At 56.9% G+C, this 57142-nt stretch carries 62 protein-coding genes (1 of these 62 cut by a window edge); 47 read left to right on the top strand and 15 right to left on the bottom strand.

All coding sequences use genetic code 11. The features are described from left to right. The 8 genes from VGL70_11980 to VGL70_11945 all read right to left on the bottom strand — a co-directional run. Positions 1 to 1582: the 5' portion of a cache domain-containing protein gene (locus VGL70_11980; GenBank protein HEY3304243.1), read on the bottom strand. Its footprint begins 329 nt before the window's first position; only the first 1582 of its 1911 coding nucleotides appear in the window; its start codon is at positions 1580 to 1582; its stop codon lies off the left edge, out of view. Further along, the gene (locus tag VGL70_11975; GenBank protein ID HEY3304242.1) at positions 1579 to 2595 is read right to left on the bottom strand and encodes an ABC transporter substrate-binding protein; all 1017 of its coding nucleotides are present in this window, start codon (positions 2593 to 2595) and stop codon (positions 1579 to 1581) included. The genes VGL70_11980 and VGL70_11975 overlap by 4 nt, the downstream gene beginning before the upstream one ends. A 4-nt stretch (positions 2596 to 2599) precedes the next feature. After that, positions 2600 to 4753, bottom strand: coding sequence for a GAF domain-containing protein (locus VGL70_11970; GenBank protein HEY3304241.1), 2154 nt, complete (start codon positions 4751 to 4753; stop codon positions 2600 to 2602). A gap of 21 nt (positions 4754 to 4774) precedes the next feature. After that, positions 4775 to 5218: a response regulator gene (locus tag VGL70_11965; GenBank protein ID HEY3304240.1), complete on the bottom strand. Its 444-nt coding sequence runs from the start codon at positions 5216 to 5218 to the stop codon at positions 4775 to 4777. Then, the gene (locus VGL70_11960; GenBank protein ID HEY3304239.1) at positions 5178 to 7310 is read right to left on the bottom strand and encodes a PAS domain S-box protein; all 2133 of its coding nucleotides are present in this window, start codon (positions 7308 to 7310) and stop codon (positions 5178 to 5180) included. The genes VGL70_11965 and VGL70_11960 overlap by 41 nt, the downstream gene beginning before the upstream one ends. Positions 7311 to 7345: 35 nt before the next feature. Continuing rightward, positions 7346 to 7741: a response regulator transcription factor gene (locus VGL70_11955; GenBank protein HEY3304238.1), complete on the bottom strand. Its 396-nt coding sequence runs from the start codon at positions 7739 to 7741 to the stop codon at positions 7346 to 7348. A 142-nt stretch (positions 7742 to 7883) separates the two neighbouring features. Continuing rightward, entirely contained in the window at positions 7884 to 8513 is a 630-nt protein-coding gene (locus VGL70_11950) for a response regulator transcription factor (GenBank protein ID HEY3304237.1), read from the bottom strand. Then, entirely contained in the window at positions 8506 to 10686 is a 2181-nt protein-coding gene (locus VGL70_11945) for a GAF domain-containing protein (protein HEY3304236.1), read from the bottom strand. The genes VGL70_11950 and VGL70_11945 overlap by 8 nt, the downstream gene beginning before the upstream one ends. Before the next feature lie 104 nt (positions 10687 to 10790). Between VGL70_11945 and VGL70_11940 the strand changes: the two genes are divergently transcribed. The 18 genes from VGL70_11940 (at position 10791) to VGL70_11855 (ending at position 24971) form a co-directional block, all read left to right on the top strand. Beyond that, positions 10791 to 11816 carry a histone deacetylase gene (locus tag VGL70_11940; GenBank protein ID HEY3304235.1) on the top strand — a complete coding sequence of 342 codons (1026 nt, stop codon included), beginning with the start codon at positions 10791 to 10793 and terminating at the stop codon, positions 11814 to 11816. 230 nt (positions 11817 to 12046) lie between these two features. Next, on the top strand, positions 12047 to 13300 hold the full coding sequence (gene fabF, locus VGL70_11935; GenBank protein HEY3304234.1) for a beta-ketoacyl-ACP synthase II: 1254 nt from the start codon (positions 12047 to 12049) through the stop codon (positions 13298 to 13300). After that, positions 13297 to 14292, top strand: coding sequence for a beta-ketoacyl-ACP synthase III (locus VGL70_11930; GenBank protein HEY3304233.1), 996 nt, complete (start codon positions 13297 to 13299; stop codon positions 14290 to 14292). Before fabF ends, VGL70_11930 begins: the two co-directional genes overlap by 4 nt. Positions 14293 to 14444: 152 nt before the next feature. After that, entirely contained in the window at positions 14445 to 16139 is a 1695-nt protein-coding gene (gene glgP / locus VGL70_11925) for an alpha-glucan family phosphorylase (protein ID HEY3304232.1), read from the top strand. Between the two features lie 760 nt (positions 16140 to 16899). Then, entirely contained in the window at positions 16900 to 17490 is a 591-nt protein-coding gene (locus tag VGL70_11920) for a TlpA disulfide reductase family protein (protein ID HEY3304231.1), read from the top strand. A 21-nt stretch (positions 17491 to 17511) separates the two neighbouring features. Next, a complete protein-coding gene (locus tag VGL70_11915) occupies positions 17512 to 17727 on the top strand; it encodes an SHOCT domain-containing protein (GenBank protein ID HEY3304230.1) in 216 nt (71 codons plus the stop codon). Positions 17728 to 17743: 16 nt separating this feature from the next. After that, complete coding sequence (locus tag VGL70_11910) at positions 17744 to 18649, top strand: c-type cytochrome (protein ID HEY3304229.1); 906 nt, start codon at positions 17744 to 17746, stop codon at positions 18647 to 18649. Positions 18650 to 18668: 19 nt separating this feature from the next. Then, the gene (locus VGL70_11905) at positions 18669 to 19322 is read left to right on the top strand and encodes a YCF48-related protein (GenBank protein ID HEY3304228.1); all 654 of its coding nucleotides are present in this window, start codon (positions 18669 to 18671) and stop codon (positions 19320 to 19322) included. A gap of 12 nt (positions 19323 to 19334) precedes the next feature. After that, positions 19335 to 19598, top strand: a complete 264-nt coding sequence (locus tag VGL70_11900) for a hypothetical protein (protein ID HEY3304227.1) — start codon at positions 19335 to 19337, stop codon at positions 19596 to 19598. Between the two features lie 131 nt (positions 19599 to 19729). Continuing rightward, positions 19730 to 19951, top strand: a complete 222-nt coding sequence (locus tag VGL70_11895) for a hypothetical protein (protein HEY3304226.1) — start codon at positions 19730 to 19732, stop codon at positions 19949 to 19951. A gap of 92 nt (positions 19952 to 20043) precedes the next feature. Continuing rightward, a complete protein-coding gene (locus VGL70_11890) occupies positions 20044 to 21189 on the top strand; it encodes a hypothetical protein (GenBank protein ID HEY3304225.1) in 1146 nt (381 codons plus the stop codon). Positions 21190 to 21323: 134 nt separating this feature from the next. Next, on the top strand, positions 21324 to 21647 hold the full coding sequence (locus VGL70_11885) for an SHOCT domain-containing protein (protein ID HEY3304224.1): 324 nt from the start codon (positions 21324 to 21326) through the stop codon (positions 21645 to 21647). After that, positions 21644 to 22126: a PCYCGC motif-containing (lipo)protein gene (locus VGL70_11880; protein ID HEY3304223.1), complete on the top strand. Its 483-nt coding sequence runs from the start codon at positions 21644 to 21646 to the stop codon at positions 22124 to 22126. Before VGL70_11885 ends, VGL70_11880 begins: the two co-directional genes overlap by 4 nt. A gap of 68 nt (positions 22127 to 22194) precedes the next feature. After that, on the top strand, positions 22195 to 23196 hold the full coding sequence (locus VGL70_11875; GenBank protein ID HEY3304222.1) for an ABC transporter substrate-binding protein: 1002 nt from the start codon (positions 22195 to 22197) through the stop codon (positions 23194 to 23196). A 31-nt stretch (positions 23197 to 23227) separates the two neighbouring features. Next, the gene (locus VGL70_11870) at positions 23228 to 23635 is read left to right on the top strand and encodes an FxLYD domain-containing protein (protein HEY3304221.1); all 408 of its coding nucleotides are present in this window, start codon (positions 23228 to 23230) and stop codon (positions 23633 to 23635) included. Between the two features lie 93 nt (positions 23636 to 23728). Continuing rightward, a complete protein-coding gene (locus VGL70_11865) occupies positions 23729 to 24409 on the top strand; it encodes a thioredoxin domain-containing protein (protein ID HEY3304220.1) in 681 nt (226 codons plus the stop codon). 36 nt (positions 24410 to 24445) lie between these two features. Next, positions 24446 to 24619 (top strand): hypothetical protein, encoded by a 174-nt coding sequence (locus VGL70_11860; protein HEY3304219.1) that lies wholly within the window; start codon positions 24446 to 24448, stop codon positions 24617 to 24619. 19 nt (positions 24620 to 24638) lie between these two features. Then, positions 24639 to 24971 (top strand): hypothetical protein, encoded by a 333-nt coding sequence (locus VGL70_11855; GenBank protein ID HEY3304218.1) that lies wholly within the window; start codon positions 24639 to 24641, stop codon positions 24969 to 24971. 467 nt (positions 24972 to 25438) lie between these two features. Here the strand turns inward: VGL70_11855 and VGL70_11850 are convergent, their stop codons facing one another. After that, positions 25439 to 25573: a hypothetical protein gene (locus tag VGL70_11850; GenBank protein ID HEY3304217.1), complete on the bottom strand. Its 135-nt coding sequence runs from the start codon at positions 25571 to 25573 to the stop codon at positions 25439 to 25441. 135 nt (positions 25574 to 25708) lie between these two features. Between VGL70_11850 and VGL70_11845 the strand changes: the two genes are divergently transcribed. The 11 genes from VGL70_11845 to htpX all read left to right on the top strand — a co-directional run bounded on the left by VGL70_11845 (position 25709) and on the right by htpX (position 37753). After that, complete coding sequence (locus VGL70_11845; protein ID HEY3304216.1) at positions 25709 to 26965, top strand: TolC family protein; 1257 nt, start codon at positions 25709 to 25711, stop codon at positions 26963 to 26965. Between the two features lie 8 nt (positions 26966 to 26973). Further along, a complete protein-coding gene (locus VGL70_11840) occupies positions 26974 to 28260 on the top strand; it encodes an efflux RND transporter periplasmic adaptor subunit (protein HEY3304215.1) in 1287 nt (428 codons plus the stop codon). A 12-nt stretch (positions 28261 to 28272) separates the two neighbouring features. Next, positions 28273 to 31419 (top strand): efflux RND transporter permease subunit, encoded by a 3147-nt coding sequence (locus VGL70_11835; protein ID HEY3304214.1) that lies wholly within the window; start codon positions 28273 to 28275, stop codon positions 31417 to 31419. A gap of 12 nt (positions 31420 to 31431) precedes the next feature. Continuing rightward, on the top strand, positions 31432 to 31746 hold the full coding sequence (locus VGL70_11830; GenBank protein HEY3304213.1) for a P-II family nitrogen regulator: 315 nt from the start codon (positions 31432 to 31434) through the stop codon (positions 31744 to 31746). A gap of 37 nt (positions 31747 to 31783) precedes the next feature. Then, complete coding sequence (locus VGL70_11825; GenBank protein HEY3304212.1) at positions 31784 to 32197, top strand: hypothetical protein; 414 nt, start codon at positions 31784 to 31786, stop codon at positions 32195 to 32197. Between the two features lie 21 nt (positions 32198 to 32218). Beyond that, on the top strand, positions 32219 to 32719 hold the full coding sequence (locus VGL70_11820; protein ID HEY3304211.1) for a c-type cytochrome: 501 nt from the start codon (positions 32219 to 32221) through the stop codon (positions 32717 to 32719). Positions 32720 to 32731: 12 nt separating this feature from the next. After that, on the top strand, positions 32732 to 33520 hold the full coding sequence (locus VGL70_11815) for a prolipoprotein diacylglyceryl transferase (protein HEY3304210.1): 789 nt from the start codon (positions 32732 to 32734) through the stop codon (positions 33518 to 33520). Positions 33521 to 34174: 654 nt separating this feature from the next. Beyond that, the gene (locus VGL70_11810) at positions 34175 to 34483 is read left to right on the top strand and encodes a hypothetical protein (protein HEY3304209.1); all 309 of its coding nucleotides are present in this window, start codon (positions 34175 to 34177) and stop codon (positions 34481 to 34483) included. Positions 34484 to 34507: 24 nt separating this feature from the next. After that, positions 34508 to 36436, top strand: a complete 1929-nt coding sequence (gene ftsH, locus VGL70_11805) for an ATP-dependent zinc metalloprotease FtsH (protein HEY3304208.1) — start codon at positions 34508 to 34510, stop codon at positions 36434 to 36436. A gap of 27 nt (positions 36437 to 36463) precedes the next feature. Then, positions 36464 to 36886, top strand: coding sequence for a hypothetical protein (locus VGL70_11800; GenBank protein HEY3304207.1), 423 nt, complete (start codon positions 36464 to 36466; stop codon positions 36884 to 36886). 15 nt (positions 36887 to 36901) lie between these two features. Beyond that, entirely contained in the window at positions 36902 to 37753 is an 852-nt protein-coding gene (gene htpX / locus VGL70_11795; protein HEY3304206.1) for a zinc metalloprotease HtpX, read from the top strand. A gap of 11 nt (positions 37754 to 37764) precedes the next feature. Here the strand turns inward: htpX and VGL70_11790 are convergent, their stop codons facing one another. Next, positions 37765 to 37992, bottom strand: a complete 228-nt coding sequence (locus VGL70_11790) for a hypothetical protein (GenBank protein HEY3304205.1) — start codon at positions 37990 to 37992, stop codon at positions 37765 to 37767. 69 nt (positions 37993 to 38061) lie between these two features. Here VGL70_11790 and VGL70_11785 point away from each other — a divergent pair, with 69 nt between their 5' ends. The 18 genes from VGL70_11785 (at position 38062) to VGL70_11700 (ending at position 51536) form a co-directional block, all read left to right on the top strand. Further along, the gene (locus VGL70_11785; protein ID HEY3304204.1) at positions 38062 to 38322 is read left to right on the top strand and encodes a DUF5676 family membrane protein; all 261 of its coding nucleotides are present in this window, start codon (positions 38062 to 38064) and stop codon (positions 38320 to 38322) included. 56 nt (positions 38323 to 38378) lie between these two features. Beyond that, entirely contained in the window at positions 38379 to 38798 is a 420-nt protein-coding gene (locus tag VGL70_11780) for a hypothetical protein (protein HEY3304203.1), read from the top strand. Between the two features lie 100 nt (positions 38799 to 38898). Further along, positions 38899 to 39222 (top strand): SHOCT domain-containing protein, encoded by a 324-nt coding sequence (locus tag VGL70_11775; GenBank protein ID HEY3304202.1) that lies wholly within the window; start codon positions 38899 to 38901, stop codon positions 39220 to 39222. A gap of 71 nt (positions 39223 to 39293) precedes the next feature. Beyond that, positions 39294 to 39755: a Rieske 2Fe-2S domain-containing protein gene (locus VGL70_11770; protein HEY3304201.1), complete on the top strand. Its 462-nt coding sequence runs from the start codon at positions 39294 to 39296 to the stop codon at positions 39753 to 39755. An 82-nt stretch (positions 39756 to 39837) separates the two neighbouring features. Further along, positions 39838 to 40098: a DUF5676 family membrane protein gene (locus tag VGL70_11765; protein HEY3304200.1), complete on the top strand. Its 261-nt coding sequence runs from the start codon at positions 39838 to 39840 to the stop codon at positions 40096 to 40098. 12 nt (positions 40099 to 40110) lie between these two features. Continuing rightward, on the top strand, positions 40111 to 40653 hold the full coding sequence (locus VGL70_11760) for an SRPBCC family protein (protein HEY3304199.1): 543 nt from the start codon (positions 40111 to 40113) through the stop codon (positions 40651 to 40653). After that, entirely contained in the window at positions 40650 to 41600 is a 951-nt protein-coding gene (locus VGL70_11755; protein ID HEY3304198.1) for a DMT family transporter, read from the top strand. Before VGL70_11760 ends, VGL70_11755 begins: the two co-directional genes overlap by 4 nt. Beyond that, the gene (locus VGL70_11750) at positions 41597 to 42217 is read left to right on the top strand and encodes a hypothetical protein (protein ID HEY3304197.1); all 621 of its coding nucleotides are present in this window, start codon (positions 41597 to 41599) and stop codon (positions 42215 to 42217) included. Before VGL70_11755 ends, VGL70_11750 begins: the two co-directional genes overlap by 4 nt. Positions 42218 to 42238: 21 nt before the next feature. Next, positions 42239 to 42385 (top strand): YHS domain-containing protein, encoded by a 147-nt coding sequence (locus tag VGL70_11745; GenBank protein HEY3304196.1) that lies wholly within the window; start codon positions 42239 to 42241, stop codon positions 42383 to 42385. Between the two features lie 88 nt (positions 42386 to 42473). Continuing rightward, entirely contained in the window at positions 42474 to 44528 is a 2055-nt protein-coding gene (locus tag VGL70_11740) for a copper-translocating P-type ATPase (protein ID HEY3304195.1), read from the top strand. Further along, entirely contained in the window at positions 44513 to 44902 is a 390-nt protein-coding gene (locus VGL70_11735) for a cupredoxin domain-containing protein (GenBank protein HEY3304194.1), read from the top strand. Before VGL70_11740 ends, VGL70_11735 begins: the two co-directional genes overlap by 16 nt. 11 nt (positions 44903 to 44913) lie before the next feature. Next, a complete protein-coding gene (locus VGL70_11730) occupies positions 44914 to 45147 on the top strand; it encodes a DUF2933 domain-containing protein (GenBank protein ID HEY3304193.1) in 234 nt (77 codons plus the stop codon). A 32-nt stretch (positions 45148 to 45179) separates the two neighbouring features. Further along, on the top strand, positions 45180 to 45830 hold the full coding sequence (locus VGL70_11725) for an isoprenylcysteine carboxylmethyltransferase family protein (protein HEY3304192.1): 651 nt from the start codon (positions 45180 to 45182) through the stop codon (positions 45828 to 45830). Positions 45831 to 45939: 109 nt separating this feature from the next. Next, entirely contained in the window at positions 45940 to 48354 is a 2415-nt protein-coding gene (locus VGL70_11720; protein HEY3304191.1) for a heavy metal translocating P-type ATPase, read from the top strand. 72 nt (positions 48355 to 48426) lie between these two features. Next, a complete protein-coding gene (locus VGL70_11715) occupies positions 48427 to 48681 on the top strand; it encodes a BrnT family toxin (GenBank protein ID HEY3304190.1) in 255 nt (84 codons plus the stop codon). Next, entirely contained in the window at positions 48668 to 48973 is a 306-nt protein-coding gene (locus tag VGL70_11710) for a CopG family antitoxin (GenBank protein ID HEY3304189.1), read from the top strand. Before VGL70_11715 ends, VGL70_11710 begins: the two co-directional genes overlap by 14 nt. A gap of 37 nt (positions 48974 to 49010) precedes the next feature. After that, the gene (locus tag VGL70_11705) at positions 49011 to 49532 is read left to right on the top strand and encodes a hypothetical protein (GenBank protein ID HEY3304188.1); all 522 of its coding nucleotides are present in this window, start codon (positions 49011 to 49013) and stop codon (positions 49530 to 49532) included. A 264-nt stretch (positions 49533 to 49796) separates the two neighbouring features. Beyond that, on the top strand, positions 49797 to 51536 hold the full coding sequence (locus tag VGL70_11700; GenBank protein HEY3304187.1) for a tetratricopeptide repeat protein: 1740 nt from the start codon (positions 49797 to 49799) through the stop codon (positions 51534 to 51536). 22 nt (positions 51537 to 51558) lie between these two features. On the opposite strand, the gene VGL70_11695 is transcribed toward VGL70_11700, so the two are convergent. The 5 genes from VGL70_11695 to VGL70_11675 form a co-directional block, all read right to left on the bottom strand. After that, positions 51559 to 51777, bottom strand: a complete 219-nt coding sequence (locus VGL70_11695) for a PGPGW domain-containing protein (GenBank protein ID HEY3304186.1) — start codon at positions 51775 to 51777, stop codon at positions 51559 to 51561. A 51-nt stretch (positions 51778 to 51828) separates the two neighbouring features. Further along, entirely contained in the window at positions 51829 to 52449 is a 621-nt protein-coding gene (locus tag VGL70_11690) for a hypothetical protein (protein HEY3304185.1), read from the bottom strand. A 333-nt stretch (positions 52450 to 52782) separates the two neighbouring features. Beyond that, a complete protein-coding gene (locus tag VGL70_11685; protein ID HEY3304184.1) occupies positions 52783 to 53970 on the bottom strand; it encodes a DEAD/DEAH box helicase in 1188 nt (395 codons plus the stop codon). Between the two features lie 167 nt (positions 53971 to 54137). Beyond that, positions 54138 to 55667, bottom strand: coding sequence for an AbgT family transporter (locus tag VGL70_11680; protein ID HEY3304183.1), 1530 nt, complete (start codon positions 55665 to 55667; stop codon positions 54138 to 54140). A 92-nt stretch (positions 55668 to 55759) separates the two neighbouring features. After that, a partial coding sequence (locus VGL70_11675; protein HEY3304182.1) for a nicotinate phosphoribosyltransferase occupies positions 55760 to 57142 on the bottom strand: 1383 nt, incomplete at its 5' end.

The following is a 57142-nucleotide window of genomic DNA, read 5'->3' as shown; positions in this document are numbered from 1 at the left end:
CCGGGTCGCGCGTGCGGGTGAATTTGATGGCATTGGAGATGAGATTCGTCAGCACGAGGCGCAGCATGGACGGATCGCCGGATGTCTCCGGCAGCGCGCCGATCTTCCACGCGATGTTTCGTCCTTGAGAGTCGGCCTGGAGATTCTCGAGGGCTTCTTGGGTAAGCCGCTCGAGGCTCAAGCGCGTGTTCTGCATCTCCATTCTTCCCATGCGCGAGAAGGCCAGCAGGTCGTCGATCAAAATGCGCATATGATGGGCCGACTTGAGGATTACGTCCAGGTAGCGGCGGCTGTTCTCATCGAGCTTTGCGGCGGCGTTTTTTTGCAGCATTTCGGCAAAGCCGGTGATGTGCCGCACCGGCGCGCGGAGATCGTGGGAGACCGAGTAGGAAAAGGCGGTGAGTTCTCTATTTCTTTCCCGCAACTGGTCGTTCCGCTCGCGGAGCTGGGCTTCTTTTTGCCACAAGGCGCCCGCCATCCGGTTGAGTTTGTCCGCGAGTTGATCGATCTCATCGCCGCCGCTCGCCGCGGTGCTGGGGATGTATTCTCCGGCGGCAATTTCCTCCGTTGCCCGGGCGAGATTTTTGAGCGGTAGAGCGATTCTCCGGGCGATGGCCCACCCGGCGGTCCCCATCAGAAGGAAAAGCGCGAGCGCGGCAAGAAGGATGCTTTGCGTGAGTTTATCAATCGGCGCATAGGCGACTTTGGTCGGCGTCGTGTACACGACCGCCCAGCCCAAGTCCGGTAGAGGCGTATAGGCGCCCAACCGCTCGCTGCTTTCTACCGGATTGAACCATTGGCCCGTCCCCGACTGTCCGGTCAGGGCGGCGCGGACCGCCGGCACCGAGCTGAAGTCGGTCTGTTCGAGGACATATTTCGGATTTTTCTGATGCGCCACGATCAGCCCGCGTCTGTCGGTGATATATCCCCAGCGCTGAAGCGCGCCGGTCTCCTGGCCGCCATGGCCGATTTTGGAAAGCTCCTCGAGACGCAACCCGCCGGCCCAGATGCCTGCGATCCTTCCATGATGTCCATAGATCGGCGCCGCCACGACGACGGTCGGTCGCTGCGTGACGATCGAGATGCCGAGGTCGCTGGTCGTGGTTTTTCCCGAGCGTAACAAGTTTTTGTACCAGGAAGTGAAGGCGACATCGGAGCGCGAGAGACCGATTTGGAGTTCGTAGGGCTCGACCAGATATATCGATCCATCCGCGCGCAGCAGCATGACGTATTCGAACACCTTGGAATGGCGCAAGATATCCGCCGCGATGCGCCGCTCGGGGAGATCGCTCTTCGGAGCGAGTCCTTGCCGCGTCGAAGCGCCGAGCTCGGACGAAGCCGACGGCCGGAGATCTCTCAGGCCGGCCGCGATCTCCAAGACCGAGCTGGCGTTGTCGAGGTAAAAGCCGATGGCGCCGGCATAGGACTGCACGCTGTTGATATTGGCCTCCAGCGCGCGCTCCCGCAAAATCGACCGTCCGATGAAGATCGCCAGGAGCGCGCTCGCCGCGGCGGTCAGGCACACCGCCAGCATGACCAGAGCGGACAACTTGAACGACAACGGGCTTTTTTTGAGTCTCATCCGGCTTTCTCGGCGAGGACTTCCTTCAACAAGGTCTCGTCGTAAATTCGATCGACCGCGATTTTTTCCTTGAGCATGCCGACATCCATCATGATCGACTGAATCTGTTCCAGCGAGGCCGGATCGCTGAGTCCGTTCTCCGGCCAGCGGAGGAGTTGGATCTTGCGGCCGATCTCTCCATCCAGCTCCATCCACCTGGCGAGCACCGAGCGGGCCCGCTCCGGGTTTTTATTGATCCATTCCACCGCTTGCAAATAGGCGCGCAGAAAGGCCTTCACAGTCTCGGGTTTGTTGCGGTAGAGATCGGCGCTGAAAACGATCAACGTCGATTGTATGCGCACGAAAGGCGGCCCGCCGATGATCCAACCGAGCAGTTTGCCGTCGCCGCGAAGAAGAGACTGGCTCAGGAACGGCTCGTAAAGCGCGGCTGCGGCAACGTTGCCTCCGGATACGGCCAGTCCCATGTTGGCGAAGGACATCTCCACGAGCTTGTAGTTTTTGACGTTCTCAATCTTGAGGCGGGCCTTGATGGCGACTCCCTGGATGCTGGTCACCGCGTTGACGGCGATGAGCTTTCCCTCCAGGTCTTTCCAATCGGTAACGCGAGAATCGGCGAGAACGGCGGAGGCCGGATGATCGGGGTCGGCGAAACTATTGGCGGCGACGGCCAGAACTTTGTCCGGCACGACTCCGAGGGCGGCGGCGGAAATAAGCGGCACGCTCCCTGCGCTGCCCAGGTCGACGGAGCCGGCCGCGATGGCGTCGATCACGGCGGCGCCGCCCAGGTAGGTTTTTTTCTCCAGCGCCAGCTTGATCCCTTGCTTTCGGTCCAGCTCTAGCTCTTGAATCGCGAAAAAGGGAAGATAGCCCTGGGCCAGATAGACGCCGACACGAAGTGTGGACTGCTCCGGGGTTTTGTCCTGCTGCCGGCAAGCCGTCAGAGAAGAAAAGGCGGCGAACGCCGCGATCGCGAAGGCGGCCCGCCCGGGGATTTTTAGCCGTGCTCTTCTCATCGCATCAATCTTCAAACGGCAGCCTCACGGTAAACGTGGATCCCTTTCGCGGTTCGCTTTGAACGTGGATCGTGCCGCGCAAAAGCTCGGTGAACTTCTGCGCGATGTACAAGCCGAGGCCGACGCCGCTATAAAGCCTGGTCTCCGAGCTGTCGCATTGATAGAATTTCTCGAAGACGCGGGGAATCAGTTCCCGGCTGATGCCGACTCCCGTGTCGGCCACATGCAGTTCCAGCCACTTTTTTTTCTCTTCCTCCGCTACGCGGAGCGAGACCGTCACGCTCCCCCGATCGGTGAATTTGAGGGCGTTGTCCACCAGATTTTGAATGATCTGCCTCAACTTGCCGCTGTCGGTGACGAGCGGCACCGGCTCTGAAGGATAGTCCCAGATCAGTTGGACCTCGGTTTTCTTATGCGTTAGGTCGTAGTCCGACCTGAGCTGGGACAGCAGATCCGAGAGATTCACCAGATGGCGCTCCAACGCGATCGCCCGCGCTTCGAGCTGGGTCGTCTGCATGATGGCGTTGATCATGTAGAGCTGGTCGGTGGCGCGGACGAGCACCTTCTGCAGCGCCTCCTCCTGCCTGGGATTGACCTCGCCCAGCATCTTTTCCTTGATCATGCCCGTGTAGCCCAGGACCACGCTCAGCGGAGTCCTCAGCTCGTGGGACATGACGCTCAAGAATTCGTCCTTCACCTTGTTGGCCGTTTCGAGCGCGGCCGCCTGTTGTCTGCTTTCCTCGTAGGCCTGCGCGTTGTGGATGGCGATGGCGGCCTGCCCGGCCAGGGTGTTGAGAAACTCGACCTCCTCTTTCGTGAATACGTGCTCCTGCCGGGTATAGAGGCCGAGAATTCCCAGGACTTTGGCGTGGGCTATCAACGGAACCCCCAGATATGAAATCAGCCTGTGCTTTCGGAAAATCTCCGGGTTGTAGGTGCGCGCGTCGGTCTCAACGTTGCGCGCGACCACAGGAGCTCTGGTCTGGACTACCGTCTCGGCCCGACCGCACAGCGAGGTTCGCGATTGAGACCGCCATTCTTCAATGTCGACGCCGCGGCAAGCTAGGAACGGCAGGTCCAAAGTCTCGGGATTTAAAAGGCGCACCGTGCTGGCCGCCGTGATCGGCAAAAATAGCTCGATCTTCTCAAGTAGGACGTCGAGGATTTTGTCCAGATCGAGAGTGGAAGTGATAGCCGCGTCGATGTCGTGCAGCGCCCGGATGCGAGCCAGGTTCCTCTCGGTCGCCTCCTGGGCCCTAGCCTTCTGGATGGCGATTCCGGCCTGATTGCCGATAGCCACTAACAAGCGGCTCTCGTCCGGCGTGAATCGCCGCGGCGTACGGTTTCCCAGTTGAAGGATGCCTAGGACCGTATCGCGCGCGCACACCGGAATCACGATCGCCGACTCGACCTCTTCTTTCGTCCAGGTTCGCAGCCCTTCGCCGCGCCGAACGTCCTGCACGATAAGCGGCTCCTTCATGGTCATCACCCGCGCAGTCATGCGTCCGGTCATAGCGTCAACGGTTCTCTTGTGATGAAGTTGGACGTTCTTCGGATCTCGATACCCGCGCCAGGCCACCGGCGTCAGAGTCGCCGTGACGGGATCGAAGAGCCGGATGATGCCGATGTCGTAGGCCCCTTGGGTCAAAACTCGCTCGAGAATCGCCTCCATGGTGGCCGTGATGGTGGGCGAAGTCAGGATGATCTGGCTGATTTCTTGCAAGACTTCCAATTCTTGATAGCGTCTCTTGAGCGCCTCCTCCGCCTTGGCCTTCTCATCGGCCAGCTTTTTTTCCCTAAGCGCGCGCGTCACCGCGTCCCCCAGCCGCGTCATCCGGTCTTTGAGGATATAGTCGGCGGCGCCCTGTTTGAGACGGGCGACCGCCACGTCCTCGCTGATGCTGCCGGTGACCACGATGAATGGAATATCCAGGCCGCGGGACTTGAGCAGCTCCAAAGCCTGCGCCGCGCCAAAACCGGGAAGCGTGTGGTCGGCGAGAACGATGTCCGGATGGGTTTCCAACCCGAGGAGGTAATCTGCCTCCGTCTCCACTCGCTTCCACGCGGGTTCGAAACCCGCCCGCTCGAGCTCGTACACCATCAGCTCGGCGTCGGCCGGCCGGTCTTCGACGATCAGGACGTTGAGCGGCATGGTCATGAGGCAATCCTTACGCGGCGATCAGCCATCGGACGGCGGCTGGTTGCGCGACAGCCAATACAGCCCCAATCCGCGCACCGCCTCGCTGAACTGATCGAAGTCTACGGGCTTGACGATATAGCTGTTGACGCCCAGGTGATAGCTCTCGACGATATCGCACTCCTCGCGCGACGAGGTCAGCACGACGACCGGGATCATGCGGCTGCGCGGATCGTTCTTGATTCGTTTCAGGACCTCCAGACCGTCGACTCGGGGAAGTTTCAGATCGAGCATGATGACCTTGGGCCGCTGATCGGGGTTACGCCGGGAATACTCGCCCTCGCAGAAAATGAAATCCAGCGCCTCGGCCCCGTCGCGCATCACCTCGACGTCCGTGAAGTTGTTTGCCTTCAAAGCATGGAGGGCCAGTTCCACGTCGTTCGGATTATCCTCGACCAGCAGTATCTCGACGGTTTTCTCTGTCACGGGACTGGACCTCCCCTCCTAGAGTGAAATAAAAGGTGGCGCCTTTGTCGATTGCGGCGTCGGCCCAAACGCGGCCACCGTGACGGTTGACGATCCGCTGGACGATCGCCAGGCCGACGCCGGTTCCTTCGTATTCCTCGGCGCGGTGCAGGCGCTGAAAGACGCCGAAAAGCTTGTCGGCATATTTCATCTCGAAGCCGACGCCGTTGTCGCGAACGAAATAGGTCGGCGGGCCGTTATCGTCCCTACAGCCGATCTCGATGCGCGCGCCTGCGCGCTTGCGCGAGTACTTGATCGCGTTGGAGATCAGATTGACGTAGACCTGCTTCAGCAGAGCCGGGTCGGCCTGGCACGCGGGCAGCTTGCCGACCGAGATTTGGGCTTGCCCGTTGTCGGACTCCCGGCTCAAGTGCTGAAGCGCCTCATCGACGATGTGACGAGGATCGACCGGCTGGCGCTTGAGCGGCTGGCGGCTCAGGCGGGAGAACGAGAGCAGGTCGTCGATCAGCCGCCCCATCTGTTGGGCGTTTTCGCATATGAGATGTTGATAGCGCTTGGCGTCCGGCGGCAGCGCGGCGCCGTGCTTTTGCAGCAGGATGCGGGAGAATCCGTCCACCGCGCGGAGCGGCGCCCGGAGGTCGTGCGAGACCGAATAACTGAAGGCTTCCAGCTCTTTGTTGGCGGTCTCGAGCTCGAGGGCGCGAAGGTTCAGGTGCTCGTTCAGTTTTCTGACCTCTTCCTCCGCCTGCTTGCGTTCCGTGATGTCGCGAAGAATGCCGGTAAAGAAAATTCCTTTGTCCGCCTTCCAGCTCGAAAGCGAGAGTTCCAGGGGAAATTCGCTGCCATCGCTTTTCATCCCGACCAGTTCCACGGTCTTGCCGATCACGCGCGCTTCCCCGGTCGCGAGAAAGCGCTTGAGTCCCGCTCGGTGAGCGTCGCGAAATCTTTCCGGCATGATCGCGGTGAGCGGCTTCCCGATCATCATGCCGCTCGCGTGGCCGAATACGCGTTCGGCGCCATGGTTGAAGAAGGTGATACGGCCTTCCTGATCGGCGGATATGATGGCGTCTTCGGCCGCCTCGGCCATGCCGCGAAACCGCTCCTCGTTTCCCTTGAGCGCTTCTTCATGCTGCTTGCGCTCGGCGAGAGTGCGGACGAAAAGAAAGGCAAGCGCCGCCGCGAAAAGACAGATCAGCCCGTAAGCGAGGAGGATTTGTCTCAGGGTTTTATTCCGGGCGGCGAACGCCGTCGTAACGGGCTGCTGGATGATGACTCCCCAGCCATAACCCGGCACCGGCTCGTACGCGGCGAGTCGGTGTTCCTTTTCAACCGGATTCCATGCCGTCTCTATCCCGCGTTCTCCGTTGAGCGCCTTCTGAATCGCAGGCACACCTGAAAGATCGACCATCTCATTCTCAGCCGCGGATCCCAGGGGCGCGACGCCATGTCCCTGTCTGTCCACGACGTAGACAAAGCCCGAGCGGCCGACGTCAAGGTCTTGGGCCCACTGAAGGAGGGCGTTAAGGCGCAATTGCAGGACCAATACCGCGATGATGGTCTGATCTTCGGCCTTGACGGGAATGGAGATCGCGATCACGTTATATTCAGGCGCGACGGCTCGCTTGTAGATGTCGGAGACATAGGGCAGCCAATTTTGGCGCACGCCCTTGTACCAGTCACGAAAGGCAAAGTTTCTTCCGCGCACTCCCGGAAGCTCCGGCACGTCCACCATCAGGGTGCCGGCAGGATCGGTTAAAAACAGCCGCTCGATGAAGGGGAAGTCTTTCGGCACGTGGCGCAGGATCTCCGCCGCTTCGTTCCACTTGCCTTCGCCGATCAACTGGCGGAAGCGCACGCGGGTGGCGAGGGCGACGCCGATATCCTTCAAGTGATCCAACCTCTGCTTGAGCGTGGTTGCGGCGAGATAAGCCAAAGATTGCCTACGCGCATAAGCGTTGGCGGTCAGCTCCCGGGATGCTTGCAGATAACTGAATGTGCCGATAAAGAGGAGCGGCAAAAGGAGGAGCAAAAAGATAGCCGAGCCGACCCATCGGCGCTGCTTTCTGCCGCTCGAAAACAGCAGGTCGGCCATCCACTCCGCCGAAGTCCTCAAGGCCGGTTTGAATTTTATCGGAAAATCCGTTTGACCGTCTCCCGCCCCGATCTACACGTCTTCAAGGCTTCGGGGATTTTTTCAAAGCCCGTAAATTTATCGAGAAAGAAGCTGGCGCCCGCCTTCATGCAGCTCTCGCGGTATTGCGGATCCGGATAAAGAGTCAGCATGATGACCAGCACGCCCGGACGTTCTTTCTTGATCGTTCTCAAAACATCGATGCCGTTTCCGCTCGCGAGCCGGATATCGAGAACGACGGCATCGGGTCGCAGCTCCCGTATCCTTTGCGTCGCCTCCGCCGCGTTCTCGGACTGACCAACGACTTCGACGGCCTCCAGCTCGGACAGCATGTCGACCAGCCGATCGCGCACGATCGGGGAGTCATCGACGATGAATACTCTAATGCTCATCTCTATGGATGTAAACAGATTAATTAAATGCTCAATATGCTATAGCTATCCCCGGCCGCCGGGAATCGGCGCAGCGCTGATTTTTATGTCGGCGTCTGTCCTACGTAGGAGTACGAGGGTGCGGAAGCAGGGGAGAAGAGGCTCAGATCAATGCGCGCTCTATGGCGTAGCGGGTCAATTCAGCGTTGGTTTTAACGCCCATCTTTTCCAGAATGCGTAGCCGGTAGGTGCTGATGGTCTTGACGCTGAGCGAAAGATTTTTGGCGATATCGCCCACCCTTTTGCCCGAAGCGATCAGGCACATCACCTGGTACTCGCGGTCGGATAAAAATTCGTGCGGCGGTCTCGGCTCGTCGGGGTCGAGGCGGACGGCCAACTGCTCCGCGAGGAGCGGACTGATATATTTTCCGCCGCCGCACACTTTTCGGATCGCCTTGACCAGCTCTTCCGGGGCGCTGTCTTTGGTGAGGTAGCCGGCGGCGCCGGCTTTGAGGACGCGCAGCCCGAACTGATCTTCCGGATGCATGCTGAGCACCAGAACCGGAAGTTTAGCGCGCTCGCGTCGGAGATCCTTCAACACCTCGAGCCCGCCGCGCCCCGGCATCGTTATATCCAGGAGCACGATATCCCACGACTCTCTTCGCACCTTCGCTAAAAGCTCGTTGGCATTCGCGGCCTCGCCTTCGACCTTCATATCGGCCTCATCGGCCAGGACCTGTTTGAGGCCTTGCCGCACGACCGGGTGATCGTCGGCGATCAGGATCTTAACCATGCGCGTCGATGGGTATTCGAGCGGTTACTTTGGTTCCTTTTCCCCGCGTTCCTTGGATGAAGACTTCCCCTCCGAGCAACAGCGCGCGCTCCCGCATGCCTAAAATCCCGAGGGAACGGGGATCGGAAAGCTTGCTTTTCGGAATCCCGTTGCCGTTGTCTTGAACGTGCAGGCTGACGTCGCCGTTGTTTTGTTCGAGCTTGATGCTGACTTTGGTCGCGTGCGCGTGGCGGGCGATATTGGTGAGCGTCTCCTGAAAGATGCGAAAGAGGGCGGTCGAGCGCGGGCGATCGAGGCCGATATCTTCCAGGCGCGCGGCCAGTTGGCATTTGATTCCCGTGCGCTTCTGAAACTCGTGAATTTGCCATTCGATCGCCGCGGTGAGCCCGAGATCGTCCAGTACGCCCGGCCTGAGCTCGGTCGAGATGCGGCGCACGGATTGGATGGTCTGGTCCATGAGGCCCAGCATCGATTCGGTTTTTTCTCTAAGCGCGTCGTGCTCCTTGGGAAGCTTCTTGCGCAGCCAGGCGAGGTCCATTTTTATACCGGTCAGGGCTTGTCCCAGTTCGTCGTGAATTTCGCGCGCGACGCGGGTTCGCTCCTCCTCGCGCGCGGCTTGCAAGTGAGCGGCGAGGGCGCGTAGTCGTTCATGGGAACTCTCAAGCTCCTCCTGGGCTTGCTTCCTGGTCGTGATGTCCGTCATACAACCGATCATGCGCGTCGGCTTGCCGCCTTCATGGATCACGTATCCGCGGTCGATGACGAAAGCATAGGAGCCGTCGCCGCAGCGGTAGCGATATTCGTCGCGCCAGGTCTGCTGGCCGGTATCGATCGCCGCGTGAATGCCGCAAATGATTCGTTCCCGGTCCTCGGGATGGACGTTTTGATACCACCAATTGACGTGAGCTTTGACCTGCTCGGCCGGGTAGCGAAACAGAGTCGTCACCCCTTCGTTCCACCAGACTTCATTGGTCAGCAGATTCCAGTCCCATATCGCGTCGTTCGTGGCTCGCGCGACGATCTTGAAGCGCTCTTCGCTCTGCCGCAGCGCCTCCTCCGCCTTCTGTCGTTCGATCGCGGTGGCGAGCAAATTGGCCACCGACTGGAGAAAGTTGATATCGTCGGTTGAAAAAGAACGACGTTGGGTCGTATGCGCGCCCAAGGCGCCGTACGGACGATTTTTGCCGTGGATGACGACGCTCATCCCGCTGACTACGCCGTGGTCGTATAGGAGGGCCGGCCCGCTGAAGCGCGTCTCGGCGCGCAAATCTTCGACGATGACCGGCTCGCGGGCGCGCAGTGTGTATCCCGCCTGGGAATCGTCCCAGGCGCCGATGGTCGCATGGCCGACGAGACCTTCTTTCCAACCCACGCCCGCACGCAGGAGCAACGAATTCCCGTCCGGAAGAAGCTCTAAAACCTTGGCGTACTCTACCTGGAGCGTTTGCGCCGCCAGAACGACGGCTTCGTCCAACAGAGCGGAGACATCGGTGCGCGCCAGCGCGAGGTTCCAGAGAAGAGAAAGAACTCCCTGCTGCAGGGTGCGGGCCTTGAGCTCATTGTTGGCTTGCTCCAGAGCCGCCGTCTGCTGCAGCAATTTTTCGTGAAGCTGGGCGTTGTGGATGGCGATGGCGGCGTGGCCCGCCAGCATGGTCAGAAATTCGATCTCGTCGGGATTAAATTCCGGGCGGCCTTTGGTGTGAAAGGAAAGAACTCCCAGTTTCTCGCCTTTCGCCATGAGCGCGATCCCCAAATAAGCAAAGAGGCTGTTCCTGTTCGCGAGATCCGGGTTCTTGGTGCGTGGATTGGCAGGCACGTTTCTAACTACTAGTGGACCGTCAGCTTCAAACGCTGCCCAGCACAGTCCGCCCTTTTTACCGGAATACGCGCGGAGTTCTTCAGCGCTCAGATTCCAGGAAGCGACGGCTTCCAGGTCTCCGGTTTCCTGATTCAGCAACCGGATACTGCCGCTGGAATGCGACAGGAAGGAGTACATTTTCGCCGCCAGGATGTCCAGTACGGTGCGCAGGTCGAGGGAGGAAGTGATGGCGACGGTAATGTCGCGGAGCGCTGTGACGCGCTCCAGATGAAGCCAATCTTCCAGCCGTTGACGGCCGGAAATTCCAGGCGAAGAGATTTTGTTGCCCTGATCCAATTCGGAGGTTCGCTGCACGGCTTGGCCCTCCCTTGAACGCCTATAATTATCTCACTCGGAAGAACAAAGCGTCAAGGCCGGACTTGGCGCGACCGATTGCCGGTGATAAGTAAGCTAGTGCCATGGCGCGCACCGCCGTCGTGATCGATCCCGAGTATCTCAAGCACGATCCCGGAGAGTCCCATCCGGAGCGGCCCGAGCGTCTCAAGGTCCTGCTCAATCTCGCCGGAGAGCTGGATGCGAAAAACTTTCAGCTCTTGCCGCCGCGAGCGGCGACGCAGCCAGAGATCGCGTCGTGCCATGCGGCGGATTACATCGATCTCGTTCAGGCCACCTCCACCACTAACCGCTATGCGCTGGACGGCGACACGGTGACCTCGCGGGATTCTTTCGGCGTCGGCTTGTTGGCCGTGGGCGGTTTTTTAAAGCTCCTCGATGCGATCGCCGCCGGCGAGGCGCGGAACGGCTTCGCTCTGGTGCGCCCGCCGGGACATCATGCGCTCAAAGATCGCGCGATGGGCTTTTGTCTTTTCAACACAGTGGCGGTGGGCGCCCGTTACGTCGAACGCCATTACGGCGCCAGGCGGGTTTTGATCATGGACTGGGACGTGCATCACGGCAACGGCACACAGGATGCCTTCTACGAGGACCCGTCGGTGCTGTATCTCTCGACGCATCAGTACCCCTATTATCCGGGCACGGGCGCCGCTGAAGAAGTCGGCGGCGGCGCCGGTGAGGGTTACACGGTCAATATTCCGCTGCCGGCGGGCTTGGGCGATGCGGAGTATTTGCGCGTGTTCAACGAGATCGTCGCTCCGATTGCGGAAAAATTCGCGCCCGATTGGATTCTCGTCTCCGCCGGCTTTGATCCGCATCGGCGCGATCCTATGGGCGGCATGAACGTGACCGAAAGCGGCTTCGCCGCGATGGCCGCCAGGCTCATGCGGCTGGCGGAAAAACACGCAGGCGGCAAGATCGCTTTCTTGCTCGAAGGCGGATACGACCTCGCGGCGCTGAAAAATTCCGTCGCTCGGGTGCTCGAAACGCTCAAAGATGGACCGACCGCGGGTCTATCCGACAGTGTTGGCGGAGAGGTGATCGCACCGCTGGTTCGGAGAATACTCAGCATCCAAGAAAAGTACTGGTAATTCAATCGAAAATCGGCAATTCAAAATCCAAAACTGACTTCAACAGACTGTTGAAAAACCCCCGTTCACCCTTCGAGAGTCTCAGGGCGAACGGACCTAGTATTGGAATCGTTGAGTAATTTCCGTTCGTGCTGAGCTTGTCGAAGCACGAGTAGGACTTTTTCAACAGTCTGTAAAGCCTTGACCCTCCCACCGGAGTAATCTATTTATAGGTCTCGTCGAAGGACCTTATGAGAGAATCGGAACCGCGCCGCGTGGTCGTGACCGGTCTCGGGCTCGTCAGTCCGTTGGGCACGGGCGTAGAAAAAAACTGGCAGGCGATCGCGGCCGGGCGCTCCGGTATCCGGCGCATCAGCCGTTTTCCCGACACCGAATTTTTCGCCAGCCGCATCGCCGGCGAAGTGCCGGATTTCCGCGCCGAGGACTTTATAGAAGCGAAAGAAATCAAAAAAATGGATCTCTTCATTCAGTACAGCGTCGCCGCGGCTCAAATGGCGGCCGATGACGGCGGCTTCAAGGTCGATCCCGCAGAGGCCGCTCGGGTCGGCGTGATCATCGGCGTCGGGCTGTGCGGTCTGGAAACGATCGAGACGTACCACAAAGCATTTCTCGAAGGCGGTCCGAGGAAAATCTCGCCGTTTTTCATTCCGAAAGTTATTTCCAATCTTGCTCCGGGCCAGGTCGCGATTCGCCACGGCGCCAAAGGCGTCAACTGGACTCCCACTTCGGCCTGCGCTTCGGGGAATAATGCGATCGGAGAATCCTTCCATCTCATCCGCCGCGGCCTCCAGGACGCGGTCATTGCCGGCGGCGCGGAGGCGGCCATCACGCCGCTCGGCGTCGGAGGATTCAGCTCGATGAAGGCGCTTTCGACGCGGAACGACGCTCCCGAGCGCGCGAGCCGGCCGTTCGACAAAGAGCGCGACGGCTTCGTCATCGCCGAGGGCTCGGGCGTGCTGATCTTGGAGGAGAGAGAGCGGGCGCTCAAGCGTGGGGCAAAAATTTACGCCGAGATCATCGGCTACGCGGCCAACGGCGACGCCTATCATATGACCGCGCCGGCGCCCGAAGGCGAAGGGGCGGCGCGCTGCATGGCGCTCGCCCTGGACGACGCGGCGATCCGGCCGAGCGAGGTGAGCTATATCAACGCCCACGGCACTTCCACCGAGTACAACGACATCAACGAGACCCAGGCGATCAAAAAAGTTTTCGGCGAGCACGCCTACAAAATTCCGGTCAGCTCGACCAAGTCGATGACCGGCCATCTGCTGGGCGCGGCCGGCGCGATCGAAGGAGCGTACAGCGTCCTCGCGCTTCACCACGGACTTGTTCCGCCGACCATCAACTATGAGAATCCCGATCCCGATTGCGATCTGGATTACGTTCCCAACCAGGCGCGCAGGGCGGATCTTCAGGTCGCGCTGTCCAATTCGTTCGGCTTCGGCGGGACCAATGCCTGCGTGATCTTCAGGAGGCACGCGTGAGAACCTCGCACACGAGAAGCGTAATCCTCGGCACCGGGTCGGAGCTTCCGTCGCGCGTCATCACCAACGCCGCTCTCGAGCGGCTCGTCGATACCAGCGACGAATGGATCACGACGCGCACCGGCATCAAAGAGAGACGCGTCCTGGAAGAAGGCAAGGGCAACGCGGACATGGCGCATCGCGCCGCGGTGCGCGCCCTCAAAGACGCGGGAGTGGAGGCGAAGGATCTCGACGCCATTATCATGGGGACGGTGACGCCGGACTACCCTTTTCCCAGCTCGGCTTGCGTCCTGGAGAACATGCTCGGCGCGCGCAAGGCATTTTCCTTCGACGTGAACGCCGCCTGCTCGGGCTTTTTGAACGCGCTCGCGGTCGCCGATTCCATGGTGAAGACCGGCATGATCCGCCACGCGCTGGTCGTCGGCTCGGACGCGCTCAGCCGGCTCCTCAACTGGAAGGACCGGACCACCTGCATCCTCTTCGGCGACGGCGCCGGAGCCGTGGTCGTCGGCGCCGCGCACGACGGGCACCGTGGCATTCTCAGCACCAAGCTCCGCACCGACGGGTCGTATGCGAAGACTCTTTATGTTCCTGCGGGCGGTTCGCTCAAGCCCGCCAGCCTGGAGAGCGTGAGGAAAAACGAGCACACGATCACGATGAACGGCAAGGAAGTTTTTAAGGTCGCCGTGCGCTCCATGGAGGAGATCAGCCGCGAAGCGCTCGACGAGGCGGATGTGGACATCGATGAAATCTCGCTGGTGATTCCGCACCAGGCGAATCTCAGAATCATCGGCGCCCTGGCGGAACGGCTGAAAATTCCGATGTCGAAAGTGATGGTCAACCTCGACCGCTACGGCAACACCTCCGCCGCCTCCGTGCCCGTCGCGCTCGACGAAGCCCGGCGCGAGGGGCGCATCCGCCACGGCGACATCGTTCTGTTGAACGCGTTCGGCGCGGGGTTCGCCTGGGGCGCGGCCGTGATCAAGTTCTAGTCGACGAGTTGTCCAATCATCCTTTAAGACAAGCGGCGGCAACGTCCTCGTCGCTGGACTCCTTTTAGATTCTCGCGCCATTGAAATGAACCCGGAGGACCCACCGTGCGTCTTGTCCCAGGCTGGCGGGTAAGGCGTCGGAGATTCGTAACGTGAACGACGAACGTAAGATAGCTTATTTTTCCATGGAGGTCGCAATCGAGTCCGGGATGCCGACCTACAGCGGCGGACTGGGCGTGCTCGCCGGAGATACGATTCGCGCCGCCGCCGATCTCAAGGTGCCGGTGGTTGCGCTCACATTGCTTTATCGCCGGGGATATTTTCGCCAAAAGATCGACCCGAGCGGCTGGCAGATCGAAGAGCCGGTGAATTGGCGGGTAGAAGACTTTCTGACCGAGATGCCGCAGAGGACGTCCGTGGCGATCGAAGGGCGGAACGTTCAGCTTTGCGCTTGGAAGCGGGAGGTCCACGGCGCCGCCGGCGCCGTTGTGCCGGTCTATTTCCTCGATGCCGACCTGCCGGAGAATTCCGAGTGGGATAGAGCGCTCACGCACTTTCTTTACGGCGGAGGCCAGCATTATCGGTTGTGCCAGGAAGCCATCCTCGGCATCGGCGGAGTGAGAATGCTGAGAGCTCTCGGGTACGAAGAGATTGAGCGATTCCATATGAACGAGGGGCACGCGAGCCTCCTGGTTCTGGAATTGTTGGACGAAGCGGCCAGAAAAGAAGGCCGGCGGACGATTACCCACCGTGACATCGAGGCGGTGAGAAGGCAGTGCGTTTTCACGACGCATACCCCCGTGCCGTCGGGACACGATCGGTTTCCGAAAGATCTGGCGGAACGCGTCCTCGGCGGGCTCCAGGCCATGATCGACATCAAGGACCTGGTTTTCTGCGGCGACACGCTCGACATGACCTTCCTGGGTTTTAACATGACTCACTACATCAACGGCGTGGCCAAGAGACATGGAGAGATCTCGCGCTTGATGTTCGCCCGCTACAACATCGACGCGATCACCAACGGAGTCCATGCGCAGACCTGGACCGCGAAAGCTTTTCAAGAGCTCTACGACCGCTACATCCCCGGTTGGAGACAGGACAACTTCAGCCTCAGATACGCGCTGACCATTCCCCGGCAAGAAGTATGGCAAGCCCACGCCGAAGCCAAGCGGCAGTTGCTCGAGCATGTTAACCGCGAAACGGACGCGGGAATGGAGGAGGACATCCTGACGATCGGTTTCGGCCGCCGCGCGGCGACTTACAAGAGGGCGGACCTGCTTTTCCAGGATCTTGGGAAGCTCAAGGCCATCAGAGCGGCGGCGGGGCCTTTCCAGGTGGTCTACGCGGGCAAGGCCCATCCTCAGGATCTCGGCGCCAAGAAGCTCATCCAAAGGATTTTCCAGGTTAAAGATATTCTCCGGCAAGACGTAAAGATCGCTTACCTTGAGGATTACGATTTGGAGCGCGGAAGGCTGATGACGTCCGGCGTCGACGTGTGGCTGAATACGCCGCAACCGCCGCTCGAGGCCTCGGGGACCAGCGGCATGAAGGCGGCGCTCAACGGCGTGCCCAGCCTGAGCGTTCTGGACGGCTGGTGGATCGAAGGCTGCATCGAAGGGGTCACGGGGTGGGCCATCGGCGACCACGGCCGGGTTATCGGAGAAGGCGGCGACCGGTCGGACGACGCCTCGTCTCTCTACGACGAGTTGGAGCACGTGGTCATTCCCATGTTTTACAACGAGCGCAACCGTTTCATCGATATCATGGTGCACGCCATGGCCCTCAACGGCTCGTTCTTCAATACCCATCGGATGATTCAGCAGTACGTACTGAAAGCTTACTTTTGATCGGGCGGCGTTACTGAAGCCGTGGTAGGCATACCGGGTGAGTTCTGGAACCGGCAATAACGTTCCAGCCATCGCGTGGATGTATTGACTTTCCGTCAAAAGCGAGCAATTTAAAGATAGTGAAACGAGCATCAAAGCACTTCTTTGTGGTTGGTCTTGTAGTGATATTTGCGACCGCAATGTGGTGCGCCAGTCTGGCGGCTCCTGGCCAGTCTCTCGCTACCGTAACCGGCTGTTCACAGAACAACGGCGCGATGGAGATAACTGGATGCGATCAATTTCTTTGCGGATTTGATTCTTCTTCCAAATTTCTCTCTCGAGACGCGCGCGGGTCCAGCGATTCTGTCAAAAGCGGTCTGACCGTGATTGCGACTTCTATGCCTTTATCCGGTAACGGTATCGCTTCGGGCCGGAGGGAGTTCACAAAAGCATTGCCTTTTCGATCGGACAAAGTTTCCATCCGTCTTTTCAATTCCATACTCAATCTCTGATCTCGCTTCTCGGTCGGATCCTCGAAGTTTAGTTTGATTTATTCTCAAGCCTTCTGGTGAGGAGGCTGAGCGACATTCATCCTTTTTCCAGAGGAAGTGATGAAAGCAATCGCGTGGCGGCTTTAGTGTCTTTTCTGGTTCTTTCAGGAATGTCCCTGGCTTCTCAGTCGGGGGAGCAGAGAGATCCGCCATCAAAAATGGAAGAGAAGAGCGAAAAAGAGGGCGAGCACCAGAGAGAGTGCCTGCTCCATGATCCCTAAAGGGGTTCGATGGACGCGAGATCGTTCGAGCAGGTTTTCTTATCCTTAGCGGTTTGCGGTTTAGTGATTGCAAACTCCGCCGAGGGCTTTTTTCATCAGAAAAAAACTGCCGGTCCTGTCGCGGATGACTACTTTAAAAAACTAGGCATCGAGAAGACCGAGAAAAGCATTCCAGCTCCCGATTTCACTCTGGAGGATCTTTCCGGAAAACGTATCGGTCTTAAAAGTTTCAGGGGCAAAGTTGTCTTTCTCAACTTTTGGGCTACGTGGTGCATTCCTTGTCGTCAGGAAATGCCGGCCATGGAAAAACTTCACCGAGATTTTAAGAAGACGGGTTTAGAGGTTGTGGCTGTTAATTTTCGAGAGACCAGAAAAGAGGTTCGCAAGTTCTTCGATGAGCTTGGCCTTACGTTTACTGTCCTGTTGGATAAAGAAGGCAAAGTCTCGGAGGAGTATGGAGCCTGGTCTCTCCCGCTTTCCTATTTCATCAACCGAAAGGGAGAATTTGCGGGCAAGGTCATAGGTGCCAGAGAGTGGGATAGCAAGGACTCCAGAGCCTTGTTTAAGGGGCTGCTGGACGAAAAACGTAACGGTGACTGAATGATGATGGATGGGATGGGAATGATGATCTGGGCAGTGGTCAGTTTCCTGCTCGGCCTAGTCCTGATCTTTCTTTTTATTGTGGCTGTTATGGCCGCGATAAGGTGGTTGTGGTGTCAGAGAATGCCTTTTATCCCGAGGAGTGGAGAGAGCGCTTTGGACATCCTCAAAAAGCGCTATGCCAAAGGCGAGATCAGCAAAGAAGAGTTTGAAAGGATCAAAAAAGACATCGAGTGACTCTAGCTGAGGGGCGATGAAGAAGGTTTTAATATCGGCATTACCTTTGGGACTCTTTATGGTGCAAGAATTTTGCCCCATTGGGACCGCAGCGGTCCAGGCTGAGGTTGATGTGAAGCTGGGAGAAAGGATCTATCGGGAGAACTGCGCCGCGTGTCACGGCGAGAAGGGCGATGGGAAGGGACCGCAGGCCGACAGACTAAAGACAAAGCCCCGCGACTTTACAACGGGCATTTATAAGTTCCGTTCTACGCTTTCGGGTTCACTGCCATTGGATGAAGATATTTTCAGAACAATTTCTCGCGGTGTGAGGGGCACGAGTATGCTGGCGCAGCTTCATCTTTCGGAAAAGGAGCGTTGGGCGGTCACCGAGTATCTCAAGAAATTCTCCGGCAAGTTCAGTAACGAAAAAAGTTCGGAGCCCATTTTCATCCCGACGAAGCCGTCTCCCAGCCCCCAGCTCGTTGTGCTTGGCCGATCGACTTACACGGAAGCCGGTTGTTCGCAATGCCACGGGGTCGAAGGCAAGGGAGACGGTTCAGCGGCGTCGGGACTGAAGGATGAGTGGGGCGAACCGATAACGCCGACGGATCTAACCCAGAAGCCTTTCAAGTCGGGCCCTGAACCGGAAGATCTCTATCGTACGATCAGTGCCGGCCTGAACGGAACTCCCATGCCTTCCTATGCAAACGTGCTCACGCCAAAAGAGCAGTGGGCGTTGGTATACTACATTCTTTCCATCGCAACTAAAGAGAAACCGAGGGGGATGATGGGTCTGGTGGGCGAAGAAGTCCAGGGGATGATGATCGACATGCAAGCGGCGATGGCGGGAATGATGGGTGGCAAAGGCATGATGGGCCGAGGCGGAGGTATGATGGATAGGAACATGAAAGAAATGATGAAAGACAGGATGGGAAAATAATCGAATGCCCGGAGGTGTTATGAAAGGAAGATTTTATTTTTGGCTGTTGATAGGAATGCTTTGGTTAATCAACAGCGGTGAGGTTCAAGGTCAGGGGGTTCTGCTGTCGGCCGCCGCTCGGGATAGTCATCAAATGGATATGAGCGGGAAAAAGGACGGCAAAGGTTTTGAGCACGTTCATGCGCTTGCCATAGATGCTGATGGGCGAACTTTGTTTTTAGGCGCCCACACGGGTCTTTTTCGCAGCGAAGATGGCGGGCATTCCTGGAAAAAGGTGGAGCTATCGGCAAAGCAATCCGGCTTCGACGTTATGGCTGTCACACCCGATCCGAAAGAGCCTAAGACGATTTACGTCGCCACGCACGAGGCCGGTGTCTTCAAGAGCACAGACGGCGGGACGACGTGGAAAGAGATCAACACCGGTCTTGGGGGGCCGGATGTCCACGGTCTTGCCATCGATCCAAAAGACGGCAAGGTGCACGCTCTGGTGCGAGACAAAGGAGAAGGAGTCTATCGCAGCGCCAACGGAGGCGGGAAATGGACGCGTGTGGATGATGGGCCCGGCGGTGAAGTCAAAGTGCTGACGTCGGTGAATATCCCGACAGGCATGGGAGGAATATTCCTCTATGCCGGTACTGCTGAGGGTCTGCAACGCAGTCCGGATTGTTTCTGAGGGTGGACGAAGGTGGGCGGTCTGCCCGCCAATGGGACCGTGAACGGCTTTGCAGCGGACCTTTCGAATCCAAAGGTCATGTATGTCGCCATGCGAGATGGACTTTTCAAGAGCACGGATGCGGGCCAGACGTGGAAGCCCGTCGGGAAAGAACTCAAAAATTTGGCCGCGGTCGCTGTGAATCCGAAAAAACCGAATGAAATCCACACCGCAACTATGCAAGGGGCCATATTTAAAAGCGCAGATGGCGGAACACAATGGGAACAGCAGAAATAGAGCTGAAAGAACAGTGGCAGCTAGACGTAAAATATAAACCAAGGAGGTTTTAGTCGAACGACATTTCACGAACCGAGGAATTACCAACCCGCCAAGAGGTTGGAGCCACGGAGAAGACTGCGGTCTGCTCAATGAAAAAGAAAGGATGGCTCAAGGGCGGGCTCACGATGGCCCTATGCTGTGCGGCGCCGCTGCTCCTGATAGCTGCAATTACACTTTTCGGGATATCGCTTGGCGCGCTCGCAAGTGGGTTCTTGAGCATTGCGGCACTGCTCGCCTGTCCCGTCGGCATGTACCTCATCATGCGGATGATGATGAAAGAAAAAAAGGAAGACCAACCATCAGGAAAGTAATGGTTTATAGCCCAGCCAACTGAAACGCCTGCGTAAGGATATAAAAATTCTGCTTCGCGGCTGAAGGTCATTTTGAAAAGGTTGCTGCACCGTTGACTTTCAAGATCTCAATTCCGCTGGTCCTTGCAAGCTTATTGTTCCCTGCTATTTTAGCTCTCGCGCACGAAGCCCCGCAGCACGTCGATCCTGAACTTCTTTCCGGTTGGCTTACCTGGCTTCATCTCACTATCCAATGGACGCACCTTACGGCCTTTGTCCTCTGGTTTGGCTTAACCGCAGGTACTCTCCTCCTTGAGGCAAAGCCATCGTTGGATCAGCTCCTTTATTCAGCTTGGTTTCTGGTCCTCGTGATTCTCGCAACAGGCAACTATAACATGGAATACAGCGCCGGGATTCCAGAGACGCCGAGCCTTCTTTTGCTTCCCCTGTTGGAAAAAATTCCCTACGGAGTCACCTACACCATCATCTTGGCAGTTAAGTTGGGACTATACATCTTGGTGGTACTGATTACTTTGGTAACCACCCTGCTTCATCTCTGCTCTCGGCTAGACAAAAGTAAACTTAGAAAGCTTTTCCTCATCTCGCAGTCTGTTCTCGTTATCATCATCGCTTTCGCTACCGCGACGGTTCTTTTCTATCACGAAGTTGCGGACCTGTGGCCAACTCCGATTCACTCGCTAGGCGGTGTCGTGGGCCCTGAAGGCCCTCGCGGCCAAACTGCATCGAACCAGAACATGCCGCCTCCGAACGACTTTCGGCTTCTCACAACCGGCGCTGCGTGGATAGATATCACGACAAGGTGGGTTCACCTCCTCGGTTTTGGGCTCTGGTTGGGAGGAAGCGCGACGGCGCTCGTTTTTAGTCCAGTATTGCCGGCGCGGTTTCTATCGGTTTACTGGATCGCTGTTTTGATTCAGACTTTCTCCGGAGTAGTGAGCATGGACCGTTGGACTCCGTTTTTTCTTCCACCCTACTTCTGGAATCTTGATGGCTTATCTCAAATTCGCTTTGGCCGGAGCTATACGCTGTTCATGGGAGCTAAGCACATTCTGATCTTGACGGTCTTAGCTTTCATGATCATTTGGACCTTGCGGTACTTCAGTCTGCGCCGTAAGAATAGATCTGTGGAGTTGCCGATCCGTGCTCTCGCTGGAGCGACGTTTTTTCTCGGTCTTGTTATCGGATATATCATGATGATCGTTCTGTTCCTTCACGAGGGAGTTGATCACGCTTTGTGATCGAACCCAATAACCGGCGGGAAAACGCTGTGAGAATATTATCGTCTACAGCCAGCCCGGCTGACTATTCTGCGGCAAAGCGAAGGAGTTTCTTTCGCGAAACGGTCGCCTTTTTGGCAAAACAGGAGGGTGCTATGAAAACGATCGCGTTGATGGGATTAGTGGTTCTCTTGATACTTTCCGAAAATACCCTGGCGCAGCAAAGTGGCCAGCGGCAAGAGGGTTCATCCATGCAGGGGATGCAAGGAATGATGGGAGAGCAAAAGGGCGGTGAAGGCGGCATGCAGGGCATGGGCGGCATGATGGGCATGATGAAGATGATGGATCAGTGCCACGCGATGATGTCGGCTCACAAAACCGGCGACGCTGATGGCGCGCTCGACATTCTCAAGAAGCGTTACGCGAAGGGCGAGATTAGCAAAGACGACTTTGAAAGAATGAAGAAGGATGTCGAGTGATTTCCGGAACCGGCAATACAATTGACAGGCGCGCTTTCCTGGTTCACGGGTTCACGACACTGGGACTTTTGTTGGCGGGAGATTTCTCGCTCGTATGGGCTGGTGAGGCAAGCAGCTCCGCCTACAAGCTAGCCCCGGAGTCCGTGCTTGCTGCGGATATCAGACGCGCCTCTCCGAGAATCAGGGAAGCTTATCGGTTTGCTATCGCGAATCAGGAAGTCCTCCGCTACATTCCTTGCTATTGCGGTTGCGGCAGCGACGGTCATACGAGCAACGCATCTTGTTACCTTAAAGAAAGTTCCAAACCGGGCAACCTGATTTTCGACCGGATGAGCCTCAACTGAGACATCTGCATCAACATCACGCGTGACGTGATGAGAATGATGGACCAAAGCAAGCCCTTGAAGGAGATCCGAACGTATATCGACCGGACCTACAGTAAGTACGGATCTCCAACGCCCACACCTCCTGCGCCATGAGTTGACGGACCTGCCGTGTCGAGCGGGATTTACTTCCATTCCATTGCCGCGGGCGATAAGGTGATCCAGTGAAGATTCAGGGCTCCGTCTTGCGCGGGTATATTGCCTCATTCGTGACATGGGGCATTGCGGTGCTGATGAATCTAGTCTGTTCGCCCGGTGCGTTGGCGGCACAGCCGCCAACGTCTTTCAAAATCGGAATCCTGACCGACGCCATGGTGCCTTGGCACTCTAGCACTAACGGGTTCCGGGACGGTCTCAAGGAGTTTGGCTACGTAGAGGGAAAAAATATCATCTTCGAGGTTCGCGCCTCGAAGGGCGACTTGGCGCGTCTCCCTAAGCTGGCTGCAGAACTGATAGAACAGAAACCGGATCTTCTCTTTTGTGTTTCGGATGCGTGCCGGAAAGAGACCGGGCGGATACCGATCGTTTTCACGCAAGTTAGCGATCCCGTGAGGCTCGGCCTCGTTGAGAGTATTGCTCGACCGGGAGGGAATATCACAGGCATAGCCAATCTCCGAGCTGAACTGACAGCCAAACGTCTGGAGCTCTTCAAGGAAGCCGTTCCCGCTCTTCGTCGAGTGTTGGTGACGTACGACTCAACGAAGACTGAGGAACGTGAGGCTCTGGCATCCGCGAAGAGCGAAGCTAGTCGTCTTAAGCTGATCCTCATCGAAAACTCCATTACGAGACCGTTGGAGATCGAGCCGGCACTCGCCAAGCTCAGCGAAGGTGGCAGGGACGGTATCTTGATCATTCAGTCCGGCCCGAATCTCAACATCCCCGGGCGAAGCCTCGAGGTAGCAACCTCAAACAACCTGCCCACTATGTATCCGGCCTCGTTCTGGTCGCAGTTCGGCGCACTGGTTTCATATGGTCCTGACCAGTATGCTCAAGGCCGCCAGGCCGCGCGCTTGGCCCATAGGATCCTTACGGGGACGCCTCCTCGTGAGCTGCCCGTCGAGCTCCCCGACCGGATCGAGTTCATTATTAATCTTAAAACCGCGAAGCAGCTCGGCCTCCAGGTTCCTGGGGAAGTGCTGTCTCGCGCTAATCGCGTCATTAAATAGGCGCGGCTCTAGCCGCAGAAGGAGGAAAGTTATGAAGGCAACTGCAGTTCCATTTCTTGTCGGGCTTCTGATGCTCGGAGGGTTTAGCACCTCTCTGGCAGCAGATCTGAAAGACAAGGTTAAGGTGGAAATCGACAGCGTTGGCTTACACCCCGGGATGGATCCGGGGATGTATATCTGCGCGTCAAACCACCTCCACATAAAGGGGACCGTGCAGAACATGGCCGGCGTTACCCTTGGCAAGATAAAGGTGGGGGGAAAGGCCTTTGGGGCTGACGGCAAGCTTCTCGGAACGGCCACGTTTTTGACGAAGCAGGCTACCCTTGGTCCGAGCGAGAAGGCAGAGATCAACTTGGAGTTTTTAACGGTCACCGGCCCTATGATCGAGCAAGTTAAGAAGCACAATCTAGAGGTCGTCGAGGCCTTGTCAACGCCCTGACGATCCGGTTTTACGGCAGGTGGCGGGGGATTTGTTTCCGATGTGGACCCTGTGTTCACCCGCCAAGGATTGCCCGTGATGAGGATGATGAGGGTGTTGGCGGTGATGATCATGTTGACGGCGGGCTACACGCTTGGCTTCGCGAATGCCGTAGTGGCTGGCGAGCAGACTACCGCATCTCAAACTTTTGTCTTGGAGTCCACGCGGGTTCTGGGCCTCCCGAGTGCACCGGTTACCATGTTCGAGCTGTCGGACTTTCAATGTAGTTTCTGCCGAAAATTTTGGGCTGAGACGCTTCCACGAATAAAAGAGACCTATATCAAGAACGGCCAGGTCCGGTTCGCGTACCAGCACTTTGCCCTTCAGGGAGAGCATTCCTTTGCTGCCGCTCAGGGTGCCGAGTGCGCCGCGGAGCAGAAGAAATTCTGGCCGTATCATGACAAGCTTTTCCAGAGTCAGGGCGGACTCGCGTTCACAAACGCGAAGCTGAAACAATACGCTCGGCAGGTGGGGCTGGACGTGGGAGCCTTCGACCAGTGCCTGGACTCGCGCAAGTACCAAGAGAAGATCGAGGATGAGACCAAGCGCGGATTCGAGCTCGGGGCTCGGGGGACGCCGACCTTTTTTCTCAACGGCCGGATACTTGTGGGCGCTCAGCCGTTCCAAGTCTTTCAGACAGCAATCGAGGAGGCGTTAGCGAAGGCGTCTACGCAAAAACCAAGGAGTTCTACCGAAGCCACCCCCGCTAATCGGCTCCCGAGATCCATCCAGTAAGGAGATTATCGTCAAAGCGCGAACGAGGACACGCACATGGCTGACCTGCACCCCTACCCCGGCACACCACGCTGGTTGAAAGTGTCTGGGATCATCGTCATCGTCCTGGTCCTGCTGGTCGTCATCATGATGTTCATCGGCGGTGGTGACCACGGCCCTGGTCGCCACATACAGTCCGGTTACCCTGGTCGGGCCACACACCGCACATAGAACACCGGGTGCAACAGCCATGACCATGACACCCGGCCTCCGCAAGTTCGTGCTCACCGCGCATGTCACTTGCTCGGTCGGCTGGCTCGGCGCGGTCGTTGCCTACTTCCTGCTAACCGTCTTCGCGACCATCATCTTGCTGCTGCACATGCCGACAGTGAGTTACTTCGCAGGCGTAGCGGCAGAGACGGACAGTGTCTCTCTCGGCGGGCTGCGGGGCGAACTTCTCCACGCTGGCGGCGGCCTGCGGGTGCTGCTCGTGGCCACGACGCTGGCGGTGTACAAACCGCGGGGCATGACCCGATACGGGTGGCGTAAGCAGTACGAGGAGCGTCCACTGTCGCAGCCTTAGATGCAGCGACCCTTCGAAATTGGGTGTGATCGCGCGGGTCGGTTTTTAGCAGCGCGCGAACGGCCGATGCATAAGCTCCGAACGGGAATCGTCGGATTAGGTGATGGAGGACTACTTTAATAGGCCAAGGCACAGACCCACCAGCCTCCTCGTTTTGCTCGTAAGGGCTATTTGAAAGAACGAAGTTCCTCTGGTATAGGACACAAGGAATGAATCGCGGGTCCTTCAAATTTTATACGATACTTGCCTTATGTCTGATCGTTATCCATTCCGGGATAGCGGAGGCGCTGGCAAGGTGCTTGGACGAGGACCATTCAGCCTCGGCAACAGCTCAGCATCACCACGATACGCAAGGCCCGAACAAGCACAGCGAGTCGTCAGACGAATCTGAACCGACTATTCATTGTATTTCAGTACATCTACAAGTAGGGCCGGCGCTGCGGGCGTCCGTCGTCGAGCTGACTCGCTCAAGTAAAGGCGTATTGCTTACTGCCGGTCTGCACCCCGAAACGCTGTCCTCCCCGTTTAGAAACGATCTGTGGCTGGAGGCGGTCTTCAAAAGAGTTGTAACGTTCTCTCTGCCAATCGATCTTGCTCGCCATCTTTTCCTTTCTGTTTTTCGGATCTAGTACCGCCGCTTAACTTCACTCTATTTCATTCCCGATTTCATACGGGCTTGTGAATTAGTGTCCGCGCGTTCCGCAGCGCGTACTTTTTTAGACGTTAAGAGGTTGGTTATGGTTACTTCACGGTGGATCAAGATCTATTCGATATCCTTCGGGGCTTATCTCTTTTCCGTGTCATCTGTCTTCGGCGCCGAACGCTTGCAACTGACGTTGGAGCAGGTCGTCAGAATTACGCTGGAGCGCAACCTGGAACTCAAAGCCAAGCGGGAAGACCTGGGTTTAGCCGAGGCCAGACTTATCCGGGCTAATCTTCTATTTCAACATAATCCTGAGCTGGAGGGGGATGTCTCCAATCGCCGCTTGAACAAGTCTGAGGACGGCTCCCGAAATGTTCTTCAGGGTGGTGTGTTCTTTTCTCAGGAATTCGAAATTGGCGGCCAACCTGTTTTCCGGCGCCAAGCGGCACAAAGAAATTTTGAAAAGATCAAATTTGAAGTTGCTGACTTCGAGCGAACCTTGCGCTTCCGCGTAACCGAACTATTCCTGCGACTCGTCAACAATCAAGCAAAGGCCAAGCAGGCAGAACAGATTGTCGATCTCCGAAGCCGTCTCTATGAAGCGTCCGGCACCCGTCTCAGGCTGGGGGACATCCCTGAAGTTCAGCACACTCTTTCAGAATTTGAATTGAGTCGGGCCAGAAGTGACCTGATCGGGTTGCGGCGAGACTATGAAGAATCGCTGGCGAAACTCAGAACGGACCTGGGGCTCGAGCCCGACGTCCAGGTGGAAGTCATCGCCGAACTGAAGCCGGCTCCGACGTCTCTCTCTCCCGCTGATCTGGTCAGGACTGCGTTGGAGCGAAGGCCCGATCTTTCCGCGCTGGAGCGTGAGGTAAAACTGACTGAGGCTGAAGAAAGACTCACGCGGTCAGAAAAGATTCCGAACATCAAAGCCGGTCCATTCTACGAGCGCGATGATAGGGACAATATCATCGGCGGACGGATCTCGATCCCACTGCCGATATTCGATCGCAAACAAGCGGAGCTTCGAGAAGCGCTGGCGCGGAAGAGCGCGGCGAACATCAATTATCTCAACTTGCGCCAAGGCATTGAGAGGTCCGTTCGGGCGGCTTACACGAGGCTCAAATTGAGCGAACAGGAACTCTCGTATTATCCCGAAACTGCGATGAAAAAATTCGACGAGACGCTGGAGCTTTACCTGAAAGCTTACGAGGAGCGGCAGGTCGAGCTCTCGGAATTCCTTCTCTTTCAAAATCAGATGATCGAAGCGCGACAGAAATTCGTCGACGCCATAACAAACTACAATCTTTCACTGGCTGAATTAAAGCTTCAGGCGGGGATCGAGTAGGAGCGAGCATGCGAAACAAGAGAGTTATTCTCGTGGTTGTCTCAACCATCCTTTTGTTGCTCTCTTTCTGGCTTGGAAGGATCACGAGCCGCGGACACAAGGATGACAAGGAGTCTAACCATCAGGAAGTTTCAAACACCGGCGCCAAACCGAAACAGGATGAATCCGCTTCGCATACCCACGAAGAGGGCAAAGCCGACGAGCACGCGGAGGGGAAGCAAGAGGCACAGGGTTTGAAGCTCGGTCCTGAGGAGATGCGCAATATCGGCTTGAAGACAGTTGCCGCCGATCTTCGCCGGGTAGAGAGCGTTATTCGGGTGGCAGGGGTCGTCAAGGCACATCCCGATAGAGAGGCGCAGGTAAGCAGCAGGGTCTCAGGCAAAATAGCGAGCCTCTCAGCCAAGGTGGGTGACGGGGTCTCGAAAGGTCAACGTTTAGCGGAGGTCCAGAGCGCCGAGATTCAGAAACTCCAGGTGGAGCTTATCCAGGCTGAGAATAAACTCACCCTGGCGAAGGCGGAACTTAGTCGTATCGAGCGCCTGGTCGAAAGCAAGATCGCCGCCCAAAAGGAACTCATCGCCGCTCAAAACCAGTATCAAGCTGTTCTCAACGAGATCGAAGGGCTGACCCAGCAACTCGTTCTCTTAGGCCTTCCAGAAAGTGCCGTAAAAAAGGCTCGCGGAGAGAAAAGTATCTCTACGTTTGCTGTCCTGTCTCCTATCGGCGGCATTGTGGAGGAACGGAATGTCGTTCTAGGGGAGACAGTCGAACCCAATAAGGTGATCTTTAAAATTGTTGATCCCTCGACTGTCTTTATCGAGGGCAGTGCCTTTGATGAGGCATTGCCACGGCTAAAAATCGGACAGACGGTTCGCATTCGCCTTGGTTCGTATCCGAAAGACCTCTTTGCGGGGAAAATAGCCCGCTTCAGTCCCACCATCGATCCGCAAAAGCGCGTGCTTCGTCTGTGGGCCGAGGTTCCAAATCGCGAAGGAAAACTAAAGCCCAATCTATTTGCCGAGATGGATGTTGTCGTAGGAGGAGGGCAGGAAGTGCTTGCCATTCCGTTGGAGGCGCTCATCACGACAGAAGGACAGAATTTTGTTTTTGTCGAGGACAAGGGCTCTTTCCAGCGTGTGGAGCTCGTTCTAGGGACACGAGATGACCGCTATGCGGAGGTAAAAAAAGGCCTGCTCCCCGGCGACCAAGTAGTGACAGACGGAAAGCAGCAAATTTACACCAAATCGCTGATGGCGCGGCAAGGCGGGGCGGCGTTGGGCGGCCACGCGCACTAGAAGGAGCAAAAAATGTTCGATTGGATAACGAAGTGGTCCCTCCGTAACCGTTTACTCACGGTGGTGGCGTTTGTGATTGTTCTCGTGGTGGGAATCTTCGCGGTTTGGCAGATAACCCTGGATGTCCTGCCGGAATTCGCCCCGCCACAAGTGGTGATTCAGACTGAGGCGCCTAGCCTTTCACCGGAGAATGTGGAGACGCTGATCACCTTTCGCATCGAGGCCGTAGTGAATGGGACGCCGGGAGTGGATGTGGTCCGTTCCAAATCCTCGGCGGGGCTGTCTACCGTCATCGTGGTCTTCAAGTGGGGAACCGATATCTATACGGCACGGCAGCTTGTCAACGAACGACTCCAGGAGGCGCGCGAGCAGTTCCCTCCCGGGACCGAAGCGCCGGTCATGCTTCCCATCACCTCCGCCGTGAGCTGGCTGGTCAAATTCTCCCTTCAAAGTGACAAGGTTTCCCTTTTAGATCTCAGGACGCTTTGCGACTGGGATATCCAGAACCGCCTCTTGGCCATCCCCGGAGTGGCCTCTGTGGTTTGTATGGGGCCGGGACCTAAGCAGTATCAAGTCCTCCTTTCCTCGCCAAAACTCCTACAATACGACACTACTGTGAAGGATGTCGTAGAGGCGCTCCGTGAGACCAATAAAAATGTGCCCGGCGGCTTCAACGTTGTCCACGGCCAGGAGTATGTGGTCACCGGCGTCGGAAGAGTAACCTCGCTTGATGACCTTAAAAACACGATTGTTGCCGAACGGGAAGGTGTTCCCATTCCATTGAAGCTAGTAGCGGAGGTTCGCTTTGGCCCGGAGTTTCCAAGAGGGGACAGCGCCTACATGGGCAAGCCGGCGATTATTGCCACGGTCTCTAAGCTCTTTGGTGCCGACACGCTTACGGTCACGCATCAGGTAGAACAGGCGCTGGAAGAGATTCGGAAAACCCTGCCTCAGGGTGTTGAGATGCATCCCCAGGTATTCCGCCAGGCTAACTTCATTGAGTCTTCTATTCAGAACCTTCGACGCGCGCTGCTGGAGGGAGCCGTAGTTGTCACTATCGTAGTCGTCTTTTTTCTCTTCAATGTTCGAGCCTCACTGATCACCTTAACTGCCATGCCCTTAAGTCTGCTTCTGGGCATTCTCATCCTCAAGGCATTTGGCGTAGGGATCAATTCCATGACCTTGGGTGGACTGGCGATCGCCATAGGCGCGGTCGTCGATGATGCCATCATCTATGTGGAGAACATTTTCCGGCGCTTGCGGGAAAACCGGCAACAGGAAAATCCTCTCCCGGCCATTGAAGTGGTGTTTCACGCCTCCCGAGAGATCCGGGATTCCGTTGTCTATGCTACCTGGATTATTCTTGTTGTGTTTGGTCCCATATTTCTTCTCACCGGGGTCGAGGGACGAATCTTCACTCCGTTAGGCCTTGCCTTTACCGCCTCTCTCTTTGCCTCCCTCGTTGTGGCTGTGACTCTGACGCCGGTGCTTTGTTCTCTCTTGCTGATCAAGGCGAGAGTCGTAGGGAGACAAGGACTTGAGCATGAGCAGGAGAGTTTTACCATTCGCCACCTTAAAGCCTCCTATGAGCGTCTCCTTCGACGTGCCTTGGATCGTTCAGGATTGGTGATCGTAGTCTCGGTTATTCTTCTGACGATTAGCGTCGTTATGTTTCCGTTTCTCGGCCGCTCCTTCCTGCCGGAATTTCACGAGGGGAATTTCATCTTGGCGGTTACCAGTCTCCCCGGCACTTCACTCCCAGAGTCGATGCGCCTGGGATACCGAATCACCGAAATGCTTCGGAAATATCCCGAGGTTGTGTCTGTTGCCCAACGGGTGGGCCGGGCGGAATTGGACGAGGACGCCATGCCGCCCAATTTCATAGAGTTTGATATCCAACTTAACTACGGGAAAAGGGACCCGGAAGAACTCATCCATGCCATCCGAGAAGATCTGGAGAAGATCCCAGGCGTTGCAACCAACCTGGGGCAGTTTATTGCTCACCGTTTGGATGAAGTGCTCTCGGGCATTCGCGCGCAAATCGCCATCAAGATTTACGGGACCGATCTCGACCGGCTCTTGGAAAAAGGGCAGCAAGTGGAGCAAATCATGGCAGGGATCAAGGGAGTTAAAGATCTCCAGCTTGAACAGCAGATTCGAGTTCCCGAAATCCGGATTAACGTAAATCGAGAACATGCGGCGCGGCACGGACTGAATGCCGGAGATGTATTGGAAGTCGCTCAGATTGCTTTTAATGGAGAGCACGTTTCGAAAGTCATTGAAGGACAGAAGAGCTTCGACCTGTTTGTCTGGTTTGATGAGGCCTCCCGGCGAGACACGCAAGCCATGCGGGGAGTGCTCATCGATGGCCATAAGGACTTCAAAATTCCTCTCAGCCAGGTGGCCGAAGTAGCGCTTGAAAACCGCCCCTACTTGATCAACCGCGAGCGGGTCCAAAGGCGGATTGCGGTTCAAGCCAATGTAGTTGGTCGTGATCTGGGGACTGTGATTGCCGAGGCTCAAGAGAAGATTGCGAAGCAGGTCAATCTCCCCGCAGGGTATTTCGTGGAATACGGCGGGCAATTTGAAAGCCAGCAGCAAGCTACCCGGGTTCTGCTAACCTACGGCCTGGTAGCGTTGGTGGCTATTTTTGTGCTGCTATTCAAAGCCTTCAACTCCGCGCGGGCCTCGTTCTTGGTGATGGCTAACCTCCCTCTTGCCCTCATCGGTGGAGTTGCAGCTATCTTTCTCACAGACAGGATCATGAGCGTCCCTTCCATGATTGGTTTTATAGGCGTGTTCGGTATTGCTGCGAGAAACGGCATTATCCTTGTAAGTCGCTACCGGCAGCTTCGGGCCGAGGGAAAATCAAAAGAAGAAGTGGTCGTGGAGGGATCCAAAGAACGGCTTGCTCCGGTTCTCATGACTGCCGCCGCCGCAGCCCTGGGGCTTGTGCCTCTTCTCTTCGGTGACATCGCCGGTAAAGAGTTGGAGCGGCCCATGGCTCAGGTGATTTTAGGCGGACTTTTCACTTCTACGTTCTTGAACATGATCGTGGTTCCTGTTCTTTACTTGAAATACGGCTGGGAGAGTGAAGAAGTTTTTGCGCGGCAGCTTGCTATCGAGCGGGGAGAGATTTTGGGTGTCACGCAAGAATAGGGGGAGAAAGCGATGAAGATGATATGGGCTGTAGTCCGGTCGGACAAGATCGAACAGATCGCACGCCAACTGAACAAGGCTGGCGTCGGTGGATGCACCGTGTATCCCGTGCGCGGCTACGGTGAGCATTGGCATCTATACGAACCGTTGATTCACGGCGGCCACCATAAGCTCGAAGTGATCGCCGAGAACGAACAAGTGGAAAGCGTGGTGAATGAAATCGTCAAAAGCGGCTCCACGGGTCGGGCAGGTGATGGCATGCTGTCGGTTTTTGATCTTCAAAGCGTCGTCTCTTTGAAAACTAGACTGAGTTCCAAGGAATCGTAGAAAGTAGAGTAGGAGGGGAAAAGGAGGTTTAACGTTCATGTATTTCAAGATGGTAGTTTTTTCGTTTCTGTCATTTCTGATTGTGTTATTTGGCGTAGTGCATGCTGACGAGACCGCCGATGAGCACGGCCATAAGACACCTCACGGTGGAATCGTACGAGAGGCGGAAGGGATGCACGTTGAGTTCCTGATCGATAAGACCGGTCAGCCCAAGCTTTACCTCTACGATAAAGCCATGAAACCCCTGGAGCGGACTGATTTGGAAACCAAGCTGACCGTAAAGGGACATGACGGAGAACAGCACAGCCGGGGATTGAAAGCGGTGAAAGACCCCAAAGAGGCAGTGGTATATAAAGGAGAGCCCATCAAAGGCGCAAGTGATTGGGACACCGCGGTCGTGAGCCTGAAAGTGAAGGATCAATGGCATCATATACGATTTTCACACCACTGAGGCGCATTGGAGGTCGTTGAGATGAGGCGGTTTCTTTTCGCAACCTTTTTAATTGCCGTCATCATCGGAGGACTTTTGTCTGGCGCATGTTCCAGGCGTCAGAAAAACGATGAGGTGGCCAACCAGAAGATGGACATGCATGGTATGACATCCGACTGGAAATTTACTTTGCCGCAAGGTGATCCGGTCGAAGGGCGGAAGCTCTTTATCGAGGCGGAGTGCTACAAATGCCATGAAGTCAAAGGTGAAAAATTCCCAGGCGTGGCAGACGGAGAAAAAGGAGTCGGCCCGGAGCTGTCGCAGATGGCAGGAATGCACCCGCCGGAGTTCTTTGCCGAGTCCATTATCAATCCGAACGCAGCGATCGATCCGAAAGCCAAGGAGCTGAGCTATCTCGGAGAAGACGGCAAGTCCAAGATGCCGGATTACAGTGATACGTTCACCGCTAAGCAGGTGGCGGACCTCGCCTCTTACATAGCATCCCTCAAAGGACAAACATCGGGTGAGCAGATGCGGCACTAGCGTATCATCTTTATGTATCCTGTTCTTTTCAAGATCGGCCCGCTGACCATTTATAGCCTGGGTCTTCTCTGGGCTCTCGCGGCTTTCGCAGGCGCGTGGATTCTCCGTCTCGAACTGAAACGCTACGGCCATGATCCTGATCTTGCCGGCAGCGTCGTCATTGCCGGTGCGATCGGGGGATTACTTGGCGCCCGGTTGCTCTTCACCTTGGAAGAATGGGAGAGCTTCACGCGCGCGCCGTTTGATTTCCTGCTTAGCGGGGCTGGTTTTAGCTGGTACGGGGGTCTGCTTGGAGGGGGGCTGGCGGCGGCCTGGCTTTTCAGCAAACACAAAATGCCTCTAGCTCGCGCCGGAGACATGGCGGCTCCGGCTCTTGCTCTGAGTTACGGTATCGGACGTATCGGTTGCTTTCTCGCCGGCGATGCGACGTGGGGCAAGGTTACCGGAGCGCCCTGGGGGATGGCCTTCCCCAAAGCAGTGGCAGGATGGGCGGATCCGCTGACCGGCCTGCCGTATCCGCTGGGAGTGCGCGTACACCCGACACAACTCTATGAGATGATTCAGTCACTGTTCGTTTTTTCGATCCTCTGGGTTCTTAGAAAAAGACCTCACCCTCCGGGAACAATCTTTTACCTTTATCTAGTTCTTGCGGGGTCAATGCGGTTTATCGTCGAATTCTGGCGTGCAAATCCCGTAGTGGGTCTTGGCATGACGGAGTACCAGTGGATCAGTCTGGCGTCGGTCATTCTCGGAATCAGCTTGTTTTGGTATCAAGAACCGGGGCGAATCAGATTAACTTGAAGAAGACCTGCGAGTTACTACTCCGGTCACGAAGAAAGACGTATTTCCTAAACTTGCGAAGATCATCGTCTCGATTCGCAATCCTGACAAAAAAATGGGCGACTGGCTTATGAAAAGTCTTACGAAAACCGTGGCATAATTCATGCTCAGTTGTCGGGATATGACGGCTCGTTTCTTCAAGACATTTGCGGCAACCCTTCTCTCGCTCACGCTTGCCTATTACAGCGTGGCGTGGGCGGTGCTGCAGTGTCTTCATGAAGAAGATGATTCATACCAGGGCGCCGTTTCGGATGTGGAGAGCCATACGACTTATCATGACCTCGCATTAGACCATTCATCGCCAAATCTTGAGTGTCCCGGTCCGGCTTGCATTATAGAATCAATGGACTCGTCGTCCCAGTCTCGCTCCATCAACTTAACGGGAGAGATCCGTCTTAACTTCGCCGATTCTTCAGTTATGCGATCTGCCGCAGGCGACGAGAAAAGCGTTCATTGGCGGAGAAGCATTTTCGACAGATCCCCGGACGTTGTACCCATCTACCTCGCTCTTTCCATCCTGCGCATCTAACGACTAACCGTTCATCGCCGGCTATTTCAGTCCGGCTTGCGGCTACGTGCGCCGACAGTGTGCCTAACGGTTGGGGAAGCAAGGTTATGCTGCGAAAAAATTGGAAGGTCATCTCTCTCATCGTGATTACCACAGTGGCCGGCACTGTGGCGGTTGTGGAGTATCGCAGGATCAAAATCCTCGAAGGCAGGCTGGATTGCGCCGCGGGCTGGTTGGAGGAGACAAAGCCTTTGCACGGAGAACAAATGAAAAATCCCGCAAATTTCACCGGGGAGAATATGCAGAAGCTCATGGATTCGGTGGATCGTGCGTATCGCTGCGCGACGAAGGACCCATCTTCAGGGGGCGCGCCCGGCAGCGGCTCTTTCGGCCAACATCCCGTGCAGCCACACTAGAGAGTCGTGAAAGGGAGTCAAGGCATGGAAAAGAAGCAACAGCAGTTTTCAGTCGGATACTTCTTGGTAGCTTTTCTCATCATAATGATGGTCCAAAATTACTTCGCGACGCCCCACACCCAGACCATTACATACAGTCAGTTTAAAGATCTGGTTCAGAAAGGTCTGGTCGAAAATCTAGCCATCGGAGAGAAAATCGTTCGCGGGACCGTGAAGGCTGAGGGGGTTAAGCAGGTTTTTCCCGCAGAAAAACTCAAAGACGCCTCTCCGGAAGTAAAGGAAGGAAAGAAGCCCCATCCGTTTAACACCGTCAGGGTCGAAGATCCGGGTTTGACGGATGAGCTCGAAAAAGCCCGCATTCCGTTTCAGGGGGAGCTATCTAACAACTGGCTCTCGACGATCCTGTCCTGGGTAGTTCCCACGGCTCTGTTTTTTCTGTTGTGGGGCTTTCTGATGAAAAAAATGGGCGCCCAGAGCGGATTGATGCAGATCGGCAAGAGCAAGGCGAAAGTCTATATCGAAAAGAAAACAGGCGTGACCTTCGCCGACGTGGCCGGCATCGATGAGGCGGAGGAAGAGCTTGTCGAGGTCGTGGAGTTTCTCAAGACGCCGGAAAAATACCAGCGGCTTGGCGGTCACATCCCGAAAGGCGTGCTGCTCCTTGGTCCTCCGGGCACCGGAAAGACTTTGCTTGCGCGGGCGGTGGCGGGTGAGGCCAACGTCGCCTTCTTCAGTATCTCCGGGTCCGACTTTGTTGAAATGTTCGTCGGTGTGGGAGCCGCGCGAGTCAGAGATCTATTCTCTCAGGCTGTGGAACATTCTCCAAGCATTATCTTCATCGATGAGCTTGATGCTCTGGGCAAAGCCAGGGGCATGAATGTCCTTTCCAGCAACGACGAACGCGAACAAACTCTGAATCAGCTCCTGGCCGAGATGGACGGCTTCGATCCCAATAAGGGAGTCATCATCATGGCCGCAACCAACCGGCCCGAGATTTTAGATCCCGCCTTGCTGAGGCCGGGGAGATTCGATCGTCAGGTCCTGGTCGATCGTCCCGACGTTAAAGGGCGCGAGAAAATTCTTCAACTCCACGCAAAGAAGATCAAGCTCTCTTCGAGCGCCGATCTCAGCGTCATAGCAGCCAAGACGCCGGGATTTGTCGGCGCCGATTTGGCCAACATCGTCAACGAGGCCGCTCTTCTAGCCGCGCGTCAGGGAAAAGACGCGGTGGAGATGGCCGACTTCGATGAGGCGATTGAGCGGGTCGTAGCGGGGTTGCAAAAGAAAAGCAGGGTCATGAGCCCGAAAGAGAAGGAAACGGTCGCCTACCATGAATCGGGCCATGCCTTGGTTGCCGAGCTTACTCCCGGTTCGGACCCGGTATCGAAAATCTCGATTATTCCGCGTGGGGTAGCCGCCCTCGGCTACACGCAGCAGTTACCGACCGAAGACCGCTATATCCTGAAACGCTCCGAGCTGCTGGCGCGGATCTACATTCTTCTGGGCGGAAGAGTCGCCGAGGAGATGATCTTCGGGGATGTTTCCACGGGCGCGCAGAACGATCTCCAGCGGGCGACCGAGATTGCCAGAACCATGATCACGCAGTTCGGCATGAGCGAAAAGTTGGGTCTGGTTTCTCTGGAAGGTCCGAGGGCTCCGATGTTCCTTCCCATACCGATGCAGAGCCAAAAGGAGTACAGCGACGATACGGCGCGGATTGTCGATGAGGAGGTGAAGAAGATTTTGTCGGAGGCGCACATCAAGGTGACGGAGATTCTTGGCTCCTATCGCGTGGCCCTGGAGGAACTGGCAAAGCTCCTTTTGAAAAAGGAGGTCGTTGAAAGACCTGAGCTGCAATCGATTCTTAAGGTCAGGAATCTTGTGACCATTAGGGGAAGAAAAAGACTAGAAGAAATTTCCACGTCGGCGGAACCCCAGGAGAACAGGGAGTAACGGAGAGATGAAGGAGGAAACCCTTTTATGAAAGCCATCAAAGTTTTGGTGACAGGATTTATCCTGAGTAGCGTTTTGTTCGGGTACACCGAAATTGTCGGCGCGTCGGAATCCGCGCCCGCCGGAATAACGCGCAGTAATTCCGGCGGAGGCGTCACCGTAAACGTAACGTATCCTCATTCCCAGAATACAGATGAAACCCGCTTTGAAGTGGTCCTGGACACTCACGCGGTCAACCTCGATGCTTACGATCTAAAGACGCTGAGCCTGCTGCGCGACGACACGGGCAAAACTTACCAGCCGGTCCGCGTGGAGAACAAGGGGAGCGGTCACCACCGCGAAATTGCGGTTGTGTTTCCCAAAGTCTCGGCCCCGGCCAAGCGGTTGGAGCTTGTGATTAAAGATGTCGCGGGAATCAAGGAGCGAAGTTTTCTTTGGGACCTTCAATAAAGAGGAGATGAGGGAATGAACACGCTTAAGACGACGTTTTTAATGGCGCTTCTGACTGTGATTCTGGTAACGGCCGGCGGCGCATTAGGAGGAGAAAGCGGCATGGTGACGGCTTTTCTCTTTGCTCTGGTCATGAACGGGGTGAGTTACTGGTTCAGTGATAAAATTGTTCTGCGCATGTATGGGGCGAAAGAAATTAGCCTGGAGGAGGCCCCGAAGCTCCACCGCATCGTTCAAGACTTGACGTTGCGCGCTCATATGCCCATGCCGAAAGTCTACGTGATTCCTCAGGAGTCTCCGAACGCCTTCGCCACAGGCAGAGATGAGAAACATGCTGCCGTGGCCGTCACGGAAGGCATTTTGGATATTCTCAGTGAGTCCGAGCTGCGAGGAGTCCTGGCTCACGAACTTTCCCATGTCAAGAATCGCGACATCCTTATCGGCACCATCGCCGCGACGATGGCCGGCGCAATTTCGATGCTCGCCTATATAGCGCAATGGGGGTTGATTTTCGGAGGAAGAGGTAGTGACCGCCGGGAGGGCGGCAATCCGATCGTTGCCCTGGCTATGATTATCCTGGCGCCGCTGGCGGCTATGCTGGTCCAATTAGCAATCTCTCGCAGTCGCGAGTACGGGGCAGATGCAACAGGGGCGAGTATTTCTGATGATCCTTTAAGTCTGGCCAGTGCTCTCAAGAAACTTAAACGGGGAGTAGAAAAGATTCCGATGGAGGCCAATCCTGCCACCGCGCACATGTTTATTGTGAGTCCCTTGACGGGCGGAGGTCTGATGAATCTGTTCAGCACACATCCACCGCTGGAGGAGCGGATTGCCCGGCTGGAGATGATGGCAAGAGGGAAAGGGTAAACTCTCCGGGATTAGGTGGGCAGTTGCGTTTTCTCGATATGGGTTGAGAAAAACCAACGCAAGAAAGGAGAACGGTTATGGGAGAGTTCTTGCAGAATAACTGGTTTTGGATCGTCGTCTTCGTGTTTTTTATCTGGATGCATTCTTCGGGAATGGGCTGTGGGGGACATGGCGGCGGGCGTCGGCACGGCGGTGGGGATGAGAAGAAAAAGCCCGAAGAGGGCGGCGGACACCAACATTGAGTGGAGGCTCCAAACATCCGCCGTGTGCCAGAAACAGCAAATCGCGCTCCTTCAAGGAGGACGAAAATGAACCCGCTCAATATACGTGTCGTCACCTGGACGATGGCGACATTTACAACCTTCAGTTTTGTTGTCTGTGTGCTCTACGGCCTGATCGTGCCGGAAAGTATGCATCTTGTGCAGTTCCTTGAGATTACGCTTCCGGGGTTCAAGTGGTTAAGCGTCGGCAGTTTCTTCATCGGACTGATCGAAAGTTTTCTTTACGGCGTTTATGTGGGGCTGGTCTTCACGCCGATCTACAATTTTTACAACAAGAGATGGGGATAGGTTTAAGCGGTAAAGGAATGACTGTGCTACCAACAAAAACCCAAAAGGAGGGGATCATGAAGAAGTTTATTTTACCGATCATTTTAGCGGGAGCCGTCGGCTCTCTGCCAGTGCTGGCCCAGGAAAAAAAGGACATGCCCATGAAAGAAGGGATGCCTATGAAAGGCGAGGAGATGAAAGGCGGAGGGATGATGATGGGACAAATGAAGGAGATGCAGGGAAAGATGGGAGAGATGCGGAAGGGGATGGGCGGGATGATGAAAGGCAAAGGCATGATGAAGGGCGAGGAAACGAAAAACATGGGGAAAATGATGGGCGGGATGTCCGGCATGATGGGCGACATGGGACAAATGATGGGAAGCGGCAAGATGACGCCGGAAGAGATGGAGAACATGTCGAAGATGATGGGCGACATGTCGGGAATGATGAAGCAGATGTCGGAGCGGATGAAGGTGGGAACGAAGAAGACGCAGTAGAGGTTGGTTCAGAGACGCTTGGTTCGAAACCGATCTCAAAGCTTTATGGGATGGTGTAGGTGGGGTTAAGCAAATTACATCGAGAGCAAGGGGGAATATTATGGAACGACTGGCGAAGCCGTTGATAGGCGTGCTGACCGGTTGGTTGATCCCGATGGCGGCATTGGCCCAGGAGCGTTCCTACGAGTGGGGATGGGGTATGCATCCTATGTGGTGGGGCGCCTGGGGATTCGGCATGATGTTATTGATGCTTCTATTCTGGGTTTTGGTGATCGTAGGCCTTGTAATCGGCATCCGCTGGCTCCTGGGTCAGGGCAAGGAATCGCGTTCTGACTCGGCGCTCGAAATCCTGCGCCAACGATATGCGCGTGGCGAGATCAATAAAGAAGAATTTGAGGCGAAGAGGAAGGACCTTGGCGGATAATTGAAAGAAGGTCGAAGCGACGGCCAGGATGCTTTGGAGGAGGCTCTGCGGTCGCTCAAGGGAGAAGAATCATGAAGATAAGCCGCAGAAAATTTCTGGACTGGTTTCTCGGGACGACTGCGGGAGGATTTTTCCTTTCCGTGTTCTATCCCGTTTCCCGCTACCTGATCCCTCCGAGAGTCGAGGAGTCCACGGCTCTGACCGTGACTCTTCCCGTGAAGGCGCAAGAGGTAAAGCCAAACTCAGGGCAGATCTTTAAGTTCGGAAGCCAACCGGGAATCGTGGTCCGGACTCCGGACGGAGACCTGCGGGCTTTTACCGCTATTTGCACTCATCTTGCTTGCGTCGTGCAGTACCGGCCCGACCTGCAACATATCTGGTGCGCCTGTCATAACGGTCATTATGATTTAAACGGCAAAAATATCGGCGGGCCGCCTCCAAGACCGTTGGAGCCATACGAGGTCAATGTCCGAGGAGATCAGGTGGTGATCAACAAGGCGCGCTCGCGGGAAAGCGCGGCGGCAAGAGCGTAACCAAGGTATGGATTGCCGGTTGATGTATCACAGGATGCACAAAGCGAGTCTCCTGAGAGCGATTGTGCATGGGAGGTGACTTATGAAACTCAACGTTTGGCCGTTTGGATTTGCAGTCGGAATCGCCGTAGCGGCGGCGTTCACGATTTGCGCGTTCTTTGTCGCCGTCGCGCCGGAAGCGACCGCGGCGTTTATTGGCTATCTGTTGCATATCGATCTCTCTGGACTGACCCGGCCGGTAACGTGGGCGAATTACTTCGCCGGCGTCCTCGCGATCGGTATCTGGACGGCTCTGATGGCCGCCGTCGCCGCCGGGATCTATAATTCTATGATTTCCAAGTGAGACGGAATTCGTATGCCGACGCTGCCCCATCACCATGCGACCAGCGCGCGTGTTCGAGCGCTTGCGGAGAAACTCTTCGCCTTCCTCGACGATCACGCGCGCCTGTCCTCGCACATGACCCGCTCCTCTTGGATGATGGGCCGCGGACGGATGCAGATCGAATTTGACGACGGCCGCGGACAGCGGATCGGATCGCGCATTCGATTGGCCGGGAGAGTCTTCGGTATCGAATTGTCGCTCGACGAGGTCGTGACCGAGCGGAATCCGCCCTATCGCAAAGTCTGGGAAACGATCGGCGCGCCGAAACTTCTGGTGATCGGCCATTATCGAATGGGGTTTGAGATAACAACTCAGGGAAATGACTCAGCGCTTCGCGTTTTTATCGACTACGCGCTGCCGGAAGCGCCGCCGGCTCGTTGGCTCGGGTATATGCTCGGGCGATACTATGCGAGATGGTGTACTCAACGCATGGCCAAAGACGCGATGAGACACTTTGCACTGGTCGCTAAACGGGACCTAACGCAGCGAACATCGGGAGTGAACCCAGCGTCATGAAGAATAACACTTCCTCGAGATCCGGCTCTTTAATCTCATTACAAAACATTCTCGCAGTCGTCGTGGTCATGGTATGGGGCGTTTGCTTCGTGGTTATCAAGGCCACTCTAGGAAATAGTCCGCCACTTTTTTCCGCCGCCGCGCGAGGTCTGGTCGCCGGCCTGCCGCTTGTATTGGTCTCGGCGTTAATGGGTCGCCTGAAAGTTCCGGCCGATACTTGGGGTTGGATCATCCTCCTCGCGCTCGGCAACGTCACGCTGGGGCTGGGGGCGATGTATATCAGTGTCGGTCCGGCGGGTTCCGCGATTCCTTCCGTGCTTGCAAATGTTCAAGCTCTTATCGTCGCTCCTTTCGCCGTTTTATTGTTTGCTGAAACGCTGAACTGGAAAAAGCTCGCGGCGCTGAGCTTTGGGTTTATAGGGGTGATTCTGACCGTAGCTCCCGGTAGTGTCTCTCTCGGAACCCTGAACGGTTCGCTATTCGCGCTTCTGGCATCCACCGGCCTTGCAGCGGGAACTCTTATTCTCAAACACATCGGACGTCGAGTCGATTTCCTAGCAGTTACCGCCTGGCAATATCTCCTCGGCTCTCTACCGCTCTTGCTGGCAGCGCTGATGGCGGAAGACGTTCGGGAAACTACATGGACGCCGAGTTTCATCTCCGGCCTTCTTTTTTCCGGGCTGGTCGGCTCGGCCGGTTCCTCGTTGCTATGGTTTTTTCTGGTTCAACGGCAGGAACTGATCAGATTGACGGCCTTCACGTTCCTGACGCCGCTCTTCGGAGTTCTGTCGGCGGAGATTTTTTTTCGTGAATCGCTCAGTCCTCTCAACGGCATCGGGCTTCTCATAACGATAGCTGGAGTAGCAGGGCTTCAATGGAACAATGAGGGCGTTTCCTTTCTCAGGTCGCGATCTGACGATGCGAAGAGCATGGCGAGGTTTACATGAAGCTCACAATCGGCGTCATGGGTTCTAGCGGCGGCGAAGTGAGCGATGCGGTCCGCCGCAAGGTGTATCTCCTTGGCGAGGCCATCGCGGAGCGCGACGCCATACTTATCACCGGGGGTTGTCCGGGACTCCCATACGAGGCGGTCAAAGGCGCCAGGGCGAAAGGCGGACTCGTCGTCGGCATTTCGCCGGGACTCTCTATTGACGAGCACCGGAGTAAGTACCGATCGCCCGTGGACGGATTCGATCTGCTCATCTATACAGGCAGCGGCCTTATGGGCCGGGAGATCACCAACATTCGCTCATGCGACATAATCGTCATAGCAGGAGGGCGAAGCGGGACGCTCGGCGAGCTGGCGATCGCTTACGACGAAGGCCGCCTGATCGGCGTGCTGACCGGCACCGGTGGGATCACGGAAATTGTGGAGACCATTATCAGGGCCAGCAATAAAGACACGGGGGCTTGCGTCTTGTACGAAGATGATCCGGCCAAATTGATCGACCGGCTTATCCATTACTACCGCACGGAGCATTTTCGGAAGCCCTCCTGCTTTTGCGATGGGAGAGTTTTAGGATTACTTCGGAAACGAGATGCTCCCAATACAGCCCAACGGTGAGAAATAAAAGGAGGTAACGTTATGGCAAAAGATCTTGTCTGCGGAATGAATGTAAATGAGAAGGAAGCGGCAGGCACTGCCGTTTACAAGGGCAAGACTTACTATTTTTGCAGTAATTCATGCAAGGTGCGGTTCGAGAAAGAGCCGGAAAACTACGTAGAGAGCTAAATTTTGTTCAACCGTCAAGTGACGAGAGGAATGGCGAAAGCTAACAATGTACAACTCTTCACCTAGTAGCTCGGCAGAATACAAAACGGTGCATTCGCGGGCACCGTCCGGTCAGGAAGGAAAAGATGAGGAAGCCGAAGAGCGTGAGCGCGAGTACCGCAGCCTCATGCGAAAATGGTGGTTCGGCGCCGTGGTCGGAACCTTCACGATGATTATGAGCTACCCGTGGTTGTTTCCCGTCCTTCGCGACTGGTTTCCGCGCGAGAGCCATAGTCTCTGGTATGTGTGGGCGGGAATGGGAGTCGCTGCGCTTGCCGTGATCAGTTATAGCGGTTGGCATTTTTTCACCGGCGCCTGGCAAGCGCTCAAACATCGCTCTGCCAACATGCACACGCTGATTGCGCTCGGCACGGGTGTGGCGTGGATTTACTCCACTGTTGCGCTGCTCTTGCCGCAGATTTTTCCGTCCGGCGTTCTCACGGACGTTTACTATGACGTTACCGTGGTTGTTATCGCTCTTGTCGATCTGGGCCTCGGGATGGAGCTGAAAGCTAAAGGAAGAACCTCCGAAGCAATTAAAAAACTTATCGGCCTTCAGGCCAAGACCGCCCGGGTGGTGAGAGACGGAAAAGAGGTAGATATACCGGTGGAAGAGGTCCTGGTCGGGGATGTCGTCGTTGTCCGGCCGGGAGAAAAGATCCCCGTGGACGGCGAAATCGTCGAAGGCGCTTCCGCTGTGGATGAATCGATGGTAACGGGCGAATCGCTGCCTGTCGAAAAGAAGATCCCTGACGAAGTGATCGGCGCCACGATCAACAAGACCGGCGCGTTCAAATTTCGCGCGACAAAGGTCGGCAAAGACACGGCGCTCGCCAATATCATCCGCATGGTTCAGGACGCGCAAGGATCGAAAGTTCCGGTCCAAAGAATTGTCGACGTCGTGTCCGGGTATTTCACTCCGTCGGTTGCGATTCTGGCGATTCTCGGCTTCATGGCCTGGTACACGTTCGGTCCCGAGCCCCGCCTTGCATTCGCTCTCATCGTAGCTGTTACGACGCTCATTATTGCCTGCCCGTGCGCCCTCGGCATGGCGACTCCGATGTCGCTGACAACCGGCGTTGGACTTGGGGCGCTGAACGGCATTCTCATCCGCGGCGGCGAGGCTCTCCAGACTGCGCAGGGCCTTGAGACCGTCATCCTGGACAAAACGGGCACGATCACACACGGGAAGCCGGTCGTTACCGATGTTGTCGTGATGCCCGGATTTGATGAGACTCTGGTGCTGCGCCTCGCCGCAGGGGTTGAGAAATCCTCCGAGCATCCGCTCGCGTCCGCTATCGTCGAAGGCGCGGCCGGTCGCGGTCTCACTCTTTCAGACGCCGAGAGCTTCAACGCCATCCCCGGACATGGAATCGAGTCTCGCATCGAAGGCCGCAGCTTGCTCGTCGGCAATGTCAAGCTCATGCGAGACCGCAAGGTTCAGCTTGACGGACTCGAAGCAACCGCCGTGAACCTGGCCGATGATGGAAAGACGCCGATGTACGTAGCCGTCGATGGAAGAGCCGCCGGAGTCGTAGCCGTCGCCGACACTGTCAAACAGGATTCGAAGCAAGCGATCCAAAGCCTGAAGGCGATGGGGCTGGAAGTGGTCATGATGACGGGGGACAACGAAAGAACGGGAAAAGCCATCGGCAGGCAGGTGGGAATTGAAAGGGTTTTGGCGGAGGTCCTCCCTCAAGACAAGGCTTTCAACGTGCAGAAGCTGCAACTTGAAGGAAAGAAAGTCGCGATGGTCGGAGATGGCATCAATGACGCGCCCGCGCTGGCGCAGGCCGATGTTGGATTGGCAATTGGGACGGGAACCGACGTAGCGATCGCCGCTTCCGACATAACTCTAATCAAAGGCAGTCTTCGCGGGGTCGTTATGGCGATTCAGATCAGCCGAGCAACGATGCGCAACGTCTACCAGAACCTCTTCGGCGCCTTCGTCTACAACGTGCTCGGCTTGCCGATCGCGCTTGGCGTCTTGTATCCGTTCTTCGGCCTGCTTCTTTCTCCGCTCCTCGCGGCGATTGCCATGTCGTTCAGCTCCGTCACTGTGATCGGCAACGCGAACAGGCTCAAACGATGGAGGGCGTCATGACTTGGGACAGGGTTATTGTTGACATCGCCGGGCTCGGGCTGATCGGTTTTATCGTCTGGTTTTTCTGGCTCGTGAAGACAAAAGGCGTGAAAGCGGCTCTCACGAGCGCCGGCTATCAAGAGCAAATGGTTCTTGTGAAAGGCGGCTACACTCCAGATGTCATCGTTGTGGAGCATGGAAAACCGGTCCGGCTCAATTTTGTCCGCCAGGAATCCGTGTCGTGCAGCGAGATGGTACTTTTCCCAGCGTTCAACAAAAGTGCCAGGCTCCCGGAAGGTGAAACGGTTCCGGTCGAATTTATGCCTAAGGATCCCGGCGAATATGAGTTCGCGTGTCAGATGGGCATGTTTAAAGGCAAGTTGATCGTAGAATAGGAGGGAAGATCATGCCTACGGAACAAATTTCGCGCCTGGGCGGCTGGGTTCTTTCGAGAAGCGGTCTTATCTGTCTCGGCTTCCCTGCCATCGTAGCTTTTTTTCTCTGGACGGAACATAGAGCGCATCTGCTGGGCATCTTGCCGTACGCCTTGCTGCTGCTTTGCCCGCTCCTGCACTACTTGATGCACGGCAGGCATGGAGGCCGCGGGCAAGATGACCAAACCCATATGGAACACAAGTAGGGCTCCTGGGGACAACCCGAAGGAGGTCTGAAATGGAAGAATCACCCGCATACGGTTTGTGGTCTTTGGTCGTGATCAACTCGCTCGTCTTCATCATCTTCGCTTTCAGCTTCACGAAGCCCCGCACGGAGCGGGATTGGCGCTCGTTCGGCGCCTTCTCGGCGTTCATCGTCGCTCTGTTCGTCGAGATGTACGGCTTCCCGCTGACGATCTATCTCCTGTCCGGCTGGCTCGTCAGCCGCTATCCGGGCGTGGATTTTTTCTCGCACGACGCCGGTCATCTGTGGAACACGATTTTCGGCTGGAAAATCAATCCGCATTTCGATCCACTCCACATCTTGAGCAACGTTCTTATTTTCGGCGGCTTCATCCTGCTGTCGGCCTCGTGGAAGGTGCTGTACGAAGCGCAGCAGGCGAACAAATTAGCAACCGCCGGGCCATACGCTTACATGCGCCACCCGCAGTACGCCGGCTTTATTGTCATCATGCTCGGATTTCTTTTCCAATGGCCGACGCTGGTTACGTTGATAATGTTCCCGATCTTAGTGACGATGTACGTTCGTCTTGCCCGCAGAGAAGAGCGTGAAGTCCTTGCTGAGTTCGGTGAGCGATACGGACGGTACATGGCCTCCACACCGTCCTTTTTTCCGCGTTTGATGAAACCCGCGCAAAATCACGCGTAAATTGCGCCGCCAAAAAAGCGCGGAGCAAAAACCGAAGCGTAGCATTTCATCTTTGAAGCGGGTGAATTTCCAAGTACAGTAGTAGAGGAGGATAAGCGGAGACAATCCTATGGCGGTCGATCCGGTTTGTAAGATGGAGGTGGATGAAGCGACTGCCGCGGCAAAGACCGAGCACAGTGGCAAGACGTATTACTTCTGCCATCCTTATTGCCTCGAGACGTTCAAGAAAAATCCCGAAAAATATCTTTCCTCCCAGCCGGAGCTTCCCTTAGAACCGGTGAAAGAAACTCCTCCGGGCGCGGTGTATACGTGCCCGATGGATCCCGAAGTGCGGCAAGCGAAACCGGGAGCTTGCCCGAAGTGCGGCATGGCGTTGGATCTGCTCACCGTTGCGCCGGCAGCGACGCGCACCGAATACGTCTGCCCGATGCATCCTGAAATCGTCCGGCCGGAGCCTGGCTCTTGTCCCATTTGCGGCATGGCGCTGGAACCAAGAACGGTGACGCTCGAAGAGCAGCCGAATCCCGAGCTCATCGACATGACGCGCCGGTTCTGGATCGGCGTGGTTCTTACCGCGCCGATATTTTTCTTGGCCATGTCCGACCTCATTCCTGGCCGACCCGTTGAGCGGCTGTTGCCGATCGGGCTTCTCAATTGGATTCAGCTTTTCCTAGCAACGCCGGTCGTTCTCTGGTGCGGCCGGCCGTTCTTCGAGCGCGGCTGGGCCTCGATCATGAACCGCAGCCCGAACATGTTTACGCTCATCGCCATCGGCGTCGGCGCCGCGTACGTCTACAGTGTCGTTGCGACGATTTTTCCGAATTTGTTCCCGGAATCGTTCCGCATGCACAATGGCGAAGTCGGTGTCTACTTCGACGCCGCCGCGGTCATCACGACTTTGGTGCTGCTCGGTCAAGTGCTCGAACTCCGCGCGCGCAGCCGGACGAGCAGCGCCATCAAAGCGCTGCTGGGACTCGCTCCCAAGACCGCGCGCTTGATTCATGACGACGGTCGCGAAATAGACGTCCCGCTGGACCGCATTCGTCCCGGAGATCGCCTGAGAGTACGCCCCGGAGAAAAAATTCCCGTCGATGGCGTCGTCCTGGAAGGCGCGACTTCCGTCGATGAGTCGATGGTTACCGGCGAGCCGATTCCGATGGAAAAGACCGCGGGCAGCAAGGTCACCGGCGGCACGGTGAACGGCACCGGCAGCTTCGTGATGCGGGCGGAGCGCGTCGGGAGCGAAACGCTGCTCGCGCAGATCGTGCGCATGGTGAGCGAAGCTCAGCGTAGCCGCGCGCCGATTCAAAAACTAGCGGATGTCGTTGCCGGTTACTTTGTTCCGGCGGTGGTCTTCATCGCGATCGTCACGTTCATCGTCTGGAGCATCGTCGGTCCGGAGCCGCGGATGACGTACGCCCTCGTCAACGCCGTCGCGGTGTTGATCATCGCGTGCCCGTGCGCTCTTGGTTTAGCCACGCCGATGTCGATCATGGTCGGTATCGGGCGAGGCGCTGGCGCCGGAGTCCTGATCAAAAATGCCGAAGCCCTCGAAGTCATGCAGAAGGTGGACACGCTGGTCGTGGACAAGACGGGAACGCTGACGGAAGGCAGGCCGCGGGTCACGTCCATCGTCACTCTCGAAAACGGCGATGAGTTGGAGGTCCTTCGGTTGGCGGCGAGCCTGGAGCGCAACAGCGAGCATCCTTTGGCGGGCGCGATCGTATCGGCCGCCGAGGAGAGAGGAGTGACATTCTCCGCCGCGTCTCAGTTTAAATCTCTGACCGGAAGAGGAATCGTCGGGTTAGTGGATGGTAAAACAGTCGCGCTCGGCAACAAAAAGCTGCTCGATATTCTGGATATCAGGGCGGGAGAGTGGAGCGATCTTGCGGAGAAGCTTAGACAGGACGGACAGACCGTGATGTTTGTCGTCATTGAAAACACCGTCGCAGGTTTGCTCGGCGTGGCGGATCCGGTCAAGCGGAGCACTCCGGAGGCGATTCGGATGCTGCACGTGGACGGCGTTAAGATCGTCATGCTGACCGGCGACAACCGGACCACCGCCCAGGCGGTCGCCAAGAAGCTCGGCATCGACGAATTTGAGGCCGAGGTATTGCCGGAGCAAAAATTAGCAGTGGTGAAGCGCCTGCAAGCCGAGGGACGGATGGTCGCCATGGCGGGCGACGGCATCAACGACGCGCCGGCGCTGGCGCAAGCGCAAGTCGGCATCGCCATGGGAACGGGGACCGACGTGGCGATCGAGAGCGCGGCGATTACGTTGGTCAAGGGCGACCTGCGCGGGATCGCCAAAGCGCGGCGCTTGAGCCGCGCCACGATGCGCAACATCCGCCAGAATCTTTTCTTCGCTTTTATCTACAATATCTTGGGCGTGCCGATCGCCGCCGGAGCGCTGTATCCATTTTTTGGATTGCTCTTGAGCCCCGTCATCGCCAGCGCCGCCATGACCTTCAGCTCGGTTTCCGTCATCAGCAATGCACTGAGGTTGAACAAGCTGGAGCTTTAGAGTCAAAGCGTGAACGGTTTTCCGCAGAGATCTGGTAGCTAAGTGGAAGTTCGTGAGATCATATAGCTCGATGTGTTCGTTGAAAAGCTTTGGCGAAAGCACCACGTCCGCATCGAGGAAGTTGAAGAGGTTTTCTCAGGGCGACCACGTGTCAGGAGGGTTGCGCGTGGAAACGTGGCTGGGGAAGATGTATACTCCGCAATGGGAAAGACAACAGGAGGGAGATATCTCGCAGTTTTCTTTGTTCTCAAGACCTCCGGACGCGCACTCGTTGTTAGCGCGCGCGATATGAAGCCCAGGGAGCGACGACAATATGGAAAAAAATAAGAAAGGACCGATCCCCAAGCGCTTTCGGACGCTCGAACAGGCCGGAGAATTCTGGGACGCCCACGACCTGGGAAACTACTGGGATCAAACCGAGGAAGTGGAGATGTCGTTTCGACTCAAGCGCAAGCGCCATCTTTTTTCTATTGAGCCTGCACTCGCCCGAGAATTACACGCGGCTGCCAAATCCCGGGGAGTAAGCCCGGAGGTGATAGCCAATAAGTGGCTACGCGAGATGCTGGCTAAAGAGCGTGCTCTCCGCAAACGAGGAACAACCCCCCGGACTGCGGCCTGATAAGCCACCCTCCCTGTTCGTACGAACGAGTTGCGTTATGCGGGCACAAGCTTTCTGGAAAGTTGTGGTGGCTGACCAAACGGACTTTTTGAGCCGGGTGATCGAGCTGCTGACCCAGCGCAGCATTCGTTATTGCGTGCTCGGCGGACAAGGCGTCAACGCGTACGCAGAACCGGTTGTAAGCCTTGATCTCGATATGGTCATTGCTGTGGATCAACTCCCGAAGGCCGAGCGGTTGCTGGATAAGGAGTTCAACGTTGAACGGTTCGCTCATAGTCTTAAAGTCTCTGCCTCTGGCTCCGATCTGCGGGTCCAGATTCAGACTGATCCGCGGCATGAGGCGTTTCTAGAGCGCGCCGCAGTGCGCAATGTTCTTGGACTGCGCTTGCCCGTCGCCAGCCTTGAGGATGTTCTTCAAGGGAAAGTCTGGGCAGTGCTCGATCCCGCCCGTCGGTCCAGCAAGCGACAGAAGGACCTGGCCGATATTTCGCGGTTTCTTGAAGCCCACCCTCATCTCCGCCAGAAGATTCCCGCCGAAGTTCTGGCTCGGCTGCTGTAGACGAGCGCCTAAAGGGGCGCTGCACTATCGTAACTGCGGAGCGCTCTATCCTTTCTTCGGCATCCTCTTAAGCCCCGTCATCGCCAGCGCCGCCATGACCTTCAGCTCGGTTTCGGTCATCACCAACGCACTGAGGCTGAATAAGTTGGAACTGTGATGCTGATTCAGCCCGGCTCTCTTTGCTGTGGCATTTTATCCATAGTTGTTGTATGACTCCGCCCATAAGCAGCCACCGCAATGACAAAGTCTTCATTGGAGGCCGACATGCGCAACAGAGGAGCTTTCCCTTTGTTCATGGGCGTCTCAATGTCGCTTTTCCTCGGTGCCGTCGCTTACGGCGGCGCCCCGACCGCATCGCCTGAGAAACTCACGGGAAATTACCAGGGACCGGTAGCCGAACGTCCGAGCCATGAATCCGGCGACTACTGGATTTACGTAAAGCCCGGCGGCGACCGCTTTAGGGTCGAAAGCGGGAATATCATGTTGAACGTGGAATTTCCTCTGCGCGTGGGTGGAATCTGGAAGTACAGGAGCGGCGCTTTGTATGAGGGCCAACCGCAGACCAGTAAGGCGACCCGCGCGACTGTAGAAATAGCATGCGAGGCAACCGCCTTTAAAACCGTCACCGTGGCGGCCGGCAGCTTCGAGGCCTTTGAATGCCGCTGCGAATGTAATGTGATCGGTAGAGCGGGGCGGGATAAAATTTGCGGTGAATGGATCTTGTGGTATGCGCCGCGGGTTAAAAATGTCATCAAGACAAAAGCCGAAAGCACTGCCAATACGTTCGAGCTCGCCGACTACAATATTCGGGATCATCTCGCACAGCCGAAGACGGCACAGGACTTCTACAACCGCGGGCTCGGTTATCGAAGGAAAAAAGAATACGACCGCGCCATCCAGGACTTTGCCGAGGCGATCCGCTCGAATTCCAACTATGCGGACGCGTTCAACAGCCGTGGTCTTGCCTACGCCGACAAGAAGGATTACGACCGCGCGATTCAGGACTACAATGAAGCGTTACGGCTCAATCCGACCCACGTTTTTGCTTTCAACAATCGCGGCAACGCCTACCTCGACAAGAAACAATCGGATCTCGCGATAGCGGATTACGATCGCGCCATTGCTTACGATTCCAACTATTCGACCGCCTACTTTAACCGCGCCCGCGCTTACTCGGCGAAAAAAGATGATGAGCGTGCATTGCAGGACTATGAAATGGCCATCCGTATAAACCCGAAGTATGCGGCTGCTCTCTACAACCGCGGCAACATCTATCGCGCGAAGAAGGACTATAACCGCGCGATAAAGGACTATGACGAGGCGATCCGGTCGAATCCTGCCGACGCCATGACGTTCAACAATCGCGGTATCGCTTATCGGGACAAGGGCGATGACGAGCGGGCGATGGCGGACTATGACCAGGCGATCCAGTTAAAGCCCGACTACGCCCTGGCCTTTAGCAATCGGGGAAACATTTTTCGCAGTCGAGGCGACTATGACCGGGCCATCCAGGACTACGACGCCGCCGTTCGTCTGGATCCGAATTACGCCGCTGCGTTCGGCAACCGCGGGCGCGCGCGCTTCTATCAAGGACGTTTTGACGCAGCGGTGCTTGACCTCGCGAAAGCTTTCGACCTTCAACCTTCGAGTCTGTATCATGCGGTTTGGCTTTATCTTGCCGAAACGCGGGCCGGACAAAATGGCCGACCCGGTCTGGAGAGTCGCGCCCCACGACTCAACCTAAAGAATTGGCCTGGCCCCGTGATTAACTTTTATCTTGGCAAGATTGACGAGGTGGCGATGTATGCGGCGGCGGAAGACGTCGACGCGAAAAAAAGATCCGAGCGGATCTGCGAAGCGAACTTCTTCGCGGCCGAGGGTAAAGTTCTCAAAGGCGCAGTCGCCGAAGCCGTTCCGTTGCTGCGTGCCGCGGCAGAGGATTGTCCTCCAAACTTCACCGCGAAGAGCGGTGCGCGAGCCGAGCTCAAGAGGCTCGGTCAGTGATCATTACATCGCAAAAAACTCCTCACTGTCGCATATTCTGGATTTTGCTTTTTACTCTGTTGAGCAGCCGGCGGGCCCAGACGAGTTCGGTTGCGAGAATGGCCAGGCCGAGGGGAATGACGAGAATGGCGGGGCCGGGCAAGACCAGCATGGCGACTCCGCCGAGAAGAACCGTGAAGCCGACGACGATGACGATCAGTCGTTTTGCTTGTCTTAGAGTTTCGATGATGATCGGACTCATGAATCACTCTGCTCGGTCTTCAGTAACTTGATTGCGGCAGGTCCTCGGCGATCACGATGAGTGGATTTTGGCGGCTCGGTGGAAAACCGCGACGGCTCTTTCACTTTCAAAACTCTTCCCCCACACTTTTCGGCCATGTTGTTGGAAGAAATGCTCGACTTGCCTGCGGAAGAGGTAGAGTTGAGTCGAACGCGGGCTTGAACGAAGGCACTCCCCACACAGCCGCGCCAAACCAGACCAAGATATTTTCTGCCGCTTTAGCACGGTCACCAGGTCCTCGACGTCTGAATCCAGATAACGCCCCAGCTTGTAGACGGCCCAACATTTTGGATCGAGGAGATGAACGGAAAGCAAACTAAAACGTTTGTAGAAGCGCGTTTTCGTTTTTGCCTTTGGGATCGCCACCTGCGACCAGCGGTCGATATCTGTGGAGTATTGAACCGCCACTCCAGCTTCTCGCGATGCCATCGCCACGGCAGCTTCAACTTCGGAAAAGAGAGCGGGATCGCCGGCCGACATGACCAAGCTGAAGTCGAGGTCGCCAGTCGGTCGGCTTCCTCCAAGCAGCATGGCCTCGCCGCCGCCCGTCAAAGTTAATTTTGCGGCAGAAGGAAGATGGCGGGCCAAGGACGAGAAAAACCTGTTAAGGTCAACGCGTCTGAGAGCGGCCATTTACGCTTTGCGTCAGCACCCGTGAGGCCAGGTGTTTCTCGATGCGACGGAGAAGAGAGTTTAATATTTCACGGTCCAGTCGTGATTTGTCGGATTTATGGCTGCTGCGCGCGCGCGCGACCCCAGGAGCCTCGCTGGCCGCCAAGCGGTTTTTTAGGAGTCCTGCGATCGCGTCGGCGACCCGATCCAATCTTTTTCCGTGGCCACGACGGCCGGATACGACCGCCCGCGCGATGAGATCAAGGGTATGTCTGTCGAATTTTTCCATTACCACGCAGGTTATCACAATGCAGTGGAGCGATACAGCCCGACCCCTCTAGGCGCGGCTCAATCTCACCACCGGCTTTTCCGACGTCCGCGCGCGCCGAACGGAGGCGGCGGCGCTTTTTCAAGCAGGCGCGTGTATTTGTAGGGGAAGCCTTCCAGCTTGATGCGCGGAATCGTCTGGCCGATGAAGCGCTCGATCGCGGCGATCTCCGGCAGGTCCTCGGCGATCACGATGGTGAAGGCGTCGCCGGCGGCGAGCGCGCGGCCGGTGCGGCCGATGCGGTGGACGTAGTCCTCGGGATGATGCGGCACGTCGAAGTTGATCACGTGGCTGATCTGCTCGACGTCGAGGCCGCGCGCGGCGATGTCGGTGGCGACCATGACTTCGTAGCGGCCGTTGCGGAAGCCGTTCAACGCCTGCTCGCGCTCGCGCTGGGTGCGGTTCGAGTGGAGCACGGCGACGGCGTGGCCTTCCTGATGCAGCTTGCGCGCGACGCGGTCGGCGCCGTGCTTGGTGCGACAGAAGATCAGCACCTGATCGTACTCGGTGCGCTTTAATAGCTCTTCCAACAATTCCTGTTTCTGGTCGCTCGCCACGGGATAGAACGCGTGCGTTACGGTCTCGGCGGGCGCGCGGCGCTGGCCGATCTCGACGGTCTCGGGGTTCTTGAGCGCCCATTTGCAGAGCTGCTCGATCTCGGGCGGGATGGTCGCGGAGAACAGCATCGTCTGGCGCGCGCGCGGGCAGCGCTCGACGATGCGGCGCACGTCGGGCATAAAGCCCATGTCGAGCATGCGGTCCGCTTCGTCCAAAACGAGAATTTCGATCTTGTCGAGCCGCACCATGCCGCGTTGCATCTGATCGAGCAGACGACCCGGCGTCGCGACGAGAATGTCTACGCCTTTCCTGAGCGCTTCGTCTTGCTTGCCGTAGCCGGTGCCGCCGAAGACGACCGTGGTGCGCAGGTTGGTGAAGCGGCCGTAATCGCGAATCGCCGTCTCGACCTGCGCGGCGAGCTCGCGCGTGGGCTCGAGCACGAGCGCGCGGAGCGCGCCGGGCTGCGCCAGGCGCGAGAGGATCGGCAGCGCAAATGCTGCGGTCTTGCCCGTGCCCGTTTGCGCGCAGCCGATGAGGTCGCGTCCCGACAGCACAATCGGAATCGCGCGGAGCTGGATCGGGGTCGGATCGGTATAGCCGGCGGCGAGAACGCCTTCGACGACTTTCGGCGAGAGACCGAGTTTGGAAAATGGCATAGGGGTTTCCTCAGTAATATTCCTCCGATCGCCCTTCGACTGGCTCAGGGCCTGCCCTGAGTTCATCGAAGGGGCGAACGGACCAGACCGTGGAGTCGGTGACGACCTTCCGTTCATGCTGAGCGCGTCGAAGCATGAAGAGGGATTTCAGGCGGCTCATATCGGTTCTAAGAAGGAGGATAAGTCAGGGAAGCGCCGGGGCCAAGAGGGATGCCGAACAAAAACCAGACGACAAGTAGCAGCGTCCAACTGACGGCGAACGCGATCGAATAGGGGAGCATCATCGCGAGGATGCTGCCCAGGCCGATCTTCGGTTCGTATTTTTGCGCGAAGGTGATGATGAGCGGCATGTACGGCATGAGCGGCGTAATGATATTGGTGAACGAATCGCCGATGCGGTAGGCGCCTTGCGCCAGCTCGGGTGAGTAACCCAAGATCATTAACATCGGAACGAAGATCGGACCGATCACGGCCCACTTGGCCGACGCGCTGGCGAGAAAGAGATCGATGAGCGCGCAGACGAGAACGAACAGAACGATCAGTGTGATCCCGGTCAGGCCGGAGGCTTTGAGCAGTCCCGCGCCGCCGATGGCGGTGATCAGCCCTAAATTGGACCAGCCGAAATAGGCGATGAACTGGCTCGCCACGAATGCGAGGGCGATGTAGCTTCCCATCGTGCCCATGGTGTCGCCGATCATTCTCGTCGCGTCGCGGTCGCTCTTTATGGTTCCCGCGGCGAGGCCGTAGGCAACTCCGGGAAAGAAAAAGCCGAGCGACATGATCGCTACCAGTCCCTGGAAAAACGGCTCGAGGCCGCCTTTGGCGTCGCGCAAAAGACCATCGGCTGGAACCGTGAGGGCGAGCAGAACAATCGTCTCGACGAGCAATGTAAGACCGGCCGCCAGGAGTCCCCGCTTTTCCTCGCGACCCAGGGTCGTCAGAGACTCTTTCACCGCACCTGAATACGGCCCAAGTCTGGGCTCGACGATCTTGATCGTGACCCAAACGCCGACGACGGTTTGCAGGAATGCCGATGCGATCATGAAATAGTAGTTGGCGGTTATCGGCACGGTATATTTGGGGTCGTAGAGGCGCGCGGCCTCTTGCGTGAGGCCGGCGAGCAAAGGGTCGAGCGGCGTCAAAAAAATATTGCTGCTGAATCCTCCGGAGACGCCGGCGAAGGCCGCGGCGAGCCCGGCGATCGGATGGCGCCCGACGCTGGCGAAGAGAAGCGCGCCGAGCGGAATGAGGATCACGTACCCTGCATCCACGGCGAGATCGGCGTTGACGGCGGCGAAGACCAAGGCAGTCGTCAAAAGCCACGGCGGCACGCCGGCCACGAGCCCTTTCAACGCCGCCGAGAAAAGCCCGCTCTGTTCGGCAAGTCCCACGCCGAGCATGGCGACGAGTACCGTGCCGAGGGGCGCGAAGCTCGTAAAATTCGTCACCGCTTTGGTGAAGATGTTCTGAAGGCCCTGGCGGTCGAGAAGGTTGACGGCCGCAACCGTCTTGCCGGTCGCCGGATGCGCGGCGGCGGCGCCGAGTGTTGAGGCGATCCACGATAGGATGAGAACGGCGACAGCAAAGAGAGCGAAGAGCGTCAGCGGGTCGGGCAGCCGGTTCCCCCACCGCTCCACCGCGTCGAGCGCGCCTGCGAGTAATGCCCGGGGTTCTTTGTCGCTTTTCTCTTTAGCCACCTCGGTCGGAGTACTATGACGGTCTCAAAAAAACAAGCCGTAGCGCGCTTAGACACGCCCGCGGTTGAGAGCTGAGAGGGAAATAATTCGGCCTAATTTTTTCCTGCGGCGCGTCGTGTTCGAATGGCGGGTTCCAGCTCGGCTTCGGTCACCTGGCGGGAGATTTCCTCGTTGAGCTGCTTGAGCCGCGGGCTGATTTCCACGGGATACGGCTCCGGATCTCGAATCGCTTTGGTTGTTTCGTCGAGCAGCTCGAACTCGGCGAGAAAACGCTCGCGGATTTCTTTGAGCGACGGATAGGTTCCTTGAGTCTTGCCGTTTACCATCACTTTTTTGAGCAGCGGCTCGGCGCCGGGAAGTTTCTCGGAGCGAAGAGCAATCACGTCCTTTTTTAATCTTCGCTGCCCGTCGACCACACGGAAGATCTGTTTCGGACCCGGCCAGTAGGCTTTGCCGGAGCTGAGCTTCAGCACCGGCCTGCCGTTCTGTTCCACCAATTTATAGGCCATGTCCAGCCACGGCGCGTCGGCGGAGACGCCCATCTTCGTTCCGACGCCGTAGCTGTCATAGGGAACGTCGGCCTTGGCGAACTCAGCCAGGTCGTATTCGTCCAAACCGCCGCTGCCGATGATTTTCACGTCGCGGAAGCCGGCGTCGTCGAAGATTTTCCGGACGGCGCGCGCCAGCGCGGCGAGATCGCCGCTGTCGATGCGGACGCCGCGGAGCTTCCGGCCGCGCGCGGCCATCTCGCGGGCGACTTCGACCGCTTTTTGGGCTCCCGCTATCGTGTCGTAGGTATCGATCAGCAAAATCGAATTGTCGGGAAAGCTTCCGACGAAGGCGCGAAAGGCGTCGATCTCGTGCTCGAAGCTCGAGACAAAAGAATGGGCCATCGTGCCGACCACGGGGATGCCGTACTTCCGTCCCGCGAGGACGTTGCTGGTGCCGGCGCAGCCGGCGAGGTAGCTCGCTCGCGCGACCTTGATGCCGGCGTCGATTCCGTGCGTCCGGCGCAAGGAAAAATCCACCACGGTCCGGCCGCCGGCGGCGTGGATGCAGCGCGACGCCTTGGTCGCGATCAGCGATTGGAGATTGATCTGATTGATCACGAAGGTCTCGGCGATTTGCGCCTCGATGATCGGCGCGGTGATCTCGACGATCGGCTCATCCTTGAAAAAGAGCCGGCCCTCGGCAACCGCCCAGACTTCGCCGGTGAACCGGAGACGCTGGAGATAGTCGAGAAAATCGCCGGCGAACATGCCCGTCGAGTGGAGATAGTCGATCGCCGCGGGGCTGAAGGAGAAGCTTTCGAGAAAATCGAGCACGTCTTTGAGGCCCGCGGCGACAAAGTAACCGCGGTTGGGCGGATAGTCGCGGACGAACAGGCTGAAGGTCGAGGGCGCGACCCTGCCGCTCTGAAAATAGCTCTGCGCCATCGTGAGCTGGTACAGGTCGGTCAGCAGGGCGAGATCGGT

The sequence above is a fragment of the Candidatus Binatia bacterium genome (assembly GCA_036504975.1).
In the GTDB taxonomy this organism is placed as follows: Bacteria; Desulfobacterota; Binatia; order UBA9968; family UBA9968; genus JAJPJQ01.
Note: the sequence above shows the minus strand (reverse complement) of the source record. Positions and strands in the feature narration are given on the sequence as shown.

Coding starts and splice junctions, on each gene's coding strand:
- VGL70_11975 (HEY3304242.1), bottom strand. CDS start 2,595: ATGAGAAGAGCACGGCTAAAAATCCCCGGGCGGGCCGCCTTCGCGATC.
- VGL70_11970 (HEY3304241.1), bottom strand. CDS start 4,753: ATGACCATGCCGCTCAACGTCCTGATCGTCGAAGACCGGCCGGCCGAC.
- VGL70_11960 (HEY3304239.1), bottom strand. CDS start 7,310: ATGGCCGACCTGCTGTTTTCGAGCGGCAGAAAGCAGCGCCGATGGGTC.
- VGL70_11955 (HEY3304238.1), bottom strand. CDS start 7,741: ATGAGCATTAGAGTATTCATCGTCGATGACTCCCCGATCGTGCGCGAT.
- VGL70_11950 (HEY3304237.1), bottom strand. CDS start 8,513: ATGGTTAAGATCCTGATCGCCGACGATCACCCGGTCGTGCGGCAAGGC.
- VGL70_11940 (HEY3304235.1), top strand. CDS start 10,791: ATGGCGCGCACCGCCGTCGTGATCGATCCCGAGTATCTCAAGCACGAT.
- fabF (HEY3304234.1), top strand. CDS start 12,047: ATGAGAGAATCGGAACCGCGCCGCGTGGTCGTGACCGGTCTCGGGCTC.
- VGL70_11920 (HEY3304231.1), top strand. CDS start 16,900: ATGGACGCGAGATCGTTCGAGCAGGTTTTCTTATCCTTAGCGGTTTGC.
- VGL70_11915 (HEY3304230.1), top strand. CDS start 17,512: ATGATGATCTGGGCAGTGGTCAGTTTCCTGCTCGGCCTAGTCCTGATC.
- VGL70_11910 (HEY3304229.1), top strand. CDS start 17,744: ATGAAGAAGGTTTTAATATCGGCATTACCTTTGGGACTCTTTATGGTG.
- VGL70_11905 (HEY3304228.1), top strand. CDS start 18,669: ATGAAAGGAAGATTTTATTTTTGGCTGTTGATAGGAATGCTTTGGTTA.
- VGL70_11895 (HEY3304226.1), top strand. CDS start 19,730: ATGAAAAAGAAAGGATGGCTCAAGGGCGGGCTCACGATGGCCCTATGC.
- VGL70_11885 (HEY3304224.1), top strand. CDS start 21,324: ATGAAAACGATCGCGTTGATGGGATTAGTGGTTCTCTTGATACTTTCC.
- VGL70_11870 (HEY3304221.1), top strand. CDS start 23,228: ATGAAGGCAACTGCAGTTCCATTTCTTGTCGGGCTTCTGATGCTCGGA.
- VGL70_11860 (HEY3304219.1), top strand. CDS start 24,446: ATGGCTGACCTGCACCCCTACCCCGGCACACCACGCTGGTTGAAAGTG.
- VGL70_11855 (HEY3304218.1), top strand. CDS start 24,639: ATGACCATGACACCCGGCCTCCGCAAGTTCGTGCTCACCGCGCATGTC.
- VGL70_11850 (HEY3304217.1), bottom strand. CDS start 25,573: ATGGCGAGCAAGATCGATTGGCAGAGAGAACGTTACAACTCTTTTGAA.
- VGL70_11845 (HEY3304216.1), top strand. CDS start 25,709: ATGGTTACTTCACGGTGGATCAAGATCTATTCGATATCCTTCGGGGCT.
- VGL70_11840 (HEY3304215.1), top strand. CDS start 26,974: ATGCGAAACAAGAGAGTTATTCTCGTGGTTGTCTCAACCATCCTTTTG.
- VGL70_11835 (HEY3304214.1), top strand. CDS start 28,273: ATGTTCGATTGGATAACGAAGTGGTCCCTCCGTAACCGTTTACTCACG.
- VGL70_11830 (HEY3304213.1), top strand. CDS start 31,432: ATGAAGATGATATGGGCTGTAGTCCGGTCGGACAAGATCGAACAGATC.
- VGL70_11825 (HEY3304212.1), top strand. CDS start 31,784: ATGTATTTCAAGATGGTAGTTTTTTCGTTTCTGTCATTTCTGATTGTG.
- VGL70_11820 (HEY3304211.1), top strand. CDS start 32,219: ATGAGGCGGTTTCTTTTCGCAACCTTTTTAATTGCCGTCATCATCGGA.
- VGL70_11815 (HEY3304210.1), top strand. CDS start 32,732: ATGTATCCTGTTCTTTTCAAGATCGGCCCGCTGACCATTTATAGCCTG.
- VGL70_11810 (HEY3304209.1), top strand. CDS start 34,175: ATGCTGCGAAAAAATTGGAAGGTCATCTCTCTCATCGTGATTACCACA.
- ftsH (HEY3304208.1), top strand. CDS start 34,508: ATGGAAAAGAAGCAACAGCAGTTTTCAGTCGGATACTTCTTGGTAGCT.
- VGL70_11800 (HEY3304207.1), top strand. CDS start 36,464: ATGAAAGCCATCAAAGTTTTGGTGACAGGATTTATCCTGAGTAGCGTT.
- htpX (HEY3304206.1), top strand. CDS start 36,902: ATGAACACGCTTAAGACGACGTTTTTAATGGCGCTTCTGACTGTGATT.
- VGL70_11790 (HEY3304205.1), bottom strand. CDS start 37,992: ATGTTGGTGTCCGCCGCCCTCTTCGGGCTTTTTCTTCTCATCCCCACC.
- VGL70_11785 (HEY3304204.1), top strand. CDS start 38,062: ATGAACCCGCTCAATATACGTGTCGTCACCTGGACGATGGCGACATTT.
- VGL70_11780 (HEY3304203.1), top strand. CDS start 38,379: ATGAAGAAGTTTATTTTACCGATCATTTTAGCGGGAGCCGTCGGCTCT.
- VGL70_11775 (HEY3304202.1), top strand. CDS start 38,899: ATGGAACGACTGGCGAAGCCGTTGATAGGCGTGCTGACCGGTTGGTTG.
- VGL70_11770 (HEY3304201.1), top strand. CDS start 39,294: ATGAAGATAAGCCGCAGAAAATTTCTGGACTGGTTTCTCGGGACGACT.
- VGL70_11765 (HEY3304200.1), top strand. CDS start 39,838: ATGAAACTCAACGTTTGGCCGTTTGGATTTGCAGTCGGAATCGCCGTA.
- VGL70_11760 (HEY3304199.1), top strand. CDS start 40,111: ATGCCGACGCTGCCCCATCACCATGCGACCAGCGCGCGTGTTCGAGCG.
- VGL70_11755 (HEY3304198.1), top strand. CDS start 40,650: ATGAAGAATAACACTTCCTCGAGATCCGGCTCTTTAATCTCATTACAA.
- VGL70_11750 (HEY3304197.1), top strand. CDS start 41,597: ATGAAGCTCACAATCGGCGTCATGGGTTCTAGCGGCGGCGAAGTGAGC.
- VGL70_11745 (HEY3304196.1), top strand. CDS start 42,239: ATGGCAAAAGATCTTGTCTGCGGAATGAATGTAAATGAGAAGGAAGCG.
- VGL70_11735 (HEY3304194.1), top strand. CDS start 44,513: ATGGAGGGCGTCATGACTTGGGACAGGGTTATTGTTGACATCGCCGGG.
- VGL70_11730 (HEY3304193.1), top strand. CDS start 44,914: ATGCCTACGGAACAAATTTCGCGCCTGGGCGGCTGGGTTCTTTCGAGA.
- VGL70_11725 (HEY3304192.1), top strand. CDS start 45,180: ATGGAAGAATCACCCGCATACGGTTTGTGGTCTTTGGTCGTGATCAAC.
- VGL70_11720 (HEY3304191.1), top strand. CDS start 45,940: ATGGCGGTCGATCCGGTTTGTAAGATGGAGGTGGATGAAGCGACTGCC.
- VGL70_11710 (HEY3304189.1), top strand. CDS start 48,668: ATGGAAAAAAATAAGAAAGGACCGATCCCCAAGCGCTTTCGGACGCTC.
- VGL70_11705 (HEY3304188.1), top strand. CDS start 49,011: ATGCGGGCACAAGCTTTCTGGAAAGTTGTGGTGGCTGACCAAACGGAC.
- VGL70_11700 (HEY3304187.1), top strand. CDS start 49,797: ATGCGCAACAGAGGAGCTTTCCCTTTGTTCATGGGCGTCTCAATGTCG.
- VGL70_11695 (HEY3304186.1), bottom strand. CDS start 51,777: ATGAGTCCGATCATCATCGAAACTCTAAGACAAGCAAAACGACTGATC.
- VGL70_11690 (HEY3304185.1), bottom strand. CDS start 52,449: ATGGCCGCTCTCAGACGCGTTGACCTTAACAGGTTTTTCTCGTCCTTG.
- VGL70_11685 (HEY3304184.1), bottom strand. CDS start 53,970: ATGCCATTTTCCAAACTCGGTCTCTCGCCGAAAGTCGTCGAAGGCGTT.